Source organism: Aquabacterium sp., from assembly GCF_036273115.1.
In the GTDB taxonomy this organism is placed as follows: Bacteria; Pseudomonadota; Gammaproteobacteria; order Burkholderiales; family Burkholderiaceae_C; genus Aquabacterium.
The window spans coordinates 1-56994 of sequence record NZ_DASUIN010000002.1 but is presented as its reverse complement, the minus strand read 5'-3'; the positions used below and the strand labels follow the sequence as shown (position 1 = coordinate 56994).

The window sequence follows — 56994 nt, the reverse complement described above, 5'->3', positions numbered from 1 at the left end:
TCGACGTCCTGAATGCGCAAGGAAGTCAGGCTGACCCGAAAGGTGGGCACCGTCCCGTTCGCCGTGCTGGTGTACATCTTTTGCCCTTTTTCAAAGGCAATGCCCAGACGTCGGGCCTCGTCTGCCCCCATCGCCACTGACGTAGCCCCCGTGTCGACCAGAAACTGCACCGATTTGCCGTTGACCAGCCCGGAGGTCACGAAATGCCCTCCTGAGCCAGCGGTCAGCACGATGGATGTGCCCTGAGCACCGCCCAGGCCTCCGCCAATGCTGACAGGGGCCCCGCCCAACGAAACCGTTTGCCGCTTGCCCGAGACCTCAACCACCGTCTGGTCGGGTGACACGCTGACCACCTTGACCCCTTGGTGGGTGTCGCCCGCAGCCAGGGCCTTGGGCGCCCCGCCATTGATGACCAGCAGGGCTTTGCTGCCCATGCCACCGGTCATGGCCACACTTTGCGCTTGGGCGGGAACACAGGCACCAGCCCAGACTGCGGCGGCCACGAACGGAATCAGAACAGACAGTTTCATGCCTTGCAGCCTAGCGCCAGCGCGACCAATCAATCGCGGAAATTGTTGAACGACAGCGGTGCTTCTGTGATTTCCTTCTTCAGCAAGGCCATGGTGGTTTGCAGATCATCGCGCTTGTTGCCGGTCACGCGAACGGTGTCGCCCTGAATGGCGGCTTGCACCTTGATCTTGCTGTCCTTGATGATCTTCTGAATCTTCTTGGCCAAGTCAGATTCGATGCCGGCTTTGATGGTCAGGGTCTGCTTGACCTTATCGCCACCGATTTTTTCGACCTTGCCGATGTCGAGGAAACGAACATCCACGCTGCGCTTGGTGAGCTTGTTGGTGAGGATGTCGCGCACCTGATCGAGCTGGAAGTCGCTGTCACCGGTCACGATGATCTGCTTTTCCTTTTCCTTGAATTCGATGGCGGCGCTGGTGCCTTTGAAATCGAAGCGGGTGCCAATTTCCTTGGTGGTCTGGTCAACGGCATTGCGCACTTCAACCAGGTTGGGATCGAGAACGGCGTCAAAACTGGGCATGAATTTCTCCTTTGTCTGCGAAAATTCTGCCATGCACCAGCCCCTTGACGTCGAACGAGGCACCAGCCTTCGTCCATACAACACTTTTGGCCTGCCCGCCGCAGCCCATACTTTGGTCCGCGTGAGCACGGAAGCGCAGGTTCGCCAGGTGGTGAACCACCCCGAACTGGGCCATGCCAAGAAATTCATTCTGGGGGGCGGCTCGAACCTGGTTCTGACCCAGGACGTGCAAGCCTGCGTGATCAAAGTCGAGATCAAAGGCCGACAACTTCTGGAAACGCGTGACGACGCCTGGATTGTGGAAGTCGGCGCAGGCGAGTCCTGGCACGACACGGTGCAGTGGTGCCTGAACCAAGGCCTGCCCGGCCTGGAGAACATGGCCTTGATTCCCGGCACGGTAGGCGCCGCGCCGGTGCAGAACATTGGCGCCTACGGCATTGAACTGAAAGACCGCTTCGAGTCGCTGGATGCAGTGGACTTGATCACCGGCCGCATGGTCACCTTGAACCGCGAGCAGTGCCGCTTTGGCTACCGCGACAGCATTTTCAAAAGCCTGCTGGCGGGCAAAAGCGTGATCACCAAGGTGCGGCTGCGCCTGCCTCGCCCTTGGCAACCGGTGACGGGCTACCTGGAGTTGGAGCGCAAGATGGCCGAAACCGGCACGCCCGAGCCTTCGGCCCAACAGATCTTTGACTGGATTTGCGACGTGCGGCGCGCCAAGTTGCCCGACCCGGCCCAGATCGGCAACGCCGGCAGCTTCTTCAAAAACCCCGTGGTGACCGAAGAGCAATGCCGCGACATCATTGGCCGCGACCCGGAGATCGTGCACTACCCCTTGCCCGACGGCAGCTTCAAACTGGCTGCGGGCTGGATGATCGATGCCTGCGGCTGGAAGGGCAAATCCATTGGCCGCGCGGGCGTGTATGAAAAGCAGGCATTGGTGCTGGTGAACCGCGGCGGGGCCAGTGGCGCCGAGGTGGTGACGCTGGCACGCGCCATTCAAGAAAGCGTGTACGGCCGCTTTGGCATTCGCCTGGAGCCCGAGCCCGTGGTGGTTTGAGCCGCGGACGGCCAGTACGCAAAAAAGCCGCTCATCGTCTTCGCGACGGAGCGGCTTTTTAAATCAAGGTTCTGACTTGATGCGCCGTTCAAACCGACGCCTCAACCCGAATCAACCGAAGTGGCAGATGTAGTGGTAAGGCTCGCCTTCCACCTTGATTTCGAAAGACGAATTGCCAGGCACATTGAAGCTTTCGCCTGCGCCGTAAGTCTTCCATTCATCGGAACCGGCCAGCTTGATGGTGGCCTTGCCTGCCACGGTTTCCATGATTTCAGGGGCGCCGGTGTTGAAGGTCAAAGTGGCGGGCAGGATCACGCCGACAGACTTGCGGGTGCCGTCAGCCAGAGTCACGGTGTGCGACACGCACTTGCCATCGAAGTACACGTTGGCTTGGGTGTTGACGGTACCGGCCAGGGTGGTGGTGGTCATGAAGCAGTCTCCAAAAATCAAAAAAAGGCCGATGCGACTGCACCGGCCTTGATGGGGTCAATTACTTGGCTGCTGGTTTGGCAGCAACCTTCTTGGCGGCGGGCTTTGCTGCGGGCTTGGCAGCTGGCTTGGCCGCAGCCTTCTTGGCGGCAGGCTTGGCAGCCTTCGCTGCGCCAGCACGCTTGGCCTTGACGTTGGCACCAATGCGCAGACGCAGGGCGTTGAGCTTGATGAAGCCGGCTGCGTCGGCCTGGTTGTAGGCGCCGCCATCATCGTCGAACGTGGCGATGGTGGGATCAAACAGGCTGTCGGTGGCGGAGGCACGGCCCACGCACATGATGGTGCCCTTGTACAGCTTGAGTTTGACGGTACCGTTGACGGTTTCCTGGCTCTTGTCGATCAGGCCTTGCAGCAGTTCGCGCTCGGGGCTGAACCAGTAGCCGTTGTAGACCATGCGAGCGTAACGGGGCATCAGGTCATCCTTCAGCGCCAGCACTTCGCGGTCGAGGGTGATGGACTCGATGGCGCGGTGGCCGGTCAGCAAGATGGTGCCGCCAGGGGTTTCGTAGCAGCCACGGCTCTTCATGCCCACGTAGCGGTTCTCGACCTTGTCGAGACGGCCAATGCCATGCTTGCCGCCGATTTCGTTCAGCTTGGTCAGCACGGTGGCAGGCGACATCTTCACGCCGTTGATGGCGACAACGTCACCCTTGGCGTAAGTCAGTTCGATGATTTCGGGCTTGTTGGGCGCCTTTTCGGGCGACACGGTCAAGCGCCACATATTGGCTTCGGGTTCGAAGTTCGGATCTTCCAGCACGCCGCCTTCGTAGCTGATGTGCAGCAGGTTGGCGTCCATCGAGTAAGGGGCGCCGCCCTTGCGCTTCTTGAAGTCAACCGGGATGCCGTGCTTGTCAGCGTAGGCCAGCAGCTTTTCGCGGCTCAGCAGATCCCACTCGCGCCATGGGGCGATGACCTTCACGCCAGGCATCAGAGCGTAAGCACCCAGCTCGAATCGAACCTGGTCGTTGCCCTTGCCGGTGGCGCCGTGCGAGATGGCATCGGCCTTGGACTTCTTGGCGATCTCGACCAGACGCTTGGCGATCAGCGGACGGGCGATCGAGGTACCCAGCAGGTATTCGCCTTCGTACAGCGCGTTGGCGCGGAACATGGGGAACACGAAGTCGCGCACGAACTCTTCGCGCAGGTCTTCAATGTGGATGTTCTCGGGCTTGATGCCCATCTTCAGGGCCTTGGCGCGTGCGGGTTCGATTTCTTCGCCCTGGCCGATGTCAGCCGTGAAGGTGACCACTTCGCAGTTGTACTCGTCTTGCAACCACTTCAGGATGATGGAAGTGTCCAGACCACCGGAATAGGCCAGAACGACTTTCTTGACTTTTTGGCCTGCAGCAGCGGCGGGTGCGGGTGCTGCCACGGGGGCGGCGGCCACGGGCTTGGCGGCCTTGACTGCCTTGGACTTGGTGGTTTTGGACATGGTTGTGTCAAACGAATTGAGACGAAGCTTGAGATTTTAATCCGGGTCAGCCCTAGTGCGATAGCAATCGACGTGCACGAAGCCTCAGCCTGGCTTGCCTACGTGTCAGCCGGGGTTTCACGGATCTTTACAGTGGTAACAGGCGCTGGCTGTCAGCCAAGCCGCGTGACGGGGCGTTGAAAGCTCAGGCCATCGTTTGGCCGCCAATGGAGAACGTCATGAATCGCACCCGGCTTTCGGCCCCTGTTCATTTGCTGTCGATCAGCACACTGGCCCTGAGCACCGCCGCCTGCGCCGGCCCCCGCGTGGGGGAGGTGGTGGGCTACCCCAGCTCCAGCACTGCCACGGTACAGGCGCGTGTGGTGTCCAGCAGCCCAGTGGTCGCGCAAGTGGCTGTGCCTCGTCAGGTTTGCTATGACGAATTGCGCGCCGAATCCGCTCGCTCATCTGGGGCTGGTGCAGTGATGGGCGCGATTGCTGGCGGCGCCATGGGCAATGCTGTGGGTAAGGGCTCGGGTCGCGTCATCACCACCGGACTGGGCGTGATTCTGGGCGCGGCGCTGGGCGATCACATCGAAACATCCGGTCGTCCTGCTGGGGGAACCCGTACGGTGCAGCGCTGCGAACAGCAAAGCACCTACCAAAACCAGGTCGTGGCTTACAACGTGGTGTACGAATACGGCGGCCAGCGCTACAGCACCCAAACGCAACGCGAGCCAGGCGCCACCATCCCGATCACCGTGACCGTGAACCCTCGCGACCGGGATGACGACGACTACCGCGGTTCAAGCTACGGTCAGCCCTACGTGTCCTCGTATTCCTACTATCAACCGGCGCAACCTGTGGTGGTTGCCCCCGCCCCCGTTCGATATGTGGTGCGCCAAGCCCCGGTAGTGCCCGTGGTCTACAGCCCGCCCCTGATCATTCGCGATCATGACCGCGGCGGCCACCACGGCCGACGCCATGACCGTGACGACGACGAGCGCTGCGAGGAACGTGGCGACGGCCGCGGGGATGCGCGTGGCGGCATTCGCTACCCGCATCAGCAGGAATGGAACGGCGGCATTGATCCCCGCGCGGCGATTCGGGGGCGCTGGAACTGATGCCAGCGGGGGTCAGCCCTCGCCGTAAACCAATTGCGGCTGCGCGTCAGGCATCAATTCCTTGAGACGCGCCAGAGCCTGGTCGCTGGGGAACAGCATGGCCGATTCGCCCAAGTCCAACTCTCCCCGCGCAGCCACATCGGCCGTGCGGCGTTCCACCACCACACGCACAGGCAAGCCCTGGCGGGTGTCGGGCAGATCAGGCTGGGGTGCCTCGATCACTTTGGCCGGATACTCGCGCAGCACTTCGGCCAGCGGTAGCTTGTCACCTTTGGCCGTCAGGCGCACGAAACGGGCATAGCGGCAACGCGCAGTGCCCAGTCCAAACACCTGCTGCACGTTCAAGCGCAAGCCACCTGAGAAACGGTCGGTTTGCACCTTGCCCTGGATGATGACCAGTTCATCGTCCTTGAGCAGGTCCTTGTTGGCGTCCAGCGTTTCCTGGTTGGCCACGGCCTCAATGGTTTCGCTCTTGTCGTCTACCTTGAAGATGGCCACACGCCCCCGCGTGCCGTTGATGACGCGCAAGTCGCTGATGATGCCGGCCACCACCTGCGGATCTCGGCTGTCTTTGAGGTCACTGATGCGTTGTTTGGCAAAGCGTCGCACTTCGCTTTCGGCCTCATCAAACAAGTGGGCCGTCAGGAAGAAGCCAATGGCCGTCTTCTCCAGGCTCAGTTTTTCTTTCAGCGTCCACGGTTCGGTGGGCACCAGATCAGGCTCATTGGTGGAAGCCGCATGGCTATCGCCAAAATCAAACAAGCCACCTTGGTCCGCATTGGCTGCCAGGGTGTCGGCATACTCAAAGGCCAGTGACACGCTGGCCAGCAAGGCGGCACGGTTCTCGACCATGGTGTCGAACGCACCGGCCTTGATCAAGGCTTCCACCACCCGCTTGTTCACCAGCTTGCGGTCTACACGGGAACAGAAGTCGAAGAAGCTCTTGTAGGGCCCGTTGGCCTTGCGCTCGGCCACGATGGCCTCGATGGCGCCCTGACCTGTGCCTTTGACTGCCCCCAAGGCGTAGCAAATCGACTTGTTGCCGGTAGGAATGAAGCGCCACTCGCCTTCGTTCACATTGGGCGGCGAGAAGGTGATGCCGAAGTTGCCCACAGCATCGTCGTGGAAGATCTTGAGCTTGTCGGTGTCATCGCTGGCAATCGTCATGTTGCCTGCGAAGAATTCAGCGGTGTAGTGGTGCTTGAGCCAGGCCGTGTGATACGCCAGCAAGGCATACGCAGCCGCGTGCGACTTGTTGAAGCCGTAGCCCGCGAACTTCTCCATCAAGTCGAAGATTTCGTTGGCCAGTTGTTCACTGATGCCATTCTTGGCCGCACCTTCCGCAAACAGACTGCGGTGGTGCTGCATTTCCTCGACCTTCTTCTTACCCATCGCCCGGCGCAGCAAGTCGGCGCCGCCGAGCGAATAGCCGCCCAGGCGCTGCGCCACCTGCATCACCTGCTCCTGGTACACCATGATCCCGTAGGTTTCGGAAAGCACGGCCTCCATGAGAGGATGCGGATAGGTCACCTCTTCCTTGCCATGCTTACGCGCACAGAAGGAGGGGATCAGGTCCATTGGGCCCGGACGGTAAAGCGCCACCAGCGCGATGATGTCCTCGAAGACGCTGGGTTTGGCATCGCGCAGCATGCCCTGCATCCCGCGGGATTCCAACTGGAACACGGCAACCGTCTTGCCCTCGGACAACAGGCGGTAGGTCGGCGCGTCATCGAGCGGGATCTTGGCGAAGTCGAAGTCCTTCTGGTCCGGGTGGCGGGCCATGATGAACTCTTTGGCCGTTTCCAGAATGGTCAAGGTGGCCAGACCCAGGAAGTCGAACTTCACCAGGCCAATTTGCTCCACGTCGTCCTTGTCGTACTGGCTCACGGCCGAGTCGCTACCCGGCTGTTGGTACAGCGGGCAGAAGTCGGTGATCTTGCCGGGCGCAATCAACACGCCCCCCGCGTGCATGCCGATGTTGCGGACCATGCCTTCCACACGCTCGGCCAACTCCAACAGCGCAGCCACTTCTTCTTCGGCCTTTTCGCGCTCGTTGAGTTCAGGCGCCTCGTGGCGGGCGTAGATGACTTTGGCCTTGTCCGGGTCAAAGTCAGGAGGCAGCTTGGCCAAGGTCACCGTTTTGCCGGGGGGCGCCGGAATCAGCTTGGCAATGCTGTCCACATGGCCATAGCCCATGCCAAGCACGCGGCCCACGTCGCGCAGGGCGGCCTTCGCCGCCATGGTGCCGAAGGTGGCGATCTGCGACACGGCCTCGCGGCCATAGCGATCCTTCACGTAGTCAATGACGCGATCGCGGTTGCCTTGGCAGAAGTCGATGTCGAAGTCAGGCATCGACACGCGCTCGGGATTCAGGAAGCGCTCGAACAGCAGGTTGTACTTGAGCGGATCCAGGTCGGTGATCTTGAGCGCGTACGCCACCAAGGAACCGGCACCCGAGCCCCGGCCCGGCCCCACAGGACAGCCATTGTTCTTGGCCCAGTTGATGAAGTCCTGCACGATCAGGAAGTAGCCCGGAAAGCCCATCTTCAGGATCGTGTTGATCTCGAAGTCCAAGCGCTCCACGTACTGCGGGCGCATGGCATTGCGCTCGGCCTCGTCGGGGAACAGGTGGATCAGGCGCTCTTCCAAGCCCTGGTGCGACAGCTCACGGAAAAATTCGTCCATGGGCTGAGGCTTGCCGTCAGGCATGATCGGCGTGGGAAAGTCGGGCAACTGAGGTTTGCCCAGCACCAGGGTCAGCGAGCAGCGTCGGGCAATGGCCACCGTGTTGGCAATCGCCGAGGGGATGTCGGCAAACAAGGCCTCCATCTGCTCGGTGGTCTTGAAGTACTGCTCTTTGGTGAAGCGCTTAACCCGACGCGGGTTGCCCAAGGTCTCGCCTTCGGCAATACAGACGCGGGCTTCGTGCGCCTCGAAATCGTCGGGCGTTTGAAACTGAATGGGGTGGGTGGCCACCACGGGCAAGCCCAGTTTCGCGGCCAGCGGCACCGCACCACGGATGTGAGCTTCGTTGGTGGCATGCCCCGCCCGTTGCAGCTCAATGTAAAAACGCCCAGGGAAGGTCTCAGCCAGCTTGCGCGCCCAGGCTTCGGCCTTGGCGTTGTCGCCATTCAGAATGGCCTGCCCCACGGGCCCCAGGTCGGCGCCTGAGAGGCAGATCAGGCCGGTGTTGTTTTCGGCCAGCGATTTCCAGTACACCCACGCATGGGTACGCTGCCCCGGCGCGGTCCAGGCCTCGCCCAGCAGCTCGCACAAGCGCAAATAACCTTGCTTGTTCTGAATCAGCAGCAGGATACGAGCAGGTGTCTTGCCAGGCTCTTCCGGCTCCAACCAGACGTCCGCACCAATGATGGGCTGAACACCCTTTTTCCGCGCCCCCGAGTACAGCTTGACCGCCCCGAACAAGTTGCTCAGATCGGTCACGGCCACCGCGGGCTGATTGTCCTTCGCGGCGGCCTTGATCAGGTCGTCGATGCGAACGGTACCGTCAACAACGGAAAACTCGGTGTGGGAGCGCAGGTGTACGAATGCCATCCCGGCATTGTAAGAAGGGCCGCAACTCGCCCCCTCAGTCTGGTGACGATTTAGCCGCTCGCCCGTCCTTGGCCCAGCAACTTGATCAAGCCGATGTAGGGCAAGGTGTTGGTGCGAACCACCTTGTCGATGGGCGTACGGAACCCGTCCTGCATCCACCGGGTGGCCAGCAAGATGTTGAGACCGACCATGCCGTCAGACAGCAAGGCCAGATCCACCTCCTCGGCCATATCGGGATGCACCATTGCCATCAGTCGTTTCCGAACCAACGTGCCATAGTCTCGCGCCGTGCTGCCACTGAGACGGGTCACCTCGCTGTTGATGCCCAGCGCATCGACCAGCATGATCTGCCCGCGCCGTGGGTCTTCCCGAATGAATTCCAGAAACACCCGCAACGACGATTCAACCAGTTCCACAGGCTGGTGCTGGTGAGCATCCACCACCCGCAAGGTCCGATCCATGAGTTGCTGCCGCATTTCTCCGTAGACGGCAATGAACAACTCCGACAGGGTCTTGAACGACTCGTAGAAATACCGCTCGGTCAAATGCGCTGCCACGCAGACTTCGCGCACGGTCGAGGCATGAAAGCCTTTGGTGCCAAACACATCAATGGCACCTTCGATCAATTTCGCACGCCGCTGGCGCTGCCGCTCTTCGGGCAGCACCCCGCCGTAGCGACGACGGCTGAGCGTGGGTTCAGGGGCTGATGAGGTCATAGGGATCGCTATATTGACACGAACCATTGTCACAGCTAGTGTGACAACAATCATTGTCAAAAATCAAGCAGTTCTGCCCATGAGCATCCAGGCAACCCTGACCAATTGGCTATTGCGATTCACCTTCAAACGCGAGTGTCGCGGCCCAGTCAATGTGCCCCGCGCACGCCACATGGTCAACAAGATGGCCAAGCGCAACCCACCTGTGCCCAAGGAGGTTTCCCACCAACCGGTGCCGGCTCAACCGGGCCAAGGCTTGTGTGCCGCCGAGTGGCTCAAAGTGACCCAGCCCCAAACCACCATCCTTTATTTCCATGGCGGCGGCTATTTCTTCTGCGGACTGGAAACGCACCGCCCTGTTTGCGCCTACCTGGCCAAACATGGGCAGGCTCAGGTGCTGTCGGTGGACTACCGCCTGGCCCCGGAGCATGTTTTTCCAGCAGCAGTGGACGACGCTCTGGCTTGGTGGCAAGCCTTGCTGGCCCAAGGCATCGATCCGGCCAACGTGGTCTTCGGGGGCGACTCGGCAGGCGGCGGCTTGACCCTCGCCACGCTGATAGCGGCTCGCGACCGAGGTCTGCCTTTGCCCGCAGGTGCATTCCTGTTCTCGCCATGGACTGATCTGAGCTGTTCTGGCGACACCATGCGCACACAAGCCAAGGCCGACGCCATGTTCGAGCCCCAGGCTTTGCCTCAGGCCGCGGCGTTCTACCTGGCGGGGCAACCGACTGACACCCCGCTGGCCTCGCCTCTGTTCGCCGATCTCAGTGGACTGCCCCCGCTGATGTTCCACGCCAGCGAACACGAAATCCTGCTCGATGACTCACGCCGCACCCATGCCAAGGCTCAACAACAGGGTGTTCAAAGCGAATTGCACCTCAAGCCGCGCATGCCACACGTCTGGCCCACCATGGTCTTGTTGCCCGAGGCGCGAGAGTCTCTGAAGCAGACACTGGCCTTTGTGGCCCGCGTGACTGGGCGATCCAACTGAGCCAAAAGCACGGCATGATGCGCGCATGAATTGGATCAAACGCATCTGGTGGGCGCTGATCGCCCTGGGATTTCTGTCAGCCGGTGGTGTCTGGGCCACCTGGCAACCCGACAAACAACTCGGGGAACTCGTTGCGCGCTGGGCCCCGGAACCGTCCACTTTTCTTGAACTCGACGGCATGCAGGTGCACGTTCGAGACACCGGCCCGCGCAACGACCCCACCCCCATTGTTCTGATTCATGGCATGGCCTCCAGCCTGCACACCTGGGAGGGCTGGCAGACCGATTTGCAGAAGCACCGCCGCGTCATTTCCTTTGACTTGCCCGGCTTCGGCCTGACCGGCCCCAGCCCTCAGAGCGACTACCGCATCGATTCCTACACCCGCTTTCTGCTTCGCCTGCTCGATTCCCTGGGCGTTCAACGGGTGATTCTGGTTGGCAACGCCCTGGGAGGCGAAATTGCCTGGCAAACCACCGTGCTGGCGCCTGAACGGGTCAGCAAACTGGTCCTCATCAACTCGGATGGTTACCCCCAATCGGCGCTGTCGATGCCATTGGGTTTCCAGATGGCGGGCGCCCGAGGCTGGCGCTGGGTGGCCGAACGCATTCTGCCCAAAGCCGTCGTGGCCTCCACCGTGCGCGGTGTGTATGGCGACCCCAGCAAGGTCACGCCCGAAAAAATCGATCGCTACTACCAGCTCAACCTGCGCGTTGGCAACCGCAAGGCCTTGTTCCTGCGCATGGACCAGGCCCAGATCGGCTACAGCGCCAACCTGATCCGTCGCATCCAGCAACCCACACTGGTTCTGTGGGGCGACAAGGATCAAATGAACCCGCCAGAGCATGCCCCGTACTTCTGCCGAGACCTGGTTCGCTGCAAGCTGGTTCACCTGCCTGAGTTGGGCCACATTCCCCAGGAAGAAGACCCCGTAGCCACCCTGGCGGCAGCGCGCGCGTTCCTGGCTCGCTGACCCCGCCCCCCGGATGGACGCCCCTGTGCCTGGGCTGCCAGACAAAAAAACACGGAGCGAACCGAACCTCCGCCCCATAAACCCGCTACCCTTGGACCATGTTCAGTTATCGACACGGCTTTCACGCGGGCAACCACGCCGATGTGCTCAAACACATGGTGCTGGTGCAATTGCTCGAACACCTGCTGCAAAAAGACAAGCCCTTCTGGGTGGTCGACACCCATGCGGGCGGCGGGCTATACGACCTCACCAGCGGCTACGCGACCAAGAGTGGCGAGTCACTTGAGGGCATCCACGCCCTGTGGCCGCTGCGCGCCAAGGCCAGCACCCCGGCCATCGTCAAGTCTTACCTGGACCAGGTTCAGGCAGTCAACGACAAGGACAGCCTGCACTGGTACCCCGGCTCACCGCAAATCGCCGCACAGATGATGCGCGAGGGCGACCACCTGCGGCTGTTTGAACTGCACCCCAGCGAGATCAAACTGCTGGAGGGCCATTTCGCATCGGTACGACGCGGCGTGAGCATTCAGCAGGCCGACGGTTTCCTGGGTTTGAAAGCCTGCCTGCCCCCGCCACCCCGGCGTGGTCTGGTCCACATCGACCCCCCGTACGAAATCAAAGACGACTACCGTCGCGTGCTGCAAACGCTGCGCGAGTCGGTTGAGCGCTTCGCCACCGGCACTTACGCGGTCTGGTACCCCGAGGTCGCACGCCGTGAATCGCAGCAGTTCCCAGCCCAACTCAAGCGACTGGCCGCCGAGATGCCCAAGGTCGACTGGCTGCATGCCACCTTGCGCGTCAAGGGCGCCGCGCGTGACGGCGTAGGCCTTTTCGGCAGCGGCATGTTCATCATCAACCCACCCTGGACGCTGTACGACCGCCTGGCCGAAGCCCTCCCATGGCTGGTTGAAACCATCGGCATCGACGAACACGCCGCCTACACGCTCGAAGCACAGCAGAGCTGACCCCCAGCCTCGCCATGAGGCTGGTTGGGGCCCACTCACGCCGCCAGGTCGAACACCAGCACCTCGGCTTGACGGCCCTGCTCGATCACCAATCGAGCCTCGTCCTGCAGGAAAATCGCATCGCCTGCACCCAAGACCTCGCCATTGACTCGCACCTCGCCACGGGCCACATGCACGTAGCCCTTGCGAAACGGGTTGAGGTCCATCTCGCTGCGCTCGTCGCCATCGAACAGGCCCACGCTCAGGTGCGCATCCGCTCCAATCGTGACGGAGCCATCCCGACCATCCGGCGAAGCCACCAGCCGCAGGCGCCCCCGCTTGTCCTGCTCGTCGAAGTGCTTTTGCTCATAGCTGGGCTTGCCCCCTGTCTCAGCCGGCAAAATCCAGATCTGCAGCAGATGCGTGGGCTTGTACAGATCGTGATTGAACTCACTGTGCAAAATGCCTTTGCCCGCACTCATGCGCTGCACATCGCCGGGCAGAATCGCCGCGCCATTGCCCAGACTGTCCTTGTGCGACAAGGCGCCATCCAACACATAGGTCACGATTTCCATATCGCGGTGACCGTGCATGCCGAAGCCTCGCCCTGGCGCGATCACATCATCATTGATGACACGCAATGGCCCAAACCCCATGAAGGCTGGGTCGTGATACTCGGAAAACGAAAAGCTGTGGAAGGTCTGCAGCCACCCATAATCAAAGTAGCCACGGTCGTCCGATCGGCGCAGGGTCAGCATGGTCCATCTCCTTGTTGAACTCGGCGCCCATCTGCCATCTACCGGGCGCCAACATGAACTCACTGTAGTCACCCACGCCGAGTCTGTGGGTAAGGCGGACTGATGGCATCATTCAACGAATTTGAACGCCCAGTGCCACCATGACCGACCGCCATCACGTCCTCACCCCCGAAGCGCTGTTGATGATGGACACCATCGACCGCGCCGGCAGCTTTGCGGCAGCGGCCCGCGAACTGGGTAAGGTTCCCTCGGCGCTGACTTACAGCGTGCGGCAACTGGAAGAAGCCCTTGACGTGCTGCTGTTCGATCGCCGCTCACGCCAGGCCCAGCTCACCGCAGCGGGGCACGAACTGCTCCGTGAGGGTCGACTGTTGCTGCAACAGATGGATGCCGTGGCCAACCGAGTCAAGCGCGTGGCCTCAGGCTGGGAAGCGGAACTCACCGTTACCTTGGACAAAGCGGTGGCTCCCAAAGCCCTGTTCGACCTGATTGAAGCGTTCTACGCGCTGCAGCCGCCCACCCGCTTGAAAATGCGCAGCGAAGTATTGACCGGCACCTGGGAAACACTGGTATCGGGTCAAGCCGATCTCGCCATCGGCGTGCCGGGCGATCGACTCGGGCAACCCGGCATCCGGGTTGAGCCCCTGGGCGAGATCGAATTCATCTTGTGCGTGGCGCCCCACCATCCGCTGGCCCAGGCGGCTGAGCCGCTTGACCCTTGCGAATTGGCCCGCCACCGCATCGTGGCCGTGGCCGACACCGCCAAAGGGCTGGAGCCCACCACCGTCGGCATCCTGCCAGGCCAAGACGTGTTGACCGTGCCCAGCATGGCCGCCAAGCTGGAAGCCCAGCTGCGCGGCATTGGCTGCGGCTTCCTTCCAAAAGCCATGGTGGAAGACCACCTGAACGCCGGCCGACTGATTCACAAGCAAGTCGATCATCCGGCCAGACGGTCACCCATTCATTACGCTTGGCGCCAACCCGCAGGTCAGCCAGGGCACGCCCTGACCTGGTGGCTCCAACAACTCGAAAGCCCCACCACACGACGCGCCTTGCTCGACATGCACGACGGACTGGTTTTGTGATGTCTTCTCGCCCCTACATCGGCCGCTTTGCGCCTTCGCCTACCGGGCCACTGCACGCAGGCTCCCTCGTCGCCGCACTGGCCAGTTGGCTGGATGCACGGGCGCACCAAGGCACCTGGCTCGTCCGCATCGAAGATGTCGACACCCCACGCTGCGTGCCGGGAGCTGACCTCACCATCATCCAACAGCTGGCGGCCTGCGGTTTGCACGCTGACGAGCCCATCGTGTACCAAAGCCAACGCAGCGCGCTGTACCAACGTGCGCTGGATCAGTTGATTGCACAAGGCGACGCCTACCCCTGCGCCTGTACCCGCGCCGAAATTGCCCAGGCCAATGCCGCACGCGGGCTCTCCCGCCACCGACACGGCGACATGATCTACCCCGGTACCTGCCGCCCCGAAAACCGAGGGCTTGCAGGTCGCCCAGCGCGTGCCTGGCGCATGCGGGTACCCGATGGCCCTGAAGGGGTGATTGCCTGGATGGACGACCGCCTGGGCGCACAAAGTCAGCGTCTGGACGAGGCCGTGGGTGATTTCGTCATCCGTCGAGCCGATGGCCTGTGGGCCTATCAGCTCGCCGTGGTGGTCGACGACGGCGACCAAGGAGTCACCCACATCGTCCGGGGTGAGGACCTGGCCGACAACACCCCCAGACAGATCTGGTTGCAACAACGACTGGCCCTGCCTCGCCCGCATTACCGACACACACCTTTGGTTCTGGGCCCCAACGGTGAAAAGCTGTCTAAACAGAATGGTGCGGCTCCATTGGACCTGAGCTCGCCTTTGAACTGCCTGCGCCAAGCCGGGCGCGCACTAGGCCTGCAAATCGATGCAGCCACCCCAGAAGGCTGGCTGGCCCTGGCCACTTCCGCATGGCGGGAAATGAACGCACTGTCGCCTGTTAGCCCCCCATAAGCGAGGGATAAATCCGTCCCCACCCCAGGCCGCATTCCTGCAACAATCTCACACAAGGACGCAACAAGCGTCAGATTCTTCACAGGAAGTACACCATGCTGTTTCGCAAACTGATCGTTGCCGCCGCCACCAGCTTCGCTGCCCTGGCCGCCGTTGCCGCCCCGGTCATCACCCCGGCCTACACCACCACCGGCATCAACGTGCTGGGTGAAGTGAATGCCGCCGAGTACACCCTGGACATGACCTTCAAGCTGGACGACCTGAGCGGCTGGCGCAAACTGGTTGACTTCAACAACCGCGCCGATGACGCTGGTCTGTACGTCTACTGGGATCAACTGGCCTTCGCCACCACCAGCGACGATCTGGTCTGGGGTTCTGGCACTGCTGGTACAGGTATCGGCACCCGCCTGACCCTGACCCGTGACAACACCGGCTTGGTCTCGGCCTACATCAACGGCGCCTTCCAACTGAGCTTCAACGACGTCTCCAATGTGGCCGTGTTCGGCACCACCGGTGGTCAGACCTCCGCCTGGATTCTGGCTGACGACGTTCAGTTCGATTCCCGTGAACAGGCTGCTGGCACCCTGACCTCCTTCAAGGTGTACAACCACGCCCTGACCGCCAACGAAATCGCCGCGGTGCCTGAGCCCGAAAGCATGGCCCTGGTGGCTGCCGGCCTGATGACCGCGCTGACCCTGAGCCGTCGCCGTCAAAACAAGGCTTGATTCACGTCGGCCCGCTGATCCAGAACGCCTCGGCTCACACCGAGGCGTTTTTGTTTGTGGGCCGGACTGCACGCGCAAGCACGACTGGCACGGCCAGACGGTGATCAGGCCCGATCCACCACCACAAAATGCTTGCGCACAGGGACCAGCACTTCAAACGCCCCCTGAAAACCGGCTGGAATGATCGCGCCCTGCCCCGCGAACACATCGGTCCAGCAGCCATCTGGCGCATGCAAGCGCACATGTCCCTCCAGCACGAAGAAATACTCTTCCTTGCCAGGCGGAAAGGCTATGCGCCAGCGCCCCACCTCGCACGCCCAGATGCCTGCGGTCATCAGCCCATCGGCAGATTCATACAAGGTCCAGGTCTCCCGCGTCGGGCAGCCGATCTCACGGCGATCTTCGCGCGGGTAATCGATCACCCCGGCCCCTTCGGGCTGAGCCATGGACACAATCTTGGGCTCGCTCATGGCATCACCAAAAAGTGCTGGCGGTAATAGGCCAGTTCGTCGATGGACTCTTGAATGTCAGCCATCGCGGTGTGCTTCTGCGCCTTCTTGAACCCCTCCACCAGGCCAGGGCGCCAGCGGCGGGCCAGTTCCTTGAGGGTGCTCACATCCAGATTTCGGTAGTGGAAGAACGCTTCCAACTCAGGCATGTAGTTGGCCAGAAAGCGCCGATCCTGGCAGATCGAATTGCCGCACATCGGCGATTTCTTGGCCCCAACATACTGCTTCAGAAACGCAATCACCGCCTGGCTGGCCTGAGCCTCATCCACCGTTGACGCTTTCACACGATCAATCAGGCCACTCTTGCCATGCGTTCCTTTGTTCCAGGCATCCATGGCATTGAGCGCTTCGTCGGGCTGATGGATGGCAAACACGGGGCCCTCCACGCGGATCGACAAATCAGGGCTGGTCACCACCACACCGATTTCGATGATGCGGTCTGTCTGTGGCTTCAGCCCGGTCATCTCCAGATCGATCCAGATCAGGTTCAGGTCGTTACGGGTCAAAGTTGGAGGCGTTGGCTCGGGGGCTGGCGCAGAGACGTTGGGCTCGCTCATCGAAAAGGTCTTCATCAAGAACAGTGGGAACCGGCAGGATTGTGGAGCAACTCTTACACTTGCGGCCATGCATGCATTGACCTTGACCCTGGTATTTGCCGCTTTTGTCGCGGCCTCCCTGCTCACCAAGCTGTGGCTCGACAGCCGCCAGATCCGCCACGTGGCCCGCCATCGGACCCATGTGCCCCCCGCTTTTGCTGACGAAATCTCGCTGGAACAGCACCAACGCGCCGCTGCTTACACACTTGACAAGCTTCGCTTCGGTCTGGTCTCTGGCGCTCTGGGCACAGCCATGCTGATTGGCTGGACCCTGCTGGGCGGCCTGCACGCGCTCAATGAGGCCGTGCGCGGTGCGGCTCTGCCGCATTGGGGTGCGCTGACCTATCAACTGGCCCTGCTGGGCGCTTTCAGCCTCATCAGCGGGCTGATCGATCTGCCCTTGAGCGCCTGGTCCACCTTTCGCATTGAGCAGAAACACGGCTTCAACCGCATGAGTTGGGGCATGTGGCTGGGCGATCTGGTGAAACAAACCTTGGTGGGTGTGATGCTGGGCGCCCCCATTGCTGCCCTCATCCTGTGGTTGATGGGCGCCGCCGGCCAACAGTGGTGGCTGTGGGCCTGGGTCGCCTGGGTGAGCTTCAGCCTCCTGCTGATGGTGATCTTCCCGATTTTCATTGCGCCCTTGTTCAACAAATTCGAGCCCCTTCAGGATGAACACCTGGCGCAAAGGGTCACCAGTCTGATGAACCGTTGCGGCTTCAAAGCCAAAGGCCTGTTTGTGATGGACGGCAGCCGCCGCTCCGCCCACGCCAACGCCTACTTCACCGGGCTAGGCGCCTCCAAACGGGTGGTGTTCTTTGACACCTTGCTCAAGAAGCTCTCCCACGGCGAAGTCGAAGCCGTGCTCGCTCACGAACTGGGGCACTTCAAACACAAGCACGTGCTCAAGCGCATGGTGATGATGTTCGCCATGAGCCTGGCGGGTTTTGCCCTACTGGGCTGGCTGTCGCGACAAGTCTGGTTCTATCAAGGCCTGGGTGTGACCCCCAACCTGAGCGCCCCCAACGATGCGCTCGCCTTGCTGCTGTTCATGCTGGCACTGCCATCGTTTCTGTTCTTTGTATCGCCCATCTTTGCCTACTTTTCTCGTCGAGACGAATACCAGGCTGACGCCTACGCCTGCCAGCAGGCGGCACGGGAAGACTTGGCCAACGCCCTCATCAAGCTCTACAAAGACAACTCGGCCACACTGACACCCGATCCCGTTTACGTGCGGTTTCACTACTCCCACCCCCCCGCTTCAGAACGCCTGGCCGCCATGGCCGCGCTGTGAATGCCTGCTCATGAAACGACAACAACGCACCGCACCAGGCGGCAAAGCGCACCAGACGCAAGTGGCACTCGAAACCGGCCTGGTGGTCTCCACCCATGGCCGCCATTGCGTGGTGGAAACACCCGATGGGCGCCGGCTGATCTGCCACCCACGAGGAAAGAAGAGCGAGGTCGTCGTCGGTGATCACGTGACCTGGCACCTCACCCAGGAGCAAGCCGACGAGGGCATCATCGTCCAGATCGAAGAGCGCAAGAACCTGCTCTATCGGCAAGACGAATGGCGCAGCAAATCGTTTGCCGCCAATCTGGACCTCTTGCTGATGTGGATTGCGGTCGAACCTGTCTTCAGCGAAGCGCAATTGACGCGTGCGCTGATTGCTGCCGAATCAGCTGGCATCCGTGTCTGCATCGTGCTCAACAAGATTGACCTGCCAGGAGCCGACACCGCGCGCCAACGCCTGGCGCCTTACCGAGCCATGGGCTATGAGGTGCTTGAACTGTCCCTGAAAGGGGCCCAAGACGAAGCCAAGCAGCTGGTTCTACCTCGAATGGAAGGCAAAGCCACCTTGGTTCTGGGCCCCTCCGGCGCGGGGAAAAGTACGCTGATCAACACCTTGGCACCGCACGCACGAGCCGAGGTCGGCGAAATCTCGCAGGCGCTGAATTCGGGGCGACACACCACGACCACCAGCCAGTGGTATTGGGTGGAGGAAGGCCTCAGTGGCGAATCGGAGCGTCGAACGGGCGTGATTGACTCCCCCGGCTTTCAGGAATTTGGCCTGCACCACATCGCCCCCACCGATCTCCCGAAGTTCATGCCCGACCTCGGCAAACACCTGGGGGAATGCCGCTTCAACAACTGCACGCACCGCCAGGAACCGGGTTGCGCAGTCAAAGCCGCCGCAGAACGTGGCGAGATCAGCGCCATGCGCATGAGCCTGTACACCGCCTTGTTCGACGAACTCAGCCAAACCCGTTGGTAACCCCATGAACGATACCCTCAGCTCGCTAGCCCCCACCTTGAACGCGTTTTCAGCGGGCCAACTCAGCTTGACCGAACTGGCCCGTCTGTGGCGCCAGGCAGCGCAGAGCCATCAGCCCGCCTTGCCTGCGCGCTACCTGGAAGTCTTGGAACGAGTGCTTTCGCAATTGGAGTCGAGCGCCCTGTTCACCGAAGAGAGCTGCTCGTTCAGTCAAGGTGACATGGTGGCCGCGCTGGGAGACTGGCTTCAGCGCGCCCGGGCCCTGTCACCAACGACATAAACACTTTCCCCACACTTCCCCCCTATTCAAAGGGGGCAAACACTCCTGTTTGGGATAGACCCGGAGAAACCCCTGGGTTAGATTGGTCTTTGCAATCTTTCCATTTAAACAGGAGTAACTACATGAAATCTTCCATCGTTCGCATGTCGGTGCTGGCCGCCCTGTGCGCCGCCGCATCTGCCAACGCCGCCCTGGTTGACCTGGGTCCCGGCTCGTTCACCCCGCTGGCTAGCAAGATCACCTTTGACGAAGTGCCCATGGGCACCGTCAACCCCGTTTTCAACTTCACCGGCTTGGAAGGTCTGGGCGACATCACCGTGTCGTTCGCAGGCGCTTTCCTGGGTCAAACCGTGAGCGGCAGCTGGGTCAAGACCCTGACTGGCGCCCCCTCGGGCCCCCTGACTCTGGACACCTCGGTGACCGTCAGCACCGTCAGCGATGGCGCTCCTGGCGCGACCTCGCCCACTCTGAGCGGCGTGCCCATGTTCAACGGCCCCATCTCGGTTCTGTTCAGCAAGCCTGTGGCTGCAGTCGGCCTGAAGGGTGGTTACTTTGACGCCATCGGCGGCACCTCGATTCAAGCCTTCAAGGCTGACGGCTCCATCCTGGGCTCCATCACCAACACCAAGACCGGCTTCGAGTTCTACGGTCTGGCTGAATCCACCGGCCAAAACCTGATCTCGGGCATTTCCTTCTACATCACCGGTAGCGAGCCTGCTGGCTTCGAAATCGACGATCTGACTTTCGGCAGCAAGGCCGCCGTGAACATCCCCGCCGTGCCTGAGCCCAGCTCTGTCGCGCTGGTTCTGGCTGGCGCCGGCATCGTCGTGACCCGTCTGCGCAAGAAAAAGCAAGCCTGATTCCCCAGGCCCTGTCGAGCGTCTGCTCGACCTCAACAAAAAACCACCCCGAGGGGTGGTTTTTTTATGGTGCCCTCCGGGCGCCAGATCACCCGATCAAATTCGCCAGCGACAACAAGGCCAGCAGCATCATCCACAAGACCACCGATCGCCAGATCAGGGCCACGACGCTGCGCAAGTGCGCCATCTGTGGCGGAGCACCAGCCGTGCTGCCCACCGCGTCAATGACTTCAGAGTCTTCGCCCTGAGAGAAGGTCCGGCTCATGTCGCCCTGCTGCTCGGCCACGCTGGGTGCTGCCTGCCCCCCAAGGCGTACCCCCAAGGCACCAGAAGCCGCGGCCAGAATCGTGCCTTCGTTTGGCCGTGCCCATAAGGCTGCGTGACGACGCCAGGTTTCCACAGCATCTTCAAAATTGCCAACCACCGCGAAGCCGAAGGCCGTCAAACGCGAGGGAACGTGGTCTAGCCAACCGAACAGGCGCGTTGAAAATTCCATCAGGCGATCGTGGGTCTGCGTCCCCGTCACATGACTTTTGTAGGACCAATAACGGCTGGTGAATTCGGCCATACGATACAGCACCGCCCCGGCCGGCCCTAAACCGAGAGTCGACAAAGCCACAAACCAGAAAAACACGCCAAACACGTGGCGGTGCGCGGCGAGCAAGGAATACTCCAGCACATGGCGAAGCAACTCGGTGCGCGGCAGATCGCTGGCATCCACGTGCTGCCAACGCGCCAGCAACTCACGGGCACGCTCTTCACGCCCCTCTTCGAGCGCATCGCGGATGTCGGTGAAATGATGGCTGAACTGCCTGAAACCCAGGGTGAAGTACAGCACCGTCACATCGAGCGCCAAAGCCAGCACGGTGCTGTAGCGATTGACCACCATGTAGGCAATGGCCAGCACCGCTGCGGGCGCAACCACGGTGATGACCCACACCACACGGGCATGCACATCGGCACCCGCATCGAAATTGCGCCCAGCCCACCGCACCCAGCCCGACAGGACATGGTGAAACACGTTACGTGGCGAGAGAGGCTTGAGCTGTTCGATCATCAGGGCGAACAGCACGGCAAAAAAGCTCATGCGCAGATCATAGCGGGAGCATCGGCCACCTCGACACGAAACCGGTGCGATGACTCATGCAGATAGGAAGCGGTATAAATTTCGCAACATCGCGGCTGTGGCACCCCAAATGAAATACTCCCGCGCGATGTCAGGATGGGTCCAAGGCATGGCCCAGAATTCCACGGAAGGGCCCGGCATGGGCACAGCACGACGCTGGTGGTACTGAGGATTCATCAAAAAGGCCAAGGGCACCTCAAATACCTCGGCCACCTCACCGGCATCGGGCTGCAAGGCCAACTGATGCCACTCGTCCGGCCCCACCTGAATCGCCCCGACTACCGGGGTGACCTCAAACCCGGAAATGGTGCGATAGGTTGGCAACATACCCAGCACCTGAACACGATCGGGGTGCAAGCCTACCTCTTCCTGCGCCTCGCGCAGGGCGGTGTACACCGCATCCGCATCAGAAGGCTCACTACGCCCGCCAGGGAAGCTGATCTGGCCTGCATGGGCCTTCAGATGAGGTTGGCGCTGGGTCAGCAGCACGGTGGGCTGGTCTCGCATGATCAGGGGCACCAGAACCGACGCCGCCACACGGGGGCCATCAGGGACCATGCGGTCCGCCAGCACATCTGGCTGCCAAACAGGCGGCTGCGCAAAACGCTGCACCAAAGCCTGATGCGTCAAACGATCCAGGGGCACCGGGGGCAGATGATGGTCATGGGCCACGACCGGCGTCTTTTGAGGATCAAACAATGCAGACATAGACGCCCAAGATAGCAAAAACCGCCTGGGCTTGCGCAACAGGCGGTTTTTTGGGGGAAGCCCCATGGCTGAATGCCATGGCTAAGCGATGCTTAGGCGAGCTTTTCCTTGATACGTGCAGACTTGCCGGAGCGCGAGCGCAGGTAGTACAGCTTGGCGCGACGGACATCGCCACGACGCTTGACTTCGATCGAAGCGATCAGCGGGCTGTACAGCTGGAATGTACGCTCAACGCCTTCGCCGCTGGAGATCTTGCGGACGATGAAGCTGGAGTTCAGACCGCGGTTACGCTTGGCGATCACAACGCCTTCGTAAGCCTGAACGCGCTTGCGGGTACCTTCCACCACATTGACGGACACGATCACGGTGTCGCCAGGGGCGAAAGAAGGGATGGTTTTGTTCAGACGAGCAATTTCTTCTTGCTCGAGCTGCTGAATGATGTTCGACATCAAGGGCTCCTAAGTGATCATGCCCGCGCCACGAGGAATGAATTCGGCCGGGTAGAGGATCGGAAAACCGCAGATTATAGCGGCAAGTTTGACAAAAAGTGTTCGTCCTGTTTGGAAAGTTCTCCGCGCGCTCGCGCAGCTTCGATCAATTCGGGGCGACGACGGGCTGTGATGGCCAGTTGTTGCTCTCGACGCCAGCGCGCAATGTGGGCGTGGTGACCGGACATCAGCACCGACGGCACCCCCATTTCCTGCCCTTCAGGCAGCGTCAACATTTCAGGGCGACTGTAGTGAGGACAATCCAGCAAGCCATCCGAAAAGCTGTCTTGCTCATGCGAAGCGGCATCGTGCAGCACACCAGGCTGCAAACGCGCCACGGCATCCATCAGGGTCAGCGCTGGCAACTCGCCACCTGACAGGACATAGTCGCCCAGGCTGATCTCTTCATCGACATAGGCATCAATGAAGCGCTGGTCGACCCCTTCGTAGCGACCACACAGCAGCACCGCACCAGCGGATTGCGCCAACGCTTGAACACGCGACTGCGTCAGCGGACGCCCCGCAGGACTGAACAGGATCACAGGCAAGCGCTCGCCACCAGCTGCCTGCTGATCAGCCCGAATGGCTTGCAACGCGCGCACGAGGGGCTCCACCAGCATGACCATGCCCGGCCCACCACCGAAAGGACGATCATCGACACGGCGATAGACGCCCTCGGCGTGATCGCGCAAAGGCCACAAATGCACATCGACTGCGCGCGATTCAAACGCGCGCCGGGTCACGCCCACCGTCTGAAACGGCGCAAACAGTTCGGGAAACAGGGTGATGACGTCGAAACGAACGGCCACGTCCGGCGCCCGTCAGTAGTCCAGACCCCAGTCGGCCACGATACGACGCTCCGCCAGGCTGACGGAATCGATGTAGGCCGACACAAAGGGAATCATGCGCTCGGTGCCGTCAGCCGCTTTCAGGCGCAGCACACAGGTCGGGCCTGTGTCGAGCAAATCGACCACTTCACCCAAGGCTTCGTTGGATCGGTTGACAACGTTCAGGCCAATCAGGTCAACCCAGTAGTACTCGTCGCTGTCAGGCGTCGGGAATGCCGAGCGAGAAACGAACACGCGAGCGCCTTTGAGCGCTTCAGCGGCATTGCGGTCTTCAACATCGTCAACGGTGGCGACGATGACATCGGCTTGCTCACGCGCTTGCTTGACTCGCAGCAAGCGGGGCTGACTCAAACGCGCCGGAGCAAGCGGAGTTGCAGCGGGTTTGACAATCGGAGTTTTGTTGCCCGAAGGCTTGGCAATGGACGGGCCTGTAGGCTCGGCCGGCCGCACGAACCATTTTTTCGTGCAGAAAAGAGCCTGGGGGTCAGATGAAAAAGGCAGGACCTTGATCCCGCCTTTGACGCCCCAGGCATCGACGATGCGCCCAACTTCCACCGCATCTTCTGGCCAGACAACACCGTCTTCCAGAACCAGGGGGGCAGACTGAGCGCGATCAGACATATCAGGCAGCAGCGGCCTGGGTCTTGGCTTGACGCAGCAGACGGGCCACGGTGTCAGACACTTGAGCGCCGTTGCTCACCCAGTACTCAACGCGGTCCAGAGCGATACGCAGACCTTCGGCCTTGCCGGAAGCCATGGGGTTGTAGAAGCCCACGCGCTCCAGGAAGCGGCCATCGCGACGGTTGCGCGAATCAGCAGCAACGATGTTGAAGAAAGGGCGCTTCTTAGAGCCACCGCGAGTGAGTCGAATCACGACCATGATGTGTCCTTTGATAGTTTGGCGGCGGGCTGTCCTAGGAGACACTCGAGTTCAGACCACCTGGGTTCAGCCCGGGATGGAATCCTCGGACCGATTTGACTGTTTTCCCAATCACTTTTCCGACCCGTTTAGATACATGCTGGCGTGGGAAATCACTCAGCTCGTGCCGGAAAGCCCGCGATTATAGTGCGTTCAAACCCTTTTGTGTGAGTCATCCCGCATGTTGCCCCCCTACAAATCGAAAACCCTTGCAACCTGGGCGGCCCTGATCGGCGGCCCCGTGGGCCTGCACCGCTTCTATCTGTATGGGCTGGCCGACGTGTGGGGCTGGCTGCATGCCCTGCCAACCTTGCTGGGCTTGTGGGGCGTCAACCGCGCTCTGGAGTTGGGGCAAGACGACCAACTGTCGTGGGTGCTGATCCCGATTCTGGGCAGCATCGTGGCCTTCACCATGCTGCATGCGATTCTGTACGGCCTGACCCCGGATGAGAAATGGCATGCACGCTTCAACGCCAGACTCGAACCGAGTGTCACCCCTGCGCCCAGCGGTTGGACTGCCGTGATTGGCGTGGTACTGGCCTTGATGATCGGCGCCACCGTGCTGATGGCCACCATTGCGTTTTCAGGCCAACGCTACTTTGAGTATCAGGTTCAGGAAGGGCTCAAGCTCAGCCAGTGAGTCAACACTTGGGCCGATGTCTTGATGCCGTCACGCCCGGAACATGAAGTACGCCGCCCCGACCAGACACAAGGCGGCCCAGATGTAGTCGAGCTTGAATGGCTGCCCCAGGTAGAAAACCGCGAAGGGCACAAACACGCTCAGGCTGATGACCTCCTGCATGACCTTCAGCTGCCCAACGGTCATGGTCTGGGCTCCAACCCGGTTGGCTGGCACCTGCAGCAGGTATTCGAACAAGGCGATGCCCCAGCTGGCAAAAGCCGCGAAAAACCACGGCTTGCTGGCCATGTTTTTCAGGTGCCCGTACCAGGCAAACGTCATGAACACATTCGAGGCCACCAGCAACAAGGCCGACTGCATGGGAATGGGCAAAGACTGGATCAAGCTATTCATGTAACGAGTCTAGCCCCACAAAACCGCCGGCATCGTCGATAATGGCGGATTACCCTAGGCTTTTCTACGAGCCTGTTCGTGTTCCCCTCATCCGCTTACCCGCCATGACTCAGCCCAACACGCCCCTCACCTACGACCAAGCCGGTGTCAACTACGACTTGATCGATCCGTTGAAGGTGGCCGCGCAGCGTGCTGCGGCAGAAACCGGCGCCAACCTGGCTGCCCATGGTTTCAGCGAAATGGCGGCTTCGCGCGGTGAATCGGCTTACGTGGCCGATGTGGGCCCCTTCTATCTGGCCTCGATCGTGGAATGCCTGGGCACCAAAACGCTGGTGGCCGACGAAATGGCGCAACTGACCGGCAAGAGTTACTACGACAGCATTGCGCAAGACACGATCGCCATGGCCGTCAACGATCTGATCACCGTTGGGGCTACCCCGCTGGTGGTGCAAGCCTACTGGGCGGCGGGTGGTTCCGACTGGTTTGGCGACAAGGTTCGCGCCAACGCTTTGGTCGCGGGCTGGAAAAAGGCCTGCGACACCTGCCAGGTCGCCTGGGGCGGTGGCGAAACACCTGCGCTGGCAGGCATCGTGGCCGATGGTCGCGTCGACCTGGCCGCCTCCTGCACGGGCATCATCAACCCCAAGAGCCGCCTGTCCGTGGGGGACAAGCTGGGCGCGGGCGACGCGATCGTGCTGCTGGCCTCCAGCGGCATTCACGCCAACGGCCTGTCTCTGGCCCGCAAACTGGCTGAGCGCCTGCCCAAGGGGTATCTGACCGACATCGGTAACGGCCAAAGCTATGGCGAAGCCTTGCTGGCACCCACCGTGCTGTATTCGCCGGTGACCGAGGCTCTGGCCAAGGAAGGCATCGTGGCGCACTACTGCGCCAATGTGACCGGCCACGGCTGGCGCAAGCTGCTGCGGCACCCCAAGACCCTGACTTATCGGATCACTGCCGTGCCCGAAAAGACCCCGGTGCTGGCCTTCATGCAGAAGGAATGCCAACTGGACGACCACGAGGCCTACGGCACCCTGAACATGGGCGCGGGTTTCGCGCTGTATGTCGCGCCCGAACATGCGCAACGCGTGGTCGAAGTATCGGAAAGCCTGGGCATTCCTGCCATGGTGGCCGGGCGAGTGGAAGAAGGCCCCAAACAGGTCATCATTGAGCCACTGAACGTGGTGTACGGCGCAGAAGAACTTCAATTGCGCTAAATCAATGCCCTCGTGTAGGGCTTTTCCTCAACTTTCTGCATCTTTAGCCGATTCTTCTGACTCAGGGCTTCAGGCAACCCTTCATCATCTGCCTGAACCACAGAAGGGCGGACGGGGATGCAAACAGGGCCAGAAACGCTGGACGGCATCAAAGGCAGGATCCAGCAATCGATCGACAAGGCGGTCAGCGTCACGTTGGCGCTGGCTGTTGTGGCTGGCCTGGCCTTGCTGTTGGCGGTGGTAGCCGCCGATCACCAATCATCCAACCTGAAGTGGGGCCGCATTGCCAGCGGCCTGGGCGTGAGCCTGGCCGCCATGTGTGGGCTGGCTGTGCGGCGACGCTTCGGCTCCCGATTCGCCATCGTGCTGTTCAGCGTGCTGGTCTATGTCGGTGCGACAGGGATGTCGATCTACTCTGGTACCGGCGTGGCCTCGCCCGGCAATGCTGCGGCATTGGCCTTGGCCGTGATCTCGGGGTTCATGGTGGGGCCGCGTATCGGTCTGGTCGCGTCGATCGTGGCGCTGACTGGCATCTTGCTGCTGACAGGGGCGCAGCAACTGGGCTGGATCAGCGGACTGACTCCACACAACCTGCCCCCCGCGGCCGCCTATACGGTCACCTACCTGGGCGTTTTTGCCATCGCAGCATGGGTGGTCTACGAATTCAGCAAGCTGTTCTGGCAGGCGCTGGCACACCTGGATCAGGCTCGCCTGGCTCTGCAGGAGAAGGTCACGCAACAAAGTGCGACCAAAGCCAAACTGATCGACAGCGAAAAGCGGCTGACCGCCCTGCTGGATCGAACCCCCATGGCGATTCTGATTTTCGAGATCGACAGTGGTCGCCTGCATTACGCCAACCAGCATGCGCTGATTGAGCACGAGGTGGAGACCATCGAAGCCTTGGAGGCCCTCACCGACCGCAGGCACGACGAATTCGGCCGTGCCGAACTGATGCATGCAATTTCGCTCACCAGCAAACAAGGCCCGCATCAAAGGCAATGGCATTCGATCACCCAATCAGGACGGGAGCGCTGGTGGTCGGTCAAGCTCGACCTGTTGACGCTCAACGGCACCGAGTATGTGGCAGCGTGGGCCACCAACATCACCGAGCAGATCACCGTACACCAGGCGCTGATCGATGAACAGTTCAGACTGGAAGAAAAGGTGCGAGACCGCACACAGGAGTTGGTCGAGCAACAGCGGCAATTGAGTGCCATTCTCGACGCGCTGCCGGTGGCCTTGAGCATGAAGGATCTCGAGGGCCGCTACCTGATGTGCAACCACGTGTTTGAACAGATGGCCAGCCGGACGCAAAGCGACATCCTGGGCCACACCGACAGCGAGCTGTTTGGCTTCTCAAAAGCCTATGCCATCAGCCACGACGATGCAGAGATTCTGGAGAGCGGCCAAAGCAAGCGCAGCGAACAGGACATTCCATCAGACCGAGACGAACTCAAGGACTACCTCATTACCAAAGTGCCGCTGCTCGACGATGCGCAACGCCCTCAGTCGCTGCTGACACTGGCAACCGACATCTCCGACATCAAGGCACTTCAGCGGGAGTTGCGAGCCGCCACCAAGGAAGCGGAACGTCTGGCGCAGATCAAGGCCGAGTTTCTGGCCAACATGAGCCACGAAATTCGCACGCCGCTCAACGGCGTATTGGGCCTGGCGCACATTGGGATCAAGGAGCATGCCAACACCCCATCAGCCCAGGCCTTGTTCCGAAAGATCACGCACTCCGGCCAACACCTGCTAGGTGTGATCAATGACATTCTCGATTTTTCGAAAATCGATGCGGGCAAGATGAGCATCGAGTCAAACTGCCTCAACCCGACTCAGACAGCTGAGGAAGCCGTGGGCATGCTGAGAGAAAAAGCCGAGAGCAAAGGCCTGACATTGACCTTGCAGATTCAAAACGCGCCGAACTGGATCCACGGCGACAGCTTGAGAATCCAGCAGATCCTGATCAACTTGCTGAGCAATGCGGTCAAGTTCACCGACAAGGGCCATGTGACCTTATCCCTGACCCAAAGCGCCGACTCACTGTGCTTCCAGGTCAGCGATTCAGGCATTGGCATGAGCCCACAGATGCTGTCTCGGGTGTTCAGCCCATTTGAGCAAGCCGACACCTCGACCACGCGGCAGTTTGGCGGAACAGGACTCGGGCTCACCATCAGCCGCCAGTTGGCCAGACTGATGGGGGGAGACATTGAAGTGGTCAGTACGCAAGGCGTGGGGTCGACCTTCACCTTCCGGCTGCCCCATCAGGCCGATACCAGCATTGCGGCGCCGTCGCCGCCGATCAAGTCGGAATTGCCCCCCACCCCCTTGCATGGCTTGCGCATCTTGGCCGTCGACGATGTGGACATCAACCGCGAGGTGCTGACCAGCATGCTGGAAAGCGAAGGCGCCACCGCCATTCAGGCTGTACACGGCCTGGACGCGCTGGAGCAAGTTCAGCACCACGAGCGAGACTTCTTCGACATCGTGCTGATGGACGTTCAAATGCCTGTGATGGATGGCCTGGCTGCGACGACTCAAATCAAGACACTGATCCCGGACCTGCCCATCATCGCTTTGACGGCACACGCCTTGCCCGAGGAACGCCAACGGTGCCTGGAAGCCGGCATGGTCAGCCACCTGTCCAAACCCATCGACCCTGAGCAGATGGTTCAAGAGATTCTGAATCAGGTCCGAAAACAGGCATACCACCCCACCATGAACAAGCCCAGCCCCTCCATCCCCCCCGCCATTGCCCACGCACCCGCATCCCCCGAATGGCGTGCATTGGAAGGCGCTGATCTGAACATGGCCCTGGCACGCTGCGGCGGCAAGGCATCGGTTTTACTCAAGGTGCTGCACAAGTTCAGCCAGGCGCAGCATGAGTTCGAAGCACAGTTTTCGCCCTTGGTTTCCCAGGACTTGGACCAAGCTCGCCGAACCGCTCACGCACTCAAAGGCACCTCGGCCAACCTGGGCTTTGCTGAAATCTCGAGCAAGGCCGCCAACCTGGAAGCCGCCTGCTCTGCAGCTGACCTCGCGAAAATCGATGCCGCCCTGGCGGAATTGAGCCCGATTCTTGAGCAATCGCTTCATCGGCTGGATGTTTGGTTGGCCGAGCAAGAAGAAACCGCCAGCATGGCCTACAATGGCGAGTGACGGGCCTCCCCGCATGGAGGCGCGGCCAACCGGGTCAGGTCGGGAACGAAGCAGCCCTAACCGTTTGCCGCCAGTGCCGGGGTTCAGGCTCGTCACCCTATTCAATCTGATGCCCCCTGCGTCGCGGCCGGGCCCTTTCCTTGCGCGAAGGTTCGGGGCTCACCCAGGCTTGCACGGCGTACATGGCATCGATTTCCTCTCCCTCCGCATCCCCTTCACAGGTTTCCGCCACGGTGTCGATTGACCTGGGCGACCGGAGTTACGACATCCGCATTGGCCAGGGGCTGCTGAGCGACCCCACGCAGTTTGCGGGTCTGCCCAAGTCTTCCACGGCCCTGATCGTCACGAACACGACCGTGGGCCCGCTGTACACAGCCAAGCTCAAGCAGGCTCTCAGCGCCCACCACAAGAAAGTGCTGGACGTGGAACTGCCCGATGGTGAAGCCTACAAAGACTGGCCCGCCCTGAACCAGGTGTTCACCACCCTGCTGGAATCGGCGTGTGACCGCAAAACGGTGCTGTATGCACTGGGGGGCGGCGTGGTGGGCGACATGACCGGCTTCGCCGCCGCGTGCTACATGCGTGGCGTGCCGTTTGTGCAAGTGCCCACCACCTTGCTGGCTCAGGTGGATTCAAGCGTGGGCGGCAAGACCGCCATCAACCATCCGGCTGGCAAGAACATGATTGGGGCGTTCTACCAGCCTCATCGCGTCATTTGCGATCTCGACGTGCTCGACACCCTGCCCCAGCGTGAGCTGTTGGCCGGCCTGGCCGAAGTCATCAAGTACGGCCCGATTGCCGACGCCGATTTCCTGAACTGGCTGGAGGCCAATCTGGATGCCCTGCTGGCACGAGACCGAGCCGCACTGACTCATGCGATCCAGCGCTCCTGCGAAATCAAAGCCTGGGTGGTGGGGCAAGACGAAAAGGAATCGGGCCTGCGAGCCATTCTGAATTACGGCCACACCTTTGGTCATGCCATTGAGGCGGGCCTGGGCTATGGCGAATGGCTGCACGGCGAGGCGGTGGGGTGCGGCATGGTCATGGCCACCGACTTGTCGGCTCGCATGGGGCTCATCGACCACAGCACATTCGAGCGCATCTACCGCCTGATCGAGCGCACGGGCCTGCCAGTGGTGGGGCCGAACCTGGGGGCTGATCGCTACATCGAGCTGATGCAGGTCGACAAGAAGGCCGAGGCTGGCGAGATTCGCTTTGTGCTGATCGGGCCCTTGGGCACGGCCACCACGCAAGCGGCCCCAGATGCCCTGGTTCGCGAAGTGATTGCAGCCCACACCCGCTGACCACGAAAGCGCCCCCGCCATGTCACAGGTTCCCAACGCGGCATTGGCCTCTTACGCCAGCCATTCGGATCAGACACGCGGGCGGCGCCATGCTGAAGCCCCCGCCCCGACACGCAGCGAATACCAGCGTGACCGCGATCGCATCGTGCACAGCACGGCGTTTCGGCGGCTGGTGTACAAAACGCAGGTCTTCCTGAACCACGAAGGCGACCTGTTCCGCACCCGGCTGACGCACTCGCTGGAAGTGGCCCAATTGGGGCGCTCCATTGCGCGGTCGCTGGGGCTGAACGAGGACCTGGTCGAAGCCATTGCACTGGCGCATGATTTGGGTCACACCCCATTCGGACATGCAGGCCAGGATGTGCTCAATGAGTGCATGAAAGACCACGGCGGGTTCGAGCACAACCTGCAGTCGCTGCGTGTGGTGGACGAACTCGAAGAACGCTACCTGGGCTTCAATGGCCTGAACCTGACGTTCGAAGCACGCGAGGGCGTGCTCAAGCATTGTTCGAAGCGCCACGCCGAAGAATTGGAACAAGCCGAACCCCAAGGGGTGGGCCACCGCTTTCTGGCTGGCACCCAGCCCAGCCTCGAAGCCCAGCTGTGCAACCTGGCAGATGAAATTGCCTACAACGCGCACGACATTGACGACGGGGTTCGCTCAGGCTTGATCACGATGGAGCAGCTGGAAGCCGTGCCCTTGTTCGTGCGCTTCCGCGATGCGACCTGGCAAGAATACCCACAGGCCAAAGGCCGACGCTTGCTGTTTGACACCATTCGCCGCATGCTGTCGCAACAGGTGTACGACGTGATTGATGCGACCCGCGCCCTGCTTGATCAACACCGCCCTGACGACGCGAACGCGGCCCGGCTGTGTCCACCGCTGGTGCGCTTCAGCCAGCCGATGCGAGAGGCCAGCACCGAGTTGAAGCGCTTCCTGTTCAGGGAGCTATATCGACACCCGCAGGTCAACGACACCACGGCCCGCGCCAAGCAGGTGCTGTCTGAGTTGTTTGCAGCCTATGTGGATCGCCCACAGGAGATGCAGCCTGACTTCGCACGTCGCGAAGACTTGCACCGCGCCGTGGCCGACTACATTGCCGGCATGACCGATCGCTTTGCCATGCGCGAGCATGAACGCCTGACGGGGCGCCGGGCGTTCTGATTCACAACGAAAGCGCTGAAGCCTTACTCATCGATGTCTTGGGGCATGCAGAAGTCAGGCCGCATCACACGGGCGGCGTTTCGCTCCTTCAGTGTGGTCTCGACCTTGGTCAACAGCACCCGCATGAAGGCGGCCTTGGGGCGATCGCATTCTTTCAAGGCATCATCGAGATAAGCAAACTGCTCCACGTTGAAGCGGTGCTCGAACCAGCCCAGGTACCAGAACCAATCGGTGTAGTACAGCCACGAGCGCTCGTTCAAAGCGCGAACATGAGTGGGATCTTGCCAAGCAGTCAAGGCCAACTCAAACGGCACTTCGATGAGGAACTGCCCCCCGGTCTTCAGCAGATCCAGGCAGTTCTCCATCAAGCGGGGCAAATCGGGTACGTGCTCGAGCACATTGTTGGCATAGATCAAGTCAACTGTGCCGGGCTGCAGCACGACCGGACCGGCCTGGGGCGTATGGGCTGCCACCGGCCATTGCACCGTCTGACCTAGATCGAGAACCAGGTCGGGCTGGGCACGATCAAGAATATCGATGTTGAACCAGCCCAGCTTGTAATCCTTGCCCGAGCCGAGGTTGATGCGCACGGGCTGCCAGGGTTCGGTTGGACGGCGCTCCTGATGGCCTTGACCATAGCCGGCAGCAAAGGCCAGTGCGTCGGCATAGGCTTCAACAGGGTCGACCGATTGGAAATGGCTCAGTGCCGCTTGCGCTGCCTCATAGTAGGCCGGCGTGGCGAACTGGTTGGCAAAGAAGGTTTCGAGGTCATCTGGGCGCACCCAGAAGACGCTGTCTTCAAAAGCGGCATGGGGTTTGGCCAACTCTGAGCGCTCGGACACCACGGGCGTCCCCAGCGACAGGCAATGCGATACGCGAGCTTGCTCGAATCGGCTACTGGCATAGAAATGCGCATTGAACACGCACTTGGCTTGCTTGATGAACTCGTCTCGCTCTGGGCCGTACAAGGGGGAATCAAACAACACGACCTTGGCGCCGGTCGACTCGATCCGATTGAGCATCTCGCGGCGACGCTCGTTCATGCTGCCAATGAAGAGCACATCAATGGGCCGCTCAGCCAGAGGAATCGAATGCTCAGGCTTCAGATATGGCGCATTGAGGAAGGGCACGATGGGCACATCATCAATGTAGGTGGTGTATGCGGGCACGTTGTCGGCGTCGTAGTCGACCACAGCCGAGCGTGACAGCAGCTGCATGTAGTCTTCGCTGACTTTGGCACCGCCCTCGCCCAACTGCTCCAGGTTCACGAAGATGCAGGTGTAACGCTGTGTCAAGTTGGCATCAAAGCCGAGGTGCGCACCAAAGACAAAGTTGACGGCATCGTGCTGCAAGCGGTTCTTGCTCAGGCTGACCGAGGCGCCCATGCGGCGAAACTGATGTCGGAAGTAGCGCGCCTGATCCAGAAAACCCAGAGAGTGCACATAGCCTGAAGGCTGCATGATGCACAGATTGATGTGAGGGAGCGTGCTCATGCTTGTCCTTCCTGTTCAGTGTGAATCGCTGGCAATGGCGCAGGGTCCAACCCTTGATCCGATCGTGCAACCATGCGTTGCAGCAGATTGCCCAGATCCGTGGCAAAGCGGGTGCTGTCAAACAGCGGAGCGGTGTCGCGTGCAGCCAGCAGGCCTTCGCGCACTTGGCTCAATCGAGTCCGATCCAAAGCCAAGGCAACTGCTTTGTCCTCGTACTCGGTGGCGTTGCCACAGACAAGTTCAGGCAGGTTGACCGCATTGAGCAAACTACCCGCCACGCGTGAAGCGAAGGTCTGCCCCATCAGGCTCAGAACGGGCACGCCAGCCCACAAGGTGTCACTGGTCGTGGTATGTCCACCGCATGGAAAGGTATCGAGTGCAATGTCGGCCAAGGCCAGGCGTTGGCGATGTCGATGGGTCTTCTCGAAGTTCGCGAAGTAAAGGCGCTCTGGGCTGATGCCACGTTGACGTGCCTCTTTGCGCAACTGGGCACGCACAGGCTCATCGGGCACCAACAGCCACAACACGCTATTGGGAACTCGATTGAGGATGCGACACCAACTGTCGAACACCTCGCGGGTGTATTTGTATGACTGGTTGAAGCAACCAAACACAAAGGCATCCTCAGGCAGACCACACTCGGCACGCGTGCGCGTCACATCGCGATGCCGCGTGGTGTCATTGGGCTGATAGGTCACGGGCATCTGCGCAATGTTCTCGGTGTAGTTCTCTTGCGCAGACAAGGGAGTGACGATGGGGTCGCCAATGATGTAGTCAATGAAAGGCGCGCCGCATGTCCCCGGGTAACCCAGCCAGGCCACCTGAATGGGAGCGGCTCGGAAGGCGAAGGTGGCGAGTCGGCTGTCCAAGGTGAAGCCCTTGAGTTCAAACAGCACGTCGATGCGATCAGCGCGAATGGCCTCGGCTTGTTCATGCGGCTTCATCGGGCCGCACTCGATGAAGTGATCGGCGGCAGCCACCACGCGCTTGCGTAGGTCTGAACCATCGTCAATGCCATGCGAGTACAGAAAGATTTCAAAGTTCTCGCGGTCCAGCTTTTCCAGTACTTCAGCCAACAGCATGCTGGTGGCGTGGTGATGGAAATCACTCGAGACCATGCCGACGCGGATGCGAGCCTGCGGGTCACGCTTAGGGAAGTCCGAGCGCGCCATGGGTTTGACATGCGCATAGCGACGCATGTCCCATACCGCAACAGCCTTCTGCAATTGCGCATCGTCGGTAATCGACAGCAAGCAGAATGGGCTGATGGCTTCCTGATCGGCCCCTTCATGCAATCGGTCGATGGTATCGGCCAGGCTGTTGCGGTCAGCATCGACACCATCCCAGTCGCACGCCCACGCCGAGTAGTGCGGCGCATACATGGCGGCAGACAACAAGGTAGGCTCCAACACGTTCAAGGTGCGGAAGCACTCTGCCGCTTCTCGATGCTGACGCAGTCGCCCCAGACAGAAACCCATTTGTGAATAGGCTTCACGGCTATCGTGCTTGAGCATGAGGCTGGAGAGGAACTCTTGCACCGCCTCCTTGTGTTGCCCCATATCGCTCAGGCAAGCACCGATCAACAGATGATGCCGGGCATCTCGTTTGACCGAGTCGGGCAGGGAACGCAGGACATCCAATGCCTGCTCGTGCTGACGGCGATCACGGTGCAACTGAGCCAACATCTGGTTGGCAATCAAACTACAAGGATCGGCTTGAGTGGCATGTCGAGCTGCGTCGATCGCTGAGTCCCAACGACCTAGCTTGTTAAGCGAGTTCGCATAGTTGGTCCAGAACAGTGAGTCTTGCGGATTGAGCTTCACCGCCTTCTCAAACTGCACACAGGCGGCAGCATGCTGGCCTTTGCGCGACAAGGCAACGCCTTCCTGCCACGCCTTCTCGGCTGTTTGCAACTGCTTTGAGGGGACTTTGTGTGGCTTCATACCGCTTCGGTGCACTGTATGTTGCGAGGCTGCTTGCAGCATCGACGTTCTCCATCAAGTTTGAGATTCGACGTCCGAAATGCAAGCCAGACGTCCTTCTGCTCGCTATTCAGAACTCTAGAAGTACTGCCTGCTAGAGGAGAAGGTGATAAGCAGGACGTTTCCCTCTTAGATTGCCGCACAACAAATTTACAAACTTGTCAAGCACCAGCTCTAAAGTTTGCGCGGCAATCTCCCGATAAGAGGGTTAACGAGCTAGCAAATGCGTGTTCGTGGTCCGGTTAGCCGGCCAATGGCTCAAGACAGCAGACTGTTTTGATCACAGCGGTTGACTAAACGCCGGATGCCCACCAGGCGGGCTGTATATGCCTGGTGAATGTCCGGTGATTTTGCCGGTAAGTGATCGAAGCTCAAAGGAGTAACACCATGCCCTCAGTAGTCAACACCAACCTGATCTCGCTGAACTCGCAGCGCAATCTGTCTACCTCTCAAACCGCCCTGACCACTGCCATGCAACGCCTGTCTTCGGGCTTGCGTGTGAACTCTGCCAAGGACGATGCCGCCGGTCTGGCCATCTCTGAACGCATGGGTGCCCAGGTCCGCGGCATGAACGTCGCGATTCGCAACGCCAATGACGCCATCTCTCTGACGCAAACCGCTGAAGGCGCGATGGCCAAGGTCGGCGACTCGCTGCAGCGTATGCGTGAACTGGCTGTGCAAGCCCGTAACGCCACCAACTCCAGCAGCGACAAGGACTCGCTGGACAAGGAATTCGATCAGCTGGCACAAGAAATCCAGCGCGTGATCGGTGGCACCACCTTCAACGGCAAGCACGTGATCGGCTCCGACGCTGGCACCCTGACCTTCCAGATTGGCGCCAACACCAGCACCGATGACACCATCGACCTGGCCACCACCAACATGGGCTCGGCATCCTCGCTGACCAACGTGGCGGGTACCGACAACACTGGCGCAGGCCGCGCCAAGATCGACAGCACGATCGACTCCAGCGGTCTGAAGACTGTGATCGACAACATCGACGGCGCAATCGACTTCGTCAACACCCAGCGCGCCACGATGGGTGCTGCTCAGAACCGCTTCGATGCAGTGATCTCCAACCTGCAGGTGTCGGTGGAAAACCAGAATGCCGCTCGCAGCCGCATCACTGACGCCGACTTCGCGACGGAAACAGCAAACCTGTCTCGCGCCCAGATCCTGCAACAGGCTGGCAACGCGATGGTGGCTCAGGCCAACCAGCTGCCCCAACAGGTTCTGCGTCTGCTGCAGTAAACCCGCCCCGATCAGACAGGCAAGCGCCTGTTTGCCCTCAAAGCCTCGCCTCGGCGAGGCTTTTTCATTGCCAGATCAGATTTGAGGGCCGTTTCAGGTCTTTATTGCATTTTTGGACTTCAAACACCCCGCCGAAAATCAGTCCAACAGGTTTCACCAAAAAAGACCTGTGGTCCGGCTCAGGGTCGGGTGTTGTAGCAAACGCCGTCTGACGCTTCCTGCCGGGAGTCACCGGCTTCTTGTGGAGTGTTCGAAATGCCTCAAACGATCAACACCAATCTGGTTTCGCTCAACGCACAGCGAAACCTGAACATGTCTCAGTCTTCCATGGCTGTATCCATGCAGCGCCTGTCTTCGGGCCTGCGAGTGAACTCAGCCAAGGATGACGCCGCCGGCCTGGCCATCGCGGAACGCATGAATGCCCAAGTTCGCGGCATGAATGTGGCAGCCCGCAACGCCAACGACGGCATTTCGCTGGCGCAAGTCGCGGAAGGCGCACTGAGCAAGATTGGCGATTCGCTGCAACGCATGCGTGAACTGGCTGTGCAAGCTCGTAACGCCAGCAACTCGCAAAGCGACAAAGACTCTCTGGACAAGGAATTTGGCGAACTGGCCAAGGAAATCCAGCGCGTGATCGGTGGCACCACCTTCAACGGCAAACACATCATTGGATCGGATGCCGGCACCCTGACCTTCCAGATCGGCGCCAACACCAGCTCCGACGACACCATCGATGTGGGCACGACCAACATGGGTTCGGCCACCGAAGTGATCGCGGTAGCGGGCACTGACAACACAGGCCTGGGCCGCGGTGTGATTGACAGCACATCCGACACCACAACCATCAAGGCTGTGATCGACAACATCGACACTGCCCTGAACTTCATCAACGATACCCGTGCGACTTACGGCGCCACGCAGTCTCGTTTCGACGCCATCATCTCGAACCTGCAGGTGTCGGCTGAAAACCAGACCGCAGCCCGCAGCCGGATCATGGATGCCGACTTCGCCGCAGAAACCGCCGCGCTGTCTCGCTCGCAGATCCTGCAGCAAGCTGGCAATGCCATGGTGGCGCAGGCCAATCAATTGCCACAACAGGTTCTGAAGCTGCTGGGCGGTTAATGAGCCCTGCGGCGAATCAGAAATCGGTCTTGAACGATCCCTCAAGGTATTGAGCAAGCAACCGATAAGACTGATGTCCTCTCCTGGACCGGTCCGTCTGATCCCGTCGTGCGGACATCTCTGACCCCTTCCGGAGCATTGCGATGGCCTCGATATCTTCCAGCACATCCACTCCAACGCTCTCGTCACTGGGCGTTGGCAGTGGGCTTGACGCCGAAACAATCGTCAACAAGCTGGTGGCGCTCGAACAGCAGCCGCTCGAGAAGCTCAAGACACAAGCCAGCACCATCCAAAGCAAGATTTCGGCGTTCGGCAAGATCCAGTCTGCAGTGTCGTCTCTGCGCGATGCCGCATCGAAGCTGACCAGCCCTGATCTGTGGGCCAGCACCGTCGCCACGTCGGCCGACAGCTCGGTCGCGTTCACCACCTCAACCGGCGCCACCCCAGGCAACTACAACGTCTCCGTCAGCTCGCTGGCCGCCGGGCAGTCTGTGTTGTCGAACACGGTCCTGACCTCCCCCTCCAGCACACTGGGCGCAGGCACCCTGACATTTGAAGTCGGATCCTGGTCGGGCGCAGCGTTCACCGGCAAAACCGGAGCCACCGCAGTCAACGTCACCATCGATGCCGCTGACTCCCTGGAAGCCATTCGAGACAAGATCAACAGCGCCAATGCGGGCGTGAAGGCCACCATCATCAACGATGCCAGCGGCGCTCGTCTGGTGATGAATTCGGCCAGTACGGGGCTGACGAACGGATTCCGCGTCACCGTGTCCGACAGCGACGGTGTCAACGACGATGCCAGCGGCTTGTCCGCGCTGTCATTCACCGACCCCACCGCAACCGGCGGTCCCACGACGCAAACCCAGGCAGCCTCCAACGCGGCAGCTAAGATCAACGGCGTAGACATCAGCTCCGAGACGAACACCTTCAGCAATGTGCTGACCGGGATCACCGTCAATGTGAGCAAGATCACCGCTGCACCGGTGGCCGTCACGATCTCGCAAGACAACGACACCATCACCAAAGCCATCACCGATTTCGCCACGGCTTATTCGTCGCTTGATGCCGTTCTCAAAAGCAATACCAAGTACGACGAAAGCACCAAAAAGGGTGCCATTCTGCAAGGCGACGGCACCGCACTGAACCTGATCAATCAATTCCGCTCTTTGCTGGCATCGAACACCTCGGTCTCGAGCGTATTCACCACGCTGTCTTCGGTCGGCCTGGAAACTCAATCAGGCGGCGCACTGAACGTCAACAGCACCAAGCTGAAGTCCGCACTGGGTAACCTGGCGGAAATGAAAAAACTGTTCGCGACCACCGACCTGACAGGCGGCGGCGCCGACGGTATGGCCACCAAGTTCCGCAAACTGGCCGACACGCTGTTGGGCATCGAAGGCGCCCTAACCACCCGCACCGCCGGGCTGAACACCGCCGTCAACAACAACCAGAAGCGACAAGACGCCATGGAAACCCGCTCAGCGCTTTACGAAAAGCGCCTGCGCGCGCAATACACCGCACTCGACAAGGCCATGGCGTCGATCAGCACGCAAAGTGGCTACGTCACACAGATGATCAATTCCATGAACAAGAGCAGTTCGTGAAATAGTCACTGAAGCAGATTCAAGTCTGCCCAAGTCCCGCCGATAGTCAGGTTGAGAAGGGTTGTGGAATGCCTCGAGGGCATCCACCTCCACCCATGTTCGACTGTTTCAGTTCCGGCAGGACGACACCATGGCCTCGATCGGCTCATTAGGCAAACCAGATGGCGGCGACCTCAGCAAGATGGTCGTGGGCGCCGCTGTGCCTGTCCGATCCACCTCATCGATGGATGCGGCAGGGCACAGTCAGGACGCCTCAGCGCGTATTTCCACCACGGGCAAGCTTCAAAGCACCCTGACCCATCTGGCGGAAACCACCCGAAAACTCAGCCAACCGCAAGTCTGGCAAGCAACCCGTGCGCAATCCAGTGCACCCGATGTCATCGATGTGACCACACAGACATCCGAGCCCGACCAGAAAATCGACGTTCACGTCGACCAGATCGCGTCGGCTCAGACCGCCATGGCTGCGGTGTTTTCGCCAATGGGCACCACCATCGGACTGGGCACACTCAACATTGAAGTTGGCAGCTGGAATAGCTCTTTCAGCTCCTTCACCACCAACCCCAATTGGCCGAAGGCCCGTGTCATGACCGGGCCAGGAGACCCCACAGTCGAACGCCTGCGAGACAAGATCAACGGCGCAGGCATGGGCGTGATTGCCAATGTGATCAGCGACTCGACTGGCACCTACCTGATCCTGAAAGCCGCCTCCACCGGCAGCCAGAACGGATTCCGCGTCACGGTCGAACCCGATGCCGGGACACCTGCGGCGCAAGCTGAGTTGCTGAAGCGGCTGAGCTTCAACCCGCCCGAAGAGCCTCAAGGCATGGCGCTGACCCAAGCCGCCCAGGACGCGCAATTGCGAGTCAATGGTCAAACCGTCACCTCGCCTGGCAACTTCATTGAAGATCTGGCACCTGGCGTCGACGCCACTCTCAAACAAGCCAGCCCCGAGTCGGTGCGCATCACGGTCAAGCATGACCCGTCGGAAGCGCAAATGCTGGTGGAAGATTTCGTCCGAACCTACAACGACCTGCAAGGACAACTGAGCCACGCCAGCCAAGCCCATCCCGGCACGCTTGAGGCGGCCCGGACCGCACACAGCGCTCTGCGAACGCAGATGAGCCAGGACAACTCGCCGCTGAAGCGAGACATGGCACAACTGGGCATCAGCATGAAAGCCGATGGCCAACTTGAGCTCAACCGTGGCCAACTTGCACAGCAACTGGCAATCCAATCGGAGCCGCCAGCCAGTTTGGGCCCATTGCTCAGGTCGTGGAACCAAAGCGGCCACGACACCATGACGCCTCCCGAACCGCGCCCGTCTTCCGGTCCCGATTCGACAGCAAATTGGTCTAACACGAGCCCACTGTTCCGACAAGCCCTCGTGGGTCAGTACACCAACAATCTGTACGCGGAAGACCTGCACTGAAACGTGTGTTTTCCGGCTTTCTAAACGGCCACAGAGGTTCAAGCTACAGGGGTGGGTGCCGATAACAAAAACAACGCTGTGATCAGCACCAACCCTAAGAGACACCCAGATGTACGCCACCGCCACAGGCACCTCGCCCAGCATGTTCAGTGCACGCAACATGAGCAGCGTCTACCACCAGGTGGGCGTCCAGACCGGCATCAATGGCGCGACCCCTCACCAGTTGGTCGTGATGCTTTTCAATGGCTTTCTCGACAGCATTGGCAAAGCCCGCGCTGCCATGGCTGCAGGTCAGATTGAAGCGAAATGCGAAGCCATCACGAAATGCGTCCGCATCGTCGATGAGGGCCTGAAAGCCAGCCTCAACCTGCAAGAAGGTGGCCAACTGGCGCACCAGCTCTACGACCTGTATGGCTACATCACCAAGCGCCTGACCCAAGCCAATTTGCACAACGACCCTGCTGCACTAGAAGAATGCGTACGCCTGCTGACCCCCATTCGAGAAGCGTGGATGGCCATGGCCCCCACAGCAGACAACACCCCTCGCCAAACCCTGGAGGTACAAGCATGAATGCGCCAGAATTGCTGACGGCTCCCGACGAAGACCTCCGCGATGGCAGCCTGCTGAATTTCTATGAGGCCATCGAGACCGCCAGTCACAACATGCTGGATGCAGCTCGCGCCGGCGACTGGGACACCGTCGTCAAACTCGAGGGCGCCTGTGCCGTTCTGATTGCTCGACTCAAGCACGCTGCCCAAGATCGCACCCTGGGTGCCGATGAGCAGGCGCTGAAGTCGCGCATCATGCACCGCATCCTGGTCAATGATGCCGAAATCCGCAACCTGGCAGAGCCCTGGATTCAGGACCTCAGCCGCATGGTTGGCGGCGCGACCGATCCCCGCCAGATGCACTGAATCACCGGAGCCCCGCCTTGTCTTCTGTCAAAGGCTCCCATGCAAACCTGGACGACTACCGCATCACTTCTGCGGTAGAAATCCAGGCTTTGTTCAAGCAGCTGCTTGAATCGAACACCTTGGTCACCCTCAGCGGCCCCCAAGGCGCCAACCACACCACTTTACTGCTGTCAGTCGATGCCAGCCGTGGCGTGGTGTGCTTCAGCGCCGAAGCGGACGACCCCAGCCTGACATCCCTGCTCGAATCCGACGAGGTCGTCGCCACCGCCTACCTCGACAGCATCAAGGTGCAATTCGACATCGAAGGTCTGGTTCTCGTCCATGGAGGGCGCCACAGTGCCCTCAATGCCGAGTACCCGAAAACCATCTATCGCTTCCAGCGCCGAGATGCCTTCCGGGTCAAGCCCTTCAGCTCGCACAGTCCCCAGGCCCAGTTCCGCCACCCAGGCATGCCCGACATGCACCTGACCCTGCGGATCCTGGACGTCAGTCTGGGCGGCATGGCACTCTTCCTGCCTGAGTCCATTCCCATGATCGATGCGGGTAGCAAGATTGGGCGCTGCATCGTCGACCTCGACGGCGACACGCGAATCGAGGCGGGCATGACCATTCACCACGTCACCGTCTTGCACCCGGAGTACCACGGCGCTCGACTGGGATGTGAGTTCGTTGGCATGGATGGTGGCACCATGCGTGCACTCCAGCACTACATCAACCAGACGCAAAAACGGCGATCAGCCTTGTCCTCGGACAAAACCTGACGATTCCGTCGCGCCCATCCCATCTCGAGGGTGCGGTCGCTGATAGCATCAGCGCATGACTGCACCCGCTCTCTCCCCCCTCTCTCCCTGGGTCATTGCCACCCGCGAAAGCCGTCTGGCTCTGTGGCAGGCCCACCACGTTCAAGCGCTCCTGCAGGACCGGTTCAAACGCGAGGTCCGCTTGCTGGGCATGACCACCCGCGGCGATCAGATCCTCGACCGCTCTCTCTCGAAAGTCGGTGGCAAAGGCCTCTTCGTCAAGGAACTCGAAGTAGCGCTGGAAGAAAAACGCGCCGATCTGGCCGTCCACTCACTCAAAGACGTCCCCATGGACCTGCCTGAGGGCTTTGCCCTAGCCGCCATCCTCGAGCGTGAAGACCCGCGCGACGCCTTCGTCTCCAACCGCCACAGCCAGTTTGCCGAACTACCAGAGGGCGCCGTTGTCGGCACCTCCAGCCTGCGTCGCTTGTCCCAACTGCGTGCGCTGCGCCCCGACCTGAAAATCGAGCCCCTGCGAGGCAACCTTGACACCCGTCTGCGCAAGCTCGATGACGGCGAATACGATGCCATCATCCTTGCCGCCGCAGGCCTCAAGCGCCTGGGCCTGGGAGAGCGAATTCGTCATGCCATCGAACCCGATGTGATGCTACCTGCCGCCGGGCAAGGTGCACTGGGACTGGAAATCCGAGCCAATGACCAGGAGCTCACCGACGCCCTCGCCAGCCTCATTCATCGTCCCACCTGGCTGGCGACGCTGGCTGAACGTGCCGTGTCCCGCGCCATGGGCGGCAGCTGTTCCATGCCACTGGCAGCCTACGCCAGCTGGAACAACGATGGCCAACTGATCTTGCGCGCACGCCTGGGGCACCCTGAACTGGCCCAGATCGTGTCAGCGGAGCTCACGGCCACGCCCACCACCGCAGCCGATGCCGAGACCATGGGGCAAAGCATTGCACAACAACTGAAACAACAAGCCGGGGCTGACTGGCTGGCGGCACTCTGACCGCCACGACCATGCTGGCACTTGTCACCCGCCCGGAACCGCAGGCCAGCGCCTGGGCCCAGTCTCTGTGCGAAGCTGGCTTGCCTGCAAAGGCCTTGCCACTCATCGGCATTGCGGCACCGGAAGACGTGACAGCGGTCCAAATCCTGTGGCGCGAACTCCCCGACATCCGTGCGCTCATGTTTGTCAGCCCGGCTGCGGTCGAGTGGTTTTTTCAACTACGTCCCACTGAGGCCACCTGGCCATCCAGCCTTCTGGCTACGGCCCCTGGGCCTGGCACAGCCAAAGAACTGCTGGCCCGAGGCGCCCCGGTCGGCTTGACATCAGCCCAGATCATCTCGCCTGGCCCCGACGCAGCGCAATTCGACTCCGAGACCCTTTGGCCGCTTCTGGCGCCACTCAACTGGGATAGACAACGAGTCTGCATCATCAGTGGTGGCGACGGCCAGGAAGCACGCGGACGCACCTGGCTGAGTGAACAATGGCGTGCGCGCGGTGCCGAGGTACAAGCCGTGCTGACCTACCAACGAGGCCCCGCCTCGTGGTCTCCGGAACAAACTGAACTGGCTCGCCTTGCGCTGACTCGGCCCCAACAGCATGTCTGGCTGCTCAGCAGCTCTGAAGCGCTGGGCTTTCTCGCCGTACTCAGCCGCTCCCTGCTTCACATCCATCCCCCCCCATGGCCTGACCTTCACGTCATGGCCACCCACCCCCGTATTGCCGAGCGCGCACGCGAGTTGGGTATCCGGCAGATCATCCAGACCCGCCCAGACCTGAATGAAGTGGTGCAGGCACTACGTTGTCTGCCCTGAAACCCAGGGCGTCGATACAATGATTTCACCGTGAGTGACATCAGCGCCCCCCTCCCCGAAAACCGAGCCCCCGTTGTGGCAGCCATTTCCATGGTCGAACCCATTGAGCCTTCCCTGCCCGGCTGGCACCGATGGGCCCTTGTGGTCCTCGGCCTCGTCTGCACCGGTGCGCTCTGGACCGCCTGGAACGCCCAGCAACGCGTCAGAAGCATCGAGCAAGAACTGGTTCGCCGGCAGCAAGACAGCCAAGGTCAAGCGGCCGAAGCTCGCGTTCTGGCGAAGCAGGCGCAGGAACTGTCCCGTGAAGCCGGCGCTCGCACCACACTGCTTGAAACCCGCCTGACGGAGGTCGCACTCCAACGCACGCAGGTGGAAGACCTCATCAAGTCATTGAGCCAGTCGCGCGACGAAAACCTCGTCGTCGACATCGACTCCACCCTGCGCGTGGCCATCCAGCAGTCGGCCTTGACCGGCAGCGCCGACCCCCTCATGAACGCCCTGCAGTCGGCAGATGACCGCATTGCACGAGCCAAGCAGCCCCGACTCAACCCCATTCGCCGAGCGGTGGCCAAAGATCTCGACCGTTTGCGCAGCACGCGTGTCGCCGACCTCGGCGCATTGACCATCCGACTCGACGAGGCCATTCGCCTGGTCGACGAGGCCCCTCTGCTGAATCAGGCCCCCGGCACCCCACGCTCCGCGACGCCCCTGTCAGGCACGCCCAATGGGACGGGCGCCCAGCCCCCCGCCCAAACTGAGGCGAAAGTCGAGCCCACCCCAAGCGACTGGAAGCAGCAAAGCTGGGCCTGGGTTCACCGCACATTCACCAGCGCCTGGGCTGAAACCAAAGCCCTGGTCCGAGTGACTCGCATCTCTCGCCCTGAAGGCATGCTGATCTCGCCTGATCAGAGCTTCTTCCTTCGCGAAAACATCAAACTAAGGCTACTCAACGCCCGTCTGGCTTTGCTCAGTCGACAAACTGCATCCGCCGTTGCCGACATCGAGACCGCTCAAAATGCACTGTCTCGCTACTTCGATACCGACAGCCGCAAGACCCAACTGCTGCAATCCACCCTCAAGGACATATCAAGTCAAAGCCCGCAGACCCTGATCCCCCGCCCTGACGACACCCTGGCAGCGCTCGCGGCCGTGTCTGGGTCCAGCCGTTAACAGGAGTCTCCATGCGTTCGATCGTCTGGCTTCTGTTGCTTTCTGTGGCTGCCGTGGTCAGCGCCACAGCCCTTGGCAGCAACGATGGCCTCGTCACCCTGTATTGGCTTGGCTGGCGAGCTGATCTCTCGCTGAATTTTTTCCTGCTCGCGCTGGTTCTGATCTTCCTGGCCATCCACTCACTCGTGCAAGGCCTCGATAGCCTTTTGGCTCTGCCAGAGCGAGCCAAGCGCTGGCGACTCGCCAACCGCGAAAGGCTTGCGCAAACAGCCCTGCGTGAAGCACTTGGCCTCTACCTGGCTGGACGCTACACACGATCACACAAGGCAGCGCAACGTGCTGTCGCCATTCAGGTCGATACACCCGGCATGGCCTTGGATGCCGAGTTCAGTGCCCTGGCTCATCTCCTGTCTGCTGGCAGCTTGCATCGCCTTCAAGATCGAACTCGGCGTGACGAACACCTGCAACGCGCCCTGGAGCTGTCACAGTTGACACGCAAGCCCCGCGTCACCGAGGAAGGCGCCAGACTGCTGATGGCGGAATGCGCGCTGGGTGACAACGATGCCTCTCGCGCCCTGAAGGAGCTGGCTGAACTTCCCCCTGGCGTGGCACGTCGAACCCAAGCCTTGCGACTGAAGTTGCAAGCCACTCGACTGAAGCGGCTTCCCATGGAGGCGCTCAAAACAGCTCGTCTGCTCGCCAAGCACCAAGGCTTCACGCAAACGGCCGCCGAAGGCCTGCTGCGAACGCTTGCAACCGAAACCCTGTTCACGGCCCGCGATGCGGATCAACTGCGACTGACCTGGTCGCAGCTCGATGCCTCCGACCGAAGCGATCCTCTTGTGGTGTCCAGCGCAGCCACACGTCTGGCACAACTGGGTGCCCCCAACGAAGCGCGCCAATGGCTGGCCCCACTGTGGAATCGCATCCCGCAATTGCCGCACGATGCGGTCGACGCATTGGCCCAAGCGCTCAGTCAGTCGTTGCTTGGCCTTGAACCGGAATGGCTGCCCCGACTCGATGCAGCCACCCCGACCGCCCTGCGTCACCCAGGCCTTGCTCTGGCCCTGGGCTTGGCACTGGCCGAGCGACAACTATGGGGAAAAGCTCGCAGCATGCTGCTATCGGCTGCCAATGACCTCGATCTCGATCTAGATCGAAGAAGGTTTGCCTGGGCGAAACTGGGGCAACTGGCCGAACGAGAACAACGCACAGAAGAAGCCGCTCGCTTCTTCCGCCTCGCTGCGCTGGCTCAAGTTGAGTGACAGCTCATCATTTGTCTCGATTGACACACTGGATATTTACACCCTCGTGAAAACCATGCTATAGTCTCACTTCTCGGCGGCTGTAGCTCAGTTGGATAGAGTACTTGGCTACGAACCAAGGGGTCGTGGGTTCGAATCCTGCCAGCCGCACCAGTTTCAAGCGAGAAGGTCGATCTAGTCGACCTTCTCACTCTGAAAGCGGTAGTCGAGAACGTTTTTAGCGGCTGTAGCTCAGTTGGATAGAGTACTTGGCTACGAACCAAGGGGTCGTGGGTTCGAATCCTGCCAGCCGCACCAGTAAAAAAGGTCAGCAAGTCAACTTGCTGACCTTTTTTCTTTGCGGCTCACACTGCAAGCTCACCTCGATGAGCCCGCCAGACCCATCACCTCCGCACCCAGCGCTCAAGTGATGGCCCCAGCATCCGAATACAAAGCATTCCTCATGTCGTGGAGCTTTCGTCATGCCCAAAGCCATCTCCGCTTGTTTCGCCCTGATTCTGACCGGCCTATGCTCAGCCAGCCACGCAGACATCCGATCCGAATGGGGCGCACCGGTCAAGCTGGGCCCGCCACTCGATGACAACGCCTTGATGGCCGTCACAGGTCAAGGCGCTCTGGATGACAACGCCGTCAAGATTCTTCAGACCACAGGCAAACTAGGCAACCTGGTCTCCAGCCTGGGGCTACGCCCCACTGCCCTGACCGCCGCCCTGCTTGAGTCCAGCGAAAAGCAGATGATCCAGGCGCAACAGAAGATGGCCATGGGCATCACCCAGACCATGGGGCAAACCGTCCAGATCAGCAGCACCATCATCGTGATGGCCGCGCCGATCAGCGCTCCGGTTGCAGGCTTGCCCATGCTTGGCATACCGATGCTGCCACCCAAAGCCAACAACGACAAAGACAAATGAAAAAGCCGGCGATCGCCGGCTTTTCTATCAAGGAATCGAAATCGTGGTTGACGTTCCGTTACGCAGATCGAGCTGCGAGGTCGACCTGAACCAGCGCATTCCCGAGGGAAGCGTATTGCCAGCGTCTTGAGTCCGAATCGCAAAGGCGTAGACCCCGGTGGCATAGCCGTAGGAGTTCGTCCCAGTAGGAAGATCGGTCACGGTTGCCGTTGCTGTGCCATCAGGTTGGATCGTCACCGCTTGCGTTTTCACGATCCCACCGACATCAGAAACGATCAGGTCTGCCCGAGAAACCGAGGTCGGCAAACCCGACGCGGTCACCGTGACCGTCCGAGTCGGAACCGCGGCCTTCAATGCCAATGGAATGGGAGCAAAGGTCGAACCCGAATCGGCGATCGATGCGCCGGACACCGCACCGTCATCATAGAAGCGCCCCAGAGCCATCGGCTTGTAAGAAGCCACGCCATCGACAGGCGTTTCATCCACAAATGTCGCGTTAAAGACGGCTTCAAAGCCCGGCGTATTGCCGTGGTTCTCGCTGGTCAGCGCCGAATAGGCGGCAACCAATGGATTGCCCTTGTGCAGCACCAATGAATTGCGCAATGCACCAGTAAACGGATCCGTATTGCCAGAGACAAACTCATAGGGCAACGTGCCAACGCCCGACTCCGCGCGAGAAAGCAATCGCAAACCGAGGATCACCCGAGAATTGGCCGGATCTTGGCTGGCCGACAGGTTGGCTTGATTCTCCAAATCGGCGACACCCAACAGCTGTGGGCGGATAAACGATCGATACGTCTTGCCATCACTGCCATCCCAAGTACGACCCAGGTAGGTTCCAATCAGGCCAACACCGTCCTGTGAAAACGAAACCAGGTCGGTACTGACTGGCTTGATGGGAACATCTTGAATGACCATCGTGCGCATGCCCTCGCCACGAATGACCAGATCATACGTATTGACACTGTCGCCCTCGTCTGGCGCAACAGGCCCCAGGAAGAACACGCCATTCCCTTGGGCAAGCCCCTGACCCACTTCGGCACTTGGCGCCACTCGAGTCGTCATGATGGCAGCCATGCGAGGAAACAGTCCATCACCTGACCGCTTGTACAAACTGACCATCACATTCGATGCACAGCGGGAACCGGATGGCACGCTGGCAACACTGCTACCGCAGAGGTAAGCCGGATCCAACTGCCCCCAAATGATGCCCGCGTCCGACCCTGTCCGGGTGGAGAAAGATCTCATGCGCAGAGTGGCACCATCTGCTGTGGACCAACCCGCATCAAATCGAGCCAGATTACGATCCAACCCCAAATGAGAAATCATCCCGCCGATGATGGTGGAACCACCCGACGAGGACGAAATGCTCACGCCACGATCCAGGCGGAACCCCGCTTGAAGATTGGGCAATTCAAGGGGCACGACAGCACCACCGTCGTATTCGATCTGCGCGTTATAAGTCAATGACTTGGCTGAAGCGCTCGACTTCAGCTCCTCATCGTGCCCCGCCAGAATCAACCGAACCTGCTGATAGGTTCCGATCGGAACCGACACCCCACCAGTGGCGGAACCCACGATGTATCCATTCGGCGCCGCAAGGTCAATCGTGACCGGCAGACCGAAGGTAACCGTCTGCCAAGTGGTATCTCCCGGCGTCCACGCCCGATCAATGTCCTCGTTGAGGATGACCTTGGTGACAGTCACATAAGCGTGTTTGATGCCGGGCAGCCCGCCACCCGAATACGCCAACACAAACTGGCCTGTGCTTTTGACTTGGCCCTGCTTCCCGGGGGGATTCCCACCGCTACCAGAACCGCCACCACACCCCGTTGTCGCAACAGCTGCGACAGTCAGGGCAACCAGAGCCAGCAGTCGACGCATCTTCAGCAATCCTTACTGGCCCACCATCACGGCGGCGCGCAGCTTCAGACCCACGGCTTGGGTCATGGTCTTGCCCTTGTCTTCAATGGCCACATGCGTTTCCTCAGCGACCTTGGTGCCCAGGGCCTTTTCTGCCTGAGGAATGAACTGCTCGAATTTCTTCTTGATGGGGGACTCAAGCAGGGCCACGATCTGCTTCAACTCTTCTTCCGAAAAGTTCTGCACCAGCATCGGCACCACGGTCGCAGGAATCTGGCGGCGGGCAGAGTCTTTGGCGATCGGGGTCACGTCATCCACGTACTTCTGCACATCGGTGGCGATGTCACGCATGGTGGCATCGCGCTTTTCCGCGGTGACCTTGCCTTGCAATGCAATGCGAGACTGGTTCATGGCTTCGGTCGCGCGGCGCTGAACCATCATCACTGGCACATCTTCTGGATGCCACAAGGTCAGGATCTTGTCGATCAGCTTCTGCTTTTCAGCCGAAACGGGCTGAGCGTGAGCCGCCCCCATCGACGAACACATCACAGCTGCAAAAATCAGCGAACCCAGAACAGCACGACGAGGCGAAAGTGAGAACATAAAGTACCAGTGATCAGAAAGGTTTGGTGATGTGAACACCGACGTAGCGCAGCACGGTTTCGCCGCTCAAGTCGAGTCCTGCATACGGGTTATAAATCACATTGAAGAACTTGTCACAGTTCAGGTTGCAGCTGGTGTTGGCTGGGATGTTGTATTTACCCTTACCCAAGCTGAAAGTCGCATCCAGCTTCAAGCCATCTTTCTTGGTGAAACCAAGACCAATGCTTCGAACTGTGAGGTCTGGCAGGGGCGCCACCAAGTCGAATGCAGAGGTTGGAATCGACGACTTACGTGGCTCGTAGCCCAGTCGCAACTTCAGCGCCTTGGTCAGACCAATTTCCGCACCGAAGCCAAAGTGAACCACGTTTTTGTAGCCACGGGGCAACACGAGCTTGGATGAGTCGGCCTGACCGAACATGCGCGCCATCTGAAGCAGGGTCACGGTTCGATCGAATTCAACTGTCAGCTTGTTCCATTCTCTCCAGTTGGAATAGCTGGCGTCCACGTTGAGCTGGAAACGCTCGTGCGGTTTGATTTTCAGGCCGACCTGGTAGTGTGCAGGGAACGGCAAACGCATGGTGGCATTGCCCGATTGCACGGCCGGGATGGAGGTGGGGAAGCCGAGCATCGATGCCAGAACTGGACCGAACAAGCTGCTGTACATCCCTTCGACAAAGCGGCGCAGCATGGGCTCGGCTTGGAACTGATAGTGCCCTGCCAGCGTGGTCTTGCTGCCAGACTGATACACGGCACCCAGTGCAAACCAGTCCTTGGGCTCCCACAATACACCCAGGTTATAGGTCGGCTCGCCCGGCGCGGTCATCTCAAAGTCCATGTTGGCGACCTTGTTGAATGGACGCAAACGCCCTTCTTTACCGCCACCACACAAACCGAATGTGAGCGAATCGATCAAGTGACCGTTGTCACCACACCAGGCATCTTGCAGCTTGCCGATCATGCCCAACAGCTTGTTGGGGAACCGCACATCGGTATTGAGCTGAAAACCTTGGTGAGAAATTGGAATCGCCAAACCCACGCGCAAGGTATCGGAGATCTTGTAACCGACCGAAGGTGACAGAAGCGTCAAACGCTGCAAGACCACCGACTTACCCATATAGCGGGCTGGGTCGTTTGGGTCATTACGCCGAATGGGAGCCGCCTCCGAAGCATAGACATTGGTCGCAAATGTCCAGGGCGAGCCTGGTGTGTTGAAACCAAAGCCCAAGGTAGCCGCCACCGCAGCGGGCAAGCTGAACTTGGGAACACCGACGCCGGGAATGAACAGGGTCTGCTCTGTCTTGCCGGTTTTACCGAAGTTGCCCACCGCGGACTTGACCAGGGGGTCTTCCTTCCAACCGCCGATATCGAACCCCGCGGGCTGAGTCAACTGAGCGTTGACACGCAGCGAGGCCCCGAAGATCGCGTCAGTCTTGACGTTACCTTCGATGCGAGCCAGACCCGCCGGGTTGAAGTGAATCGAATCGAGACCAGGGGGGTCAGCAGTAACGGCGTTGCCCAAAGACATCGCCACGACACTGGTGGCAAGGTTGTCGGTCAACGCCGCCTGTGCAGCACCAAACCCAGCCAGCAACGCCGCGGCTACAGCGAGCTGAGATGGACGCAAATGACGAGGAGTCATGATCAATTACCCGTCACGCGTCAGAAGTTCAGCGGCATGTTCACGCCCAGAGAGAAGTCTGGCGAATCGGAGGTCATGCCCACACCCAGGGTCACGTTGACGGTGGTCTGAGGAGACAAGCGAACCCCCATGCCGTAGTTCATGACAGCCGCATTCTGCAGGGTGGTCTTGAACTTGTAGCCGCCGTCGAATCGCAGGGTCGAGGGCCAGGAAATCGAGTGCTGCAGGGCGAAGTTGACCGAGATGTCATAAGACAGCGAGTAGGCAAAGCCCACGCCGTAGCCGAAAGACGGACCAGGCTTGACCGAAACCAGTGTACGACCGCCACGCTCCTGAGATAGGTGCGAGGCTTCCAGGCTGTAGGTGAAGTTGGCATTACCGAACAACGCCACAGGGTCAATCACCTTGGAGATGTTCAAACCGCCGGTGAAGGCGGTGACACCGGAGCCGGTCGCCAGGCTCTTGGTGGCATCGGTACGGTAAGGACTACGCCCTGTCGGCAAACGAACGGTGCCACTGGCTGTGATCGTAGGCTGGTCACGCTTGAGCTCGAAAGGCTGCCAACGCGCCCCAAGGGTCATGTCGCCAATCGAGTGGGACATGCCAGTAAAGGAGGTCGACTCCGCATAACGGCTCACCAACGACACCGACGCAGTGCCCGTCAGGTTATCGAGCAAACCGTAGTCAGCAGACAGCGTATTGGTGAAAGTATGCGAGCGCGTGTTCTCAATTTTGAACAGAGTCAGCTGGCTGCTTTCCTCATCGAACTGGGCGTCGATGGACTGCTGACCGATGTAGGAGTAGTTCAGATCGTATGTCGCAGCAAACTTACCTTTGCGCAGCATGGAGTACTGCTTGTCGCGCGAGGTCAAGGTTTCCTTGAGCAGGTCAGTCTGGTCAACGTCGCCCTCTTGCTTGCCCAATGCGTTACGCACAGCGTCAGAGCTGTCGCTCGCAGTCTGAGCCCATACCGAAGCAGACGCCAGACCAAACAATGCACCTGCAAACAAGGCACCCAGAGCGCGATTGGATTTCTGAAACAACATAAATGAACCTGTATTTTTCTTTCGTTATTGACGGCGCAGAGTCTGGATGCCCATCTGCTGCCTGACGACCTGCTCAAGGGCCAGCGAATTATTGAGTGCCTTCATATCAACCTGAGGACGAATGAGGTCGTCATCGATCAAACCCAATTCCTTGTCGCTCAAAGCCAGATTCAGCAAGGGCTTGCCCTGATCGGCAGGCAAACTCAGAATCAACATGACCTTGTTATCAGCCCACCAACGCTCGAACTCGACATCAGAGAAAACGATGTAGCCAGCAGACGGATCGGCAATGAAGACCTTGCCATCGCGAACGCCGCGCACCACCACAAAGTGCTTGCTCCCACCATGCGTGATCGACACGATGGCGGGCTGACGCAAGTTGGCAAGGTCAGCCAATGTGCCACGATAGCCCGCAGCCACGGCACCGAGGGTGAGCACATAGCGCTTCATGTCGAGCATCGAGAAGCCGCGCCGCTCGATGATCTTCTCTTTCTCGCCGTGGGCCATCATCCCTTCCATGGCCGCTTGCTCGGTCACATTCATGCCCAGATAGCTGTTGATGACCGTAACCAGTGCACCCGAACCACAACTGAAGTCATACATCTGACGGTTGATGTTCAGGTATTTGAATTCGGAATAGGGACGAACCATGGCTGTCATGGGCACATTACCGCCCGCGACATTACCAAGTCGATTTGCCGGAGAAAACTGGAATTCGACGAGCTTCGGATCTTTCTCGGCCGGCGGCACCTTGGACTGCACACCTGCACCAATGATGAAGGCAGCACCCATTCCCAACAGAAGTGGCAGCATCAGACTATCCCAACCCTTTATTTCGCGGGCCAAATATAAACATTTCCAGTCACTGTGGCCGAACCATTGAGCAGCCATTGACCGTAGTTATAGGTTGGCACCGCATTCTTGTCGTTCTGAGCCGACAACGACTGGAACCCGAAGTGATCAAACCCCACGTAAGCAGGCAAGGTCACGTCAATGTAGTCGCCCACATCGGCAGGACCTGCTCGCGCGTCGATGGCCATCCCCCAGAAATCGACGACACCCCCAAAACCTCGCATGACGATGAAGGTGTTGAGGTCGCGTTGAGCCTCATAAAAGCCCACACTGATCGCGCTGGACAGCTCTACTTCGGTGCGGTTGGGGCGCCACTCCAGATGCAAGTCAATGCGCACACCATCAGCACCGGTTACGGCTGAGAGGTCTTCATCGTGCAGCTCCTCGACAGCAGCCAGGGCTGAACCCGCGCACCATACGCAAGCCCCAGCAACAGCCACTGCACGCCACCACTTCGAGGTCAACGACATCCACTTCTTCATGCGCGAACCTCAGTAAGGGTTACGGAAGACAACATCCAGATAACGAATCTGCATGCCCCCCACGCTCAAGCCACCAAAATTGGTTGTAACTGGTGCGGCGGCGGTGCCGTTCTTGATGACGATCTCGTCAACAGAAAATGCCCCGGTCGGAATTTGATTTTCGTCTGTTCCACGGTACCACTCGATGCCCATATGCAACACCGGTTTGCCATTGGCATCGGTGTAGGCATTGATGATGCCGGGCTGCATGATGACGTCAGCCACTTTCCAAGTCTTCGTTGGATCGGTGTCGACGCCTGTCTTGCTGGCATTGGCTGCGCCGATCTTGATGCCCTTGAGCGCCATTTCAGTGGCCGCATAGGTCAGATTGTTGTTGGCGTCATAAACGTCCACGTCGTTGCGGCCGCGAGGGCGGAGAATCAACGCGCCGATTTCAACGTTCAAGTCCAAGCCAAAGGCAGCACCTCGAACATCGTTGTTGTTCTGGTAGGTCCAGGCTGGGGCCAAAGCAATGCCACCACCGCGCACCACCATGTCCTTGACGATCCAGGCACCCATGTCGTGCGTTTGGGCGGCGGTTCCGTTGACCACGCCAGTCGCCACTTTCCAGTCGTAAGCGACGTTCCACTTCATCTCACCATTGAGGTTCTTTGGATTGCGCAGATAGATCACCTGCTGCTCGCGTTTGGTCCGAAGAGGATCATCTGCCGCGAGGTTGTCGGGGATTGGCACCTCGTTAGGAACGATCACCGTCTCGACTTGAATTTGATACGGATCGTTGAACAGATCGAGTGGATTGCTCGGATCGGTACGGCTGATGCTGATGTTGCCATGCTCGATATAGCTGACAGGCTTGGAAGGATCCAGCATCAAAGGGTCACCCGGATTGGCTGCTGTGCCATCACCCTCGTAGGGCATGGTGTAGGTCAGCGTCAAAGGGGTGTAGCCGAAATGGGCAGCCGAGTTCAAAGAAAAATTGCGCAAATTGAGGTTCACGCCATCTTGCCCACTGACCGAAGACAGCTGCTCGTCATCAAGTGCGACGAGACCGGAGGCGGATGCCACGCCTGTTACGCCAGCCCAGATCGAGAAGGTCAATACGGATACAACGCGCTTCATATCAACCTCCTTGCAAACGACGAGGCATGGATGGCAGTGGGTTCACCATCACGGTACCAGACAAGTCCTGATAGGTGAGCCCTCGAGTCCAGTTGATGCCCATTCCATCTGGCGCCGTGTTGCTGGTGCCATCACCGAAATTCGAAACCGCCTGGGTCAAGATCGACACAAAGAAGTCGGTGTCGCCCGTGGCTCGCACCTGCCCCACTTTGTTCATCGCGATGGTTCCACCGACACAACCGGAGCCGGTTCCCGTACAGGCAAAGTTAGCTTGCGCGCCATCGGCTTGAGACAGTGTCAGGGTACCCGCGTCAGATGCGGCGCCCATGCCGTTTTCGATCCGGATGTTGCCGCGCAGGGTGTTGAACAAGGTCCCCAGATCGCCCGTCATTTTGCCGAAGCCGAAACGGGCACCAATGATTTCGCGGTCCCCCACGTTTGCCGAATTCTGGTTTTTGTAGACCAACTCGAGGTAAGGGTCGGCGAGCTGCACGTAAGGCAAGGTGTCGGCACCGGCTCCAGGGGACTGAACAAAGCGCAACTCTCCGATATCGATCACCGGTGAACCAGAAGGACCCGCCTTGATATTTGAAAAATTGGCATTGAGCTTGATGTCCGCGTTGAGCGTGATGCGGGTGAAGTCAAACAAAACACCGTTGGCAGCATCGGCATCGCGGTTCTGCACTGAGAACATGGCTTGGCCCCAGATGTCAGCCAGTTCGTCATCGCCCATAGGCGCGCCCTGCGCATAAACCGAAGAAGACGCACAAGCCGCCCAAATCAGGATGGACACAGCCAACGGCTGACGTCTTTTCGCTATCACGTTACCCATAGGACCTCAACGAAGACTCTCGGAAACCCAGACCAATCAATTCGACACCCCCAGGGCCTCGAGGTTCCGGCAATTGGCCCTCAAAAGACCCCAGACTATCCCTAAGACCAGCCTTCACCTCCACATGGAAGTCGTGCTTGTCTGGACATCTGGTGACAGTGACAGATGTTCCATCGTGGGGCGCATTTTGATTTGTCATTCAGAGCCAAGCGATTGGCCCCAAAGGCCACCAAGTTGATGGGGCGGATGAACCCTAAGCACCCCAAATCCAGCCCGCAAAGACAAACCCCGCTGCATTGCTGCAGCGGGGTTCGTTCTTGGCTTTGATTCAAGCCGCCTGAGCCACTGACTCAGACTGGCTGGACATCACGCCCCAGATCAGTGGGCGAACAACCAGATCTTGGTGCCTTGCATGTCCAGGTTCTTGATTTCCAGCGAACCGTAGGACTTGGTGCTGTTGCCGTTGGTGATCGAAGCGATCTTGATGGTAGGTGTCAGACGGCTGTCCAGCTTGGCGTTGGGGAAAGCGAACTGAACCACGTCAGAAGCG

Annotated in this window: 55 protein-coding genes, 2 tRNA genes and 1 other RNA gene (1 of these 58 only partly in view); 32 read left to right on the top strand and 26 right to left on the bottom strand. The window is 60.0% G+C overall.

Annotated elements, in window-relative coordinates; all coding sequences use genetic code 11:
- On the bottom strand, positions 1–530 hold the 5' portion of the coding sequence (locus tag VFW72_RS01035; protein WP_329672403.1) for a retropepsin-like aspartic protease family protein. 127 nt of this gene lie to the left of the window's left edge; only the first 530 of its 657 coding nucleotides appear in the window; it begins with the start codon at positions 528–530; its stop codon lies off the left edge, out of view.
- Positions 531–559: 29 nt separating this feature from the next.
- Entirely contained in the window at positions 560–1051 is a 492-nt protein-coding gene (locus VFW72_RS01030) for a YajQ family cyclic di-GMP-binding protein (RefSeq protein WP_329672402.1), read from the bottom strand.
- A gap of 31 nt (positions 1052–1082) precedes the next feature.
- Here VFW72_RS01030 and murB point away from each other — a divergent pair, with 31 nt between their 5' ends.
- Positions 1083–2111 carry a UDP-N-acetylmuramate dehydrogenase gene (gene murB / locus VFW72_RS01025; RefSeq protein ID WP_329672401.1) on the top strand — a complete coding sequence of 343 codons (1029 nt, stop codon included), beginning with the start codon at positions 1083–1085 and terminating at the stop codon, positions 2109–2111.
- A 111-nt stretch (positions 2112–2222) separates the two neighbouring features.
- Here murB and VFW72_RS01020 read toward each other — a convergent pair whose 3' ends face one another.
- Positions 2223–2540 carry a pyrimidine/purine nucleoside phosphorylase gene (locus VFW72_RS01020; RefSeq protein WP_329672400.1) on the bottom strand — a complete coding sequence of 106 codons (318 nt, stop codon included), beginning with the start codon at positions 2538–2540 and terminating at the stop codon, positions 2223–2225.
- A gap of 61 nt (positions 2541–2601) precedes the next feature.
- Positions 2602–4032, bottom strand: a complete 1431-nt coding sequence (locus VFW72_RS01015) for an argininosuccinate synthase (RefSeq protein WP_329672399.1) — start codon at positions 4030–4032, stop codon at positions 2602–2604.
- A 218-nt stretch (positions 4033–4250) separates the two neighbouring features.
- Here VFW72_RS01015 and VFW72_RS01010 point away from each other — a divergent pair, with 218 nt between their 5' ends.
- Complete coding sequence (locus VFW72_RS01010; RefSeq protein WP_329672398.1) at positions 4251–5135, top strand: glycine zipper 2TM domain-containing protein; 885 nt, start codon at positions 4251–4253, stop codon at positions 5133–5135.
- A 12-nt stretch (positions 5136–5147) separates the two neighbouring features.
- Here VFW72_RS01010 and dnaE read toward each other — a convergent pair whose 3' ends face one another.
- Together dnaE and VFW72_RS01000 are read right to left on the bottom strand one after the other, a co-directional pair.
- The gene (dnaE, locus tag VFW72_RS01005) at positions 5148–8690 is read right to left on the bottom strand and encodes a DNA polymerase III subunit alpha (RefSeq protein WP_329672397.1); all 3543 of its coding nucleotides are present in this window, start codon (positions 8688–8690) and stop codon (positions 5148–5150) included.
- A gap of 50 nt (positions 8691–8740) precedes the next feature.
- Positions 8741–9406, bottom strand: coding sequence for a TetR/AcrR family transcriptional regulator (locus tag VFW72_RS01000; RefSeq protein ID WP_329672396.1), 666 nt, complete (start codon positions 9404–9406; stop codon positions 8741–8743).
- Between the two features lie 79 nt (positions 9407–9485).
- Between VFW72_RS01000 and VFW72_RS00995 the strand changes: the two genes are divergently transcribed.
- The 3 genes from VFW72_RS00995 (at position 9486) to VFW72_RS00985 (ending at position 12332) form a co-directional block, all read left to right on the top strand.
- Positions 9486–10397 (top strand): alpha/beta hydrolase, encoded by a 912-nt coding sequence (locus VFW72_RS00995; protein WP_329672395.1) that lies wholly within the window; start codon positions 9486–9488, stop codon positions 10395–10397.
- A gap of 25 nt (positions 10398–10422) precedes the next feature.
- Positions 10423–11367: an alpha/beta hydrolase gene (locus VFW72_RS00990; RefSeq protein WP_329672394.1), complete on the top strand. Its 945-nt coding sequence runs from the start codon at positions 10423–10425 to the stop codon at positions 11365–11367.
- 98 nt (positions 11368–11465) lie between these two features.
- The gene (locus VFW72_RS00985) at positions 11466–12332 is read left to right on the top strand and encodes a 23S rRNA (adenine(2030)-N(6))-methyltransferase RlmJ (RefSeq protein ID WP_329672393.1); all 867 of its coding nucleotides are present in this window, start codon (positions 11466–11468) and stop codon (positions 12330–12332) included.
- Positions 12333–12367: 35 nt separating this feature from the next.
- Here VFW72_RS00985 and VFW72_RS00980 read toward each other — a convergent pair whose 3' ends face one another.
- A complete protein-coding gene (locus tag VFW72_RS00980) occupies positions 12368–13069 on the bottom strand; it encodes a pirin family protein (protein ID WP_329672392.1) in 702 nt (233 codons plus the stop codon).
- A 140-nt stretch (positions 13070–13209) separates the two neighbouring features.
- Between VFW72_RS00980 and VFW72_RS00975 the strand changes: the two genes are divergently transcribed.
- The 3 genes from VFW72_RS00975 to VFW72_RS00965 all read left to right on the top strand — a co-directional run bounded on the left by VFW72_RS00975 (position 13210) and on the right by VFW72_RS00965 (position 15793).
- On the top strand, positions 13210–14154 hold the full coding sequence (locus VFW72_RS00975) for a LysR family transcriptional regulator (protein ID WP_329672391.1): 945 nt from the start codon (positions 13210–13212) through the stop codon (positions 14152–14154).
- The gene (gene gluQRS, locus VFW72_RS00970; RefSeq protein WP_329672390.1) at positions 14154–15068 is read left to right on the top strand and encodes a tRNA glutamyl-Q(34) synthetase GluQRS; all 915 of its coding nucleotides are present in this window, start codon (positions 14154–14156) and stop codon (positions 15066–15068) included. The genes VFW72_RS00975 and gluQRS overlap by 1 nt, the downstream gene beginning before the upstream one ends.
- A 95-nt stretch (positions 15069–15163) precedes the next feature.
- Positions 15164–15793 carry a LamG-like jellyroll fold domain-containing protein gene (locus tag VFW72_RS00965; protein ID WP_329672389.1) on the top strand — a complete coding sequence of 210 codons (630 nt, stop codon included), beginning with the start codon at positions 15164–15166 and terminating at the stop codon, positions 15791–15793.
- A 104-nt stretch (positions 15794–15897) separates the two neighbouring features.
- Here the strand turns inward: VFW72_RS00965 and VFW72_RS00960 are convergent, their stop codons facing one another.
- Together VFW72_RS00960 and orn are read right to left on the bottom strand one after the other, a co-directional pair.
- Positions 15898–16263 carry a cupin domain-containing protein gene (locus VFW72_RS00960; protein ID WP_329672388.1) on the bottom strand — a complete coding sequence of 122 codons (366 nt, stop codon included), beginning with the start codon at positions 16261–16263 and terminating at the stop codon, positions 15898–15900.
- Entirely contained in the window at positions 16260–16859 is a 600-nt protein-coding gene (gene orn, locus VFW72_RS00955; protein WP_329672387.1) for an oligoribonuclease, read from the bottom strand. Before orn ends, VFW72_RS00960 begins: the two co-directional genes overlap by 4 nt.
- 67 nt (positions 16860–16926) lie before the next feature.
- On the opposite strand from orn, the gene VFW72_RS00950 reads away from it, so the two are divergent.
- From VFW72_RS00950 to VFW72_RS00935, 4 genes are all read left to right on the top strand, one after another.
- Positions 16927–18192 (top strand): M48 family metallopeptidase, encoded by a 1266-nt coding sequence (locus VFW72_RS00950; RefSeq protein ID WP_329672386.1) that lies wholly within the window; start codon positions 16927–16929, stop codon positions 18190–18192.
- A gap of 10 nt (positions 18193–18202) precedes the next feature.
- A complete protein-coding gene (gene rsgA / locus VFW72_RS00945) occupies positions 18203–19174 on the top strand; it encodes a ribosome small subunit-dependent GTPase A (RefSeq protein ID WP_329672385.1) in 972 nt (323 codons plus the stop codon).
- A gap of 4 nt (positions 19175–19178) precedes the next feature.
- Positions 19179–19454 (top strand): hypothetical protein, encoded by a 276-nt coding sequence (locus VFW72_RS00940; protein WP_329672384.1) that lies wholly within the window; start codon positions 19179–19181, stop codon positions 19452–19454.
- A gap of 122 nt (positions 19455–19576) precedes the next feature.
- A complete protein-coding gene (locus VFW72_RS00935) occupies positions 19577–20314 on the top strand; it encodes a PEP-CTERM sorting domain-containing protein (RefSeq protein WP_329672383.1) in 738 nt (245 codons plus the stop codon).
- 88 nt (positions 20315–20402) lie between these two features.
- Here the strand turns inward: VFW72_RS00935 and VFW72_RS00930 are convergent, their stop codons facing one another.
- From VFW72_RS00930 to rpsP, 6 genes are all read right to left on the bottom strand, one after another.
- On the bottom strand, positions 20403–21401 hold the full coding sequence (locus VFW72_RS00930) for a CobD/CbiB family protein (RefSeq protein ID WP_329672382.1): 999 nt from the start codon (positions 21399–21401) through the stop codon (positions 20403–20405).
- Between the two features lie 54 nt (positions 21402–21455).
- Positions 21456–22148, bottom strand: coding sequence for a CoA pyrophosphatase (locus tag VFW72_RS00925; RefSeq protein WP_329672381.1), 693 nt, complete (start codon positions 22146–22148; stop codon positions 21456–21458).
- Between the two features lie 92 nt (positions 22149–22240).
- Entirely contained in the window at positions 22241–22597 is a 357-nt protein-coding gene (rplS, locus tag VFW72_RS00920; RefSeq protein WP_329672380.1) for a 50S ribosomal protein L19, read from the bottom strand.
- A gap of 74 nt (positions 22598–22671) precedes the next feature.
- Entirely contained in the window at positions 22672–23445 is a 774-nt protein-coding gene (gene trmD / locus VFW72_RS00915; RefSeq protein WP_329672379.1) for a tRNA (guanosine(37)-N1)-methyltransferase TrmD, read from the bottom strand.
- A 12-nt stretch (positions 23446–23457) separates the two neighbouring features.
- On the bottom strand, positions 23458–24105 hold the full coding sequence (gene rimM / locus VFW72_RS00910) for a ribosome maturation factor RimM (protein ID WP_329672378.1): 648 nt from the start codon (positions 24103–24105) through the stop codon (positions 23458–23460).
- Position 24106: 1 nt separating this feature from the next.
- Positions 24107–24364 carry a 30S ribosomal protein S16 gene (gene rpsP, locus VFW72_RS00905; protein WP_329672377.1) on the bottom strand — a complete coding sequence of 86 codons (258 nt, stop codon included), beginning with the start codon at positions 24362–24364 and terminating at the stop codon, positions 24107–24109.
- A gap of 220 nt (positions 24365–24584) precedes the next feature.
- Between rpsP and VFW72_RS00900 the strand changes: the two genes are divergently transcribed.
- A complete protein-coding gene (locus VFW72_RS00900; RefSeq protein WP_329672376.1) occupies positions 24585–25043 on the top strand; it encodes a hypothetical protein in 459 nt (152 codons plus the stop codon).
- A 30-nt stretch (positions 25044–25073) separates the two neighbouring features.
- Here the strand turns inward: VFW72_RS00900 and VFW72_RS00895 are convergent, their stop codons facing one another.
- On the bottom strand, positions 25074–25436 hold the full coding sequence (locus VFW72_RS00895) for a DMT family protein (RefSeq protein ID WP_329672375.1): 363 nt from the start codon (positions 25434–25436) through the stop codon (positions 25074–25076).
- A 104-nt stretch (positions 25437–25540) separates the two neighbouring features.
- Between VFW72_RS00895 and VFW72_RS00890 the strand changes: the two genes are divergently transcribed.
- The 5 genes from VFW72_RS00890 (at position 25541) to VFW72_RS00870 (ending at position 32284) form a co-directional block, all read left to right on the top strand.
- Positions 25541–26653, top strand: a complete 1113-nt coding sequence (locus tag VFW72_RS00890) for an AIR synthase-related protein (RefSeq protein WP_329672374.1) — start codon at positions 25541–25543, stop codon at positions 26651–26653.
- 117 nt (positions 26654–26770) lie between these two features.
- The gene (locus tag VFW72_RS00885) at positions 26771–29815 is read left to right on the top strand and encodes a hybrid sensor histidine kinase/response regulator (protein WP_329672373.1); all 3045 of its coding nucleotides are present in this window, start codon (positions 26771–26773) and stop codon (positions 29813–29815) included.
- Positions 29814–29912, top strand: an RNA gene (gene ffs / locus VFW72_RS00880) — signal recognition particle sRNA small type. The genes VFW72_RS00885 and ffs overlap by 2 nt, the downstream gene beginning before the upstream one ends.
- A gap of 85 nt (positions 29913–29997) precedes the next feature.
- Entirely contained in the window at positions 29998–31119 is a 1122-nt protein-coding gene (aroB, locus tag VFW72_RS00875; protein WP_329672372.1) for a 3-dehydroquinate synthase, read from the top strand.
- Positions 31120–31138: 19 nt separating this feature from the next.
- Positions 31139–32284 (top strand): deoxyguanosinetriphosphate triphosphohydrolase, encoded by a 1146-nt coding sequence (locus VFW72_RS00870; protein WP_329672371.1) that lies wholly within the window; start codon positions 31139–31141, stop codon positions 32282–32284.
- Between the two features lie 23 nt (positions 32285–32307).
- On the opposite strand, the gene VFW72_RS00865 is transcribed toward VFW72_RS00870, so the two are convergent.
- The gene (locus VFW72_RS00865; RefSeq protein WP_329672370.1) at positions 32308–33777 is read right to left on the bottom strand and encodes a methyltransferase domain-containing protein; all 1470 of its coding nucleotides are present in this window, start codon (positions 33775–33777) and stop codon (positions 32308–32310) included.
- Complete coding sequence (locus VFW72_RS00860) at positions 33774–35720, bottom strand: tetratricopeptide repeat protein (RefSeq protein WP_329672369.1); 1947 nt, start codon at positions 35718–35720, stop codon at positions 33774–33776. Before VFW72_RS00860 ends, VFW72_RS00865 begins: the two co-directional genes overlap by 4 nt.
- 426 nt (positions 35721–36146) lie before the next feature.
- Here VFW72_RS00860 and VFW72_RS00855 point away from each other — a divergent pair, with 426 nt between their 5' ends.
- From VFW72_RS00855 to VFW72_RS00790, 14 genes are all read left to right on the top strand, one after another.
- Positions 36147–37010, top strand: a complete 864-nt coding sequence (locus VFW72_RS00855; protein WP_329672368.1) for a flagellin domain-containing protein — start codon at positions 36147–36149, stop codon at positions 37008–37010.
- A gap of 255 nt (positions 37011–37265) precedes the next feature.
- Complete coding sequence (locus VFW72_RS00850; RefSeq protein WP_329672367.1) at positions 37266–38132, top strand: flagellin domain-containing protein; 867 nt, start codon at positions 37266–37268, stop codon at positions 38130–38132.
- A gap of 143 nt (positions 38133–38275) precedes the next feature.
- Entirely contained in the window at positions 38276–39739 is a 1464-nt protein-coding gene (gene fliD, locus VFW72_RS00845) for a flagellar filament capping protein FliD (RefSeq protein ID WP_329672366.1), read from the top strand.
- A gap of 130 nt (positions 39740–39869) precedes the next feature.
- Complete coding sequence (gene fliD, locus VFW72_RS00840; RefSeq protein WP_329672365.1) at positions 39870–41171, top strand: flagellar filament capping protein FliD; 1302 nt, start codon at positions 39870–39872, stop codon at positions 41169–41171.
- Positions 41172–41280: 109 nt separating this feature from the next.
- Positions 41281–41742 (top strand): flagellar export chaperone FliS, encoded by a 462-nt coding sequence (fliS, locus tag VFW72_RS00835; protein ID WP_329672364.1) that lies wholly within the window; start codon positions 41281–41283, stop codon positions 41740–41742.
- On the top strand, positions 41739–42086 hold the full coding sequence (locus VFW72_RS00830) for a flagellar protein FliT (protein ID WP_329672363.1): 348 nt from the start codon (positions 41739–41741) through the stop codon (positions 42084–42086). The genes fliS and VFW72_RS00830 overlap by 4 nt, the downstream gene beginning before the upstream one ends.
- A gap of 17 nt (positions 42087–42103) precedes the next feature.
- Positions 42104–42847 carry a flagellar brake protein gene (locus VFW72_RS00825; RefSeq protein ID WP_329672362.1) on the top strand — a complete coding sequence of 248 codons (744 nt, stop codon included), beginning with the start codon at positions 42104–42106 and terminating at the stop codon, positions 42845–42847.
- Between the two features lie 55 nt (positions 42848–42902).
- Complete coding sequence (hemC, locus tag VFW72_RS00820; RefSeq protein ID WP_329672361.1) at positions 42903–43850, top strand: hydroxymethylbilane synthase; 948 nt, start codon at positions 42903–42905, stop codon at positions 43848–43850.
- An 11-nt stretch (positions 43851–43861) separates the two neighbouring features.
- The gene (locus VFW72_RS00815) at positions 43862–44662 is read left to right on the top strand and encodes a uroporphyrinogen-III synthase (protein WP_329672360.1); all 801 of its coding nucleotides are present in this window, start codon (positions 43862–43864) and stop codon (positions 44660–44662) included.
- A 30-nt stretch (positions 44663–44692) separates the two neighbouring features.
- A complete protein-coding gene (locus tag VFW72_RS00810) occupies positions 44693–45832 on the top strand; it encodes a uroporphyrinogen-III C-methyltransferase (RefSeq protein WP_329672359.1) in 1140 nt (379 codons plus the stop codon).
- 11 nt (positions 45833–45843) lie between these two features.
- Positions 45844–47097 (top strand): heme biosynthesis HemY N-terminal domain-containing protein, encoded by a 1254-nt coding sequence (locus VFW72_RS00805; RefSeq protein ID WP_329672358.1) that lies wholly within the window; start codon positions 45844–45846, stop codon positions 47095–47097.
- Positions 47098–47173: 76 nt separating this feature from the next.
- Positions 47174–47250: transfer RNA gene (locus VFW72_RS00800), tRNA-Arg, on the top strand.
- Positions 47251–47317: 67 nt separating this feature from the next.
- A tRNA-Arg gene (locus tag VFW72_RS00795) sits at positions 47318–47394 on the top strand.
- Positions 47395–47558: 164 nt separating this feature from the next.
- Positions 47559–48008, top strand: a complete 450-nt coding sequence (locus VFW72_RS00790) for a hypothetical protein (RefSeq protein WP_329672357.1) — start codon at positions 47559–47561, stop codon at positions 48006–48008.
- 27 nt (positions 48009–48035) lie between these two features.
- Here the strand turns inward: VFW72_RS00790 and VFW72_RS00785 are convergent, their stop codons facing one another.
- The 8 genes from VFW72_RS00785 to VFW72_RS00750 form a co-directional block, all read right to left on the bottom strand.
- Complete coding sequence (locus VFW72_RS00785) at positions 48036–49892, bottom strand: DUF4382 domain-containing protein (RefSeq protein ID WP_329672356.1); 1857 nt, start codon at positions 49890–49892, stop codon at positions 48036–48038.
- A gap of 12 nt (positions 49893–49904) precedes the next feature.
- Positions 49905–50417 (bottom strand): DUF2059 domain-containing protein, encoded by a 513-nt coding sequence (locus tag VFW72_RS00780; protein ID WP_329672355.1) that lies wholly within the window; start codon positions 50415–50417, stop codon positions 49905–49907.
- Positions 50418–50487: 70 nt separating this feature from the next.
- Entirely contained in the window at positions 50488–52113 is a 1626-nt protein-coding gene (locus VFW72_RS00775; RefSeq protein ID WP_329672354.1) for an OmpP1/FadL family transporter, read from the bottom strand.
- A gap of 20 nt (positions 52114–52133) precedes the next feature.
- Positions 52134–53159, bottom strand: a complete 1026-nt coding sequence (locus VFW72_RS00770) for a transporter (RefSeq protein ID WP_329672353.1) — start codon at positions 53157–53159, stop codon at positions 52134–52136.
- Positions 53160–53183: 24 nt separating this feature from the next.
- Positions 53184–53972, bottom strand: coding sequence for a C39 family peptidase (locus VFW72_RS00765; protein WP_329672352.1), 789 nt, complete (start codon positions 53970–53972; stop codon positions 53184–53186).
- Between the two features lie 17 nt (positions 53973–53989).
- Positions 53990–54481: a hypothetical protein gene (locus VFW72_RS00760; RefSeq protein WP_329672351.1), complete on the bottom strand. Its 492-nt coding sequence runs from the start codon at positions 54479–54481 to the stop codon at positions 53990–53992.
- 21 nt (positions 54482–54502) lie between these two features.
- Entirely contained in the window at positions 54503–55612 is a 1110-nt protein-coding gene (locus VFW72_RS00755; protein ID WP_329672350.1) for a hypothetical protein, read from the bottom strand.
- A gap of 1 nt (position 55613) precedes the next feature.
- On the bottom strand, positions 55614–56405 hold the full coding sequence (locus VFW72_RS00750; RefSeq protein ID WP_329672349.1) for a hypothetical protein: 792 nt from the start codon (positions 56403–56405) through the stop codon (positions 55614–55616).
- Positions 56406–56994: the final 589 nt, after the last annotated feature.

Bases quoted from the DNA above. Each gene is read 5' to 3' on its own strand.
- VFW72_RS01030 (WP_329672402.1), bottom strand. From the start codon at position 1,051: ATGCCCAGTTTTGACGCCGTTCTCGATCCCAACCTGGTTGAAGTGCGC.
- murB (WP_329672401.1), top strand. From the start codon at position 1,083: ATGCACCAGCCCCTTGACGTCGAACGAGGCACCAGCCTTCGTCCATAC.
- VFW72_RS01020 (WP_329672400.1), bottom strand. From the start codon at position 2,540: ATGACCACCACCACCCTGGCCGGTACCGTCAACACCCAAGCCAACGTG.
- VFW72_RS01015 (WP_329672399.1), bottom strand. From the start codon at position 4,032: ATGTCCAAAACCACCAAGTCCAAGGCAGTCAAGGCCGCCAAGCCCGTG.
- VFW72_RS01010 (WP_329672398.1), top strand. From the start codon at position 4,251: ATGAATCGCACCCGGCTTTCGGCCCCTGTTCATTTGCTGTCGATCAGC.
- dnaE (WP_329672397.1), bottom strand. From the start codon at position 8,690: ATGGCATTCGTACACCTGCGCTCCCACACCGAGTTTTCCGTTGTTGAC.
- VFW72_RS01000 (WP_329672396.1), bottom strand. From the start codon at position 9,406: ATGACCTCATCAGCCCCTGAACCCACGCTCAGCCGTCGTCGCTACGGC.
- VFW72_RS00995 (WP_329672395.1), top strand. From the start codon at position 9,486: ATGAGCATCCAGGCAACCCTGACCAATTGGCTATTGCGATTCACCTTC.
- VFW72_RS00990 (WP_329672394.1), top strand. From the start codon at position 10,423: ATGAATTGGATCAAACGCATCTGGTGGGCGCTGATCGCCCTGGGATTT.
- VFW72_RS00985 (WP_329672393.1), top strand. From the start codon at position 11,466: ATGTTCAGTTATCGACACGGCTTTCACGCGGGCAACCACGCCGATGTG.
- VFW72_RS00980 (WP_329672392.1), bottom strand. From the start codon at position 13,069: ATGCTGACCCTGCGCCGATCGGACGACCGTGGCTACTTTGATTATGGG.
- VFW72_RS00975 (WP_329672391.1), top strand. From the start codon at position 13,210: ATGACCGACCGCCATCACGTCCTCACCCCCGAAGCGCTGTTGATGATG.
- gluQRS (WP_329672390.1), top strand. From the start codon at position 14,154: ATGTCTTCTCGCCCCTACATCGGCCGCTTTGCGCCTTCGCCTACCGGG.
- VFW72_RS00965 (WP_329672389.1), top strand. From the start codon at position 15,164: ATGCTGTTTCGCAAACTGATCGTTGCCGCCGCCACCAGCTTCGCTGCC.
- VFW72_RS00960 (WP_329672388.1), bottom strand. From the start codon at position 16,263: ATGAGCGAGCCCAAGATTGTGTCCATGGCTCAGCCCGAAGGGGCCGGG.
- orn (WP_329672387.1), bottom strand. From the start codon at position 16,859: ATGAGCGAGCCCAACGTCTCTGCGCCAGCCCCCGAGCCAACGCCTCCA.
- VFW72_RS00950 (WP_329672386.1), top strand. From the start codon at position 16,927: ATGCATGCATTGACCTTGACCCTGGTATTTGCCGCTTTTGTCGCGGCC.
- rsgA (WP_329672385.1), top strand. From the start codon at position 18,203: ATGAAACGACAACAACGCACCGCACCAGGCGGCAAAGCGCACCAGACG.
- VFW72_RS00940 (WP_329672384.1), top strand. From the start codon at position 19,179: ATGAACGATACCCTCAGCTCGCTAGCCCCCACCTTGAACGCGTTTTCA.
- VFW72_RS00935 (WP_329672383.1), top strand. From the start codon at position 19,577: ATGAAATCTTCCATCGTTCGCATGTCGGTGCTGGCCGCCCTGTGCGCC.
- VFW72_RS00930 (WP_329672382.1), bottom strand. From the start codon at position 21,401: ATGAGCTTTTTTGCCGTGCTGTTCGCCCTGATGATCGAACAGCTCAAG.
- VFW72_RS00925 (WP_329672381.1), bottom strand. From the start codon at position 22,148: ATGTCTGCATTGTTTGATCCTCAAAAGACGCCGGTCGTGGCCCATGAC.
- rplS (WP_329672380.1), bottom strand. From the start codon at position 22,597: ATGTCGAACATCATTCAGCAGCTCGAGCAAGAAGAAATTGCTCGTCTG.
- rimM (WP_329672378.1), bottom strand. From the start codon at position 24,105: ATGTCTGATCGCGCTCAGTCTGCCCCCCTGGTTCTGGAAGACGGTGTT.
- rpsP (WP_329672377.1), bottom strand. From the start codon at position 24,364: ATGGTCGTGATTCGACTCACTCGCGGTGGCTCTAAGAAGCGCCCTTTC.
- VFW72_RS00900 (WP_329672376.1), top strand. From the start codon at position 24,585: ATGTTGCCCCCCTACAAATCGAAAACCCTTGCAACCTGGGCGGCCCTG.
- VFW72_RS00895 (WP_329672375.1), bottom strand. From the start codon at position 25,436: ATGAATAGCTTGATCCAGTCTTTGCCCATTCCCATGCAGTCGGCCTTG.
- VFW72_RS00890 (WP_329672374.1), top strand. From the start codon at position 25,541: ATGACTCAGCCCAACACGCCCCTCACCTACGACCAAGCCGGTGTCAAC.
- VFW72_RS00885 (WP_329672373.1), top strand. From the start codon at position 26,771: ATGCAAACAGGGCCAGAAACGCTGGACGGCATCAAAGGCAGGATCCAG.
- aroB (WP_329672372.1), top strand. From the start codon at position 29,998: ATGGCATCGATTTCCTCTCCCTCCGCATCCCCTTCACAGGTTTCCGCC.
- VFW72_RS00870 (WP_329672371.1), top strand. From the start codon at position 31,139: ATGTCACAGGTTCCCAACGCGGCATTGGCCTCTTACGCCAGCCATTCG.
- VFW72_RS00865 (WP_329672370.1), bottom strand. From the start codon at position 33,777: ATGAGCACGCTCCCTCACATCAATCTGTGCATCATGCAGCCTTCAGGC.
- VFW72_RS00860 (WP_329672369.1), bottom strand. From the start codon at position 35,720: ATGAAGCCACACAAAGTCCCCTCAAAGCAGTTGCAAACAGCCGAGAAG.
- VFW72_RS00855 (WP_329672368.1), top strand. From the start codon at position 36,147: ATGCCCTCAGTAGTCAACACCAACCTGATCTCGCTGAACTCGCAGCGC.
- VFW72_RS00850 (WP_329672367.1), top strand. From the start codon at position 37,266: ATGCCTCAAACGATCAACACCAATCTGGTTTCGCTCAACGCACAGCGA.
- fliD (WP_329672366.1), top strand. From the start codon at position 38,276: ATGGCCTCGATATCTTCCAGCACATCCACTCCAACGCTCTCGTCACTG.
- fliD (WP_329672365.1), top strand. From the start codon at position 39,870: ATGGCCTCGATCGGCTCATTAGGCAAACCAGATGGCGGCGACCTCAGC.
- fliS (WP_329672364.1), top strand. From the start codon at position 41,281: ATGTACGCCACCGCCACAGGCACCTCGCCCAGCATGTTCAGTGCACGC.
- VFW72_RS00830 (WP_329672363.1), top strand. From the start codon at position 41,739: ATGAATGCGCCAGAATTGCTGACGGCTCCCGACGAAGACCTCCGCGAT.
- hemC (WP_329672361.1), top strand. From the start codon at position 42,903: ATGACTGCACCCGCTCTCTCCCCCCTCTCTCCCTGGGTCATTGCCACC.
- VFW72_RS00815 (WP_329672360.1), top strand. From the start codon at position 43,862: ATGCTGGCACTTGTCACCCGCCCGGAACCGCAGGCCAGCGCCTGGGCC.
- VFW72_RS00805 (WP_329672358.1), top strand. From the start codon at position 45,844: ATGCGTTCGATCGTCTGGCTTCTGTTGCTTTCTGTGGCTGCCGTGGTC.
- VFW72_RS00790 (WP_329672357.1), top strand. From the start codon at position 47,559: ATGCCCAAAGCCATCTCCGCTTGTTTCGCCCTGATTCTGACCGGCCTA.
- VFW72_RS00785 (WP_329672356.1), bottom strand. From the start codon at position 49,892: ATGCGTCGACTGCTGGCTCTGGTTGCCCTGACTGTCGCAGCTGTTGCG.
- VFW72_RS00780 (WP_329672355.1), bottom strand. From the start codon at position 50,417: ATGTGTTCGTCGATGGGGGCGGCTCACGCTCAGCCCGTTTCGGCTGAA.
- VFW72_RS00775 (WP_329672354.1), bottom strand. From the start codon at position 52,113: ATGACTCCTCGTCATTTGCGTCCATCTCAGCTCGCTGTAGCCGCGGCG.
- VFW72_RS00770 (WP_329672353.1), bottom strand. From the start codon at position 53,159: ATGTTGTTTCAGAAATCCAATCGCGCTCTGGGTGCCTTGTTTGCAGGT.
- VFW72_RS00765 (WP_329672352.1), bottom strand. From the start codon at position 53,972: ATGCTGCCACTTCTGTTGGGAATGGGTGCTGCCTTCATCATTGGTGCA.
- VFW72_RS00760 (WP_329672351.1), bottom strand. From the start codon at position 54,481: ATGTCGTTGACCTCGAAGTGGTGGCGTGCAGTGGCTGTTGCTGGGGCT.
- VFW72_RS00755 (WP_329672350.1), bottom strand. From the start codon at position 55,612: ATGAAGCGCGTTGTATCCGTATTGACCTTCTCGATCTGGGCTGGCGTA.